The sequence below is a fragment of the Streptomyces sp. NPDC017890 genome, from assembly GCF_044328675.1.
In the GTDB taxonomy this organism is placed as follows: domain Bacteria; phylum Actinomycetota; class Actinomycetes; order Streptomycetales; family Streptomycetaceae; genus Streptomyces.
In genome coordinates this window covers 226946-279910 of record NZ_JBIRHU010000002.1, presented here as the reverse complement: position 1 = coordinate 279910, position 52965 = coordinate 226946, and the positions used below count along the sequence as shown (strand labels likewise).

Annotated in this window: 65 protein-coding genes and 1 pseudogene (2 of these 66 only partly in view); 17 read left to right on the top strand and 49 right to left on the bottom strand. The window is 69.6% G+C overall.

Annotated features, from left to right (window positions below):
* The 3 genes in view from ACH4F2_RS04235 to ACH4F2_RS04225 are tightly spaced (at most 52 nt apart) and all read left to right on the top strand, a layout consistent with a single transcriptional unit that may run on beyond the window.
* Window positions 1–123, top strand: partial view of a formylglycine-generating enzyme family protein gene (locus ACH4F2_RS04235; protein WP_398131123.1) — the 3' portion only. Its footprint begins 585 nt before the window's first position; only the last 123 of its 708 coding nucleotides appear in the window; its start codon lies beyond the left edge, outside the window; its stop codon occupies window positions 121–123.
* A gap of 52 nt (window positions 124–175) precedes the next feature.
* Window positions 176–1627 (top strand): NAD(P)H-hydrate dehydratase, encoded by a 1452-nt coding sequence (locus ACH4F2_RS04230; RefSeq protein ID WP_398131122.1) that lies wholly within the window; start codon window positions 176–178, stop codon window positions 1625–1627.
* A gap of 42 nt (window positions 1628–1669) precedes the next feature.
* Window positions 1670–2131, top strand: a complete 462-nt coding sequence (locus ACH4F2_RS04225; protein WP_398131121.1) for an ASCH domain-containing protein — start codon at window positions 1670–1672, stop codon at window positions 2129–2131.
* A gap of 1 nt (window position 2132) precedes the next feature.
* On the opposite strand, the gene ACH4F2_RS04220 is transcribed toward ACH4F2_RS04225, so the two are convergent.
* Complete coding sequence (locus ACH4F2_RS04220; protein WP_398131120.1) at window positions 2133–3116, bottom strand: hypothetical protein; 984 nt, start codon at window positions 3114–3116, stop codon at window positions 2133–2135.
* Window positions 3117–3429: 313 nt separating this feature from the next.
* Between ACH4F2_RS04220 and ACH4F2_RS04215 the strand changes: the two are divergent.
* Window positions 3430–3624 (top strand): annotated as a pseudogene (locus ACH4F2_RS04215) (DUF397 domain-containing protein); the annotation flags it as partial.
* Here ACH4F2_RS04215 and glmS read toward each other — a convergent pair.
* Together glmS and ACH4F2_RS04205 are read right to left on the bottom strand one after the other, a co-directional pair.
* A complete protein-coding gene (gene glmS, locus ACH4F2_RS04210; RefSeq protein WP_398131119.1) occupies window positions 3585–5432 on the bottom strand; it encodes a glutamine--fructose-6-phosphate transaminase (isomerizing) in 1848 nt (615 codons plus the stop codon). The pseudogene ACH4F2_RS04215 and the gene glmS overlap by 40 nt on opposite strands.
* A 112-nt stretch (window positions 5433–5544) precedes the next feature.
* Complete coding sequence (locus ACH4F2_RS04205; protein WP_398131118.1) at window positions 5545–6363, bottom strand: hypothetical protein; 819 nt, start codon at window positions 6361–6363, stop codon at window positions 5545–5547.
* A 276-nt stretch (window positions 6364–6639) separates the two neighbouring features.
* Here ACH4F2_RS04205 and coaA point away from each other — a divergent pair, with 276 nt between their 5' ends.
* Window positions 6640–7629 (top strand): type I pantothenate kinase, encoded by a 990-nt coding sequence (coaA, locus tag ACH4F2_RS04200; protein ID WP_398131117.1) that lies wholly within the window; start codon window positions 6640–6642, stop codon window positions 7627–7629.
* Window positions 7630–7660: 31 nt separating this feature from the next.
* Entirely contained in the window at window positions 7661–8602 is a 942-nt protein-coding gene (locus tag ACH4F2_RS04195; RefSeq protein WP_398131116.1) for a DUF389 domain-containing protein, read from the top strand.
* Between the two features lie 41 nt (window positions 8603–8643).
* Here ACH4F2_RS04195 and glmM read toward each other — a convergent pair whose 3' ends face one another.
* From glmM to ACH4F2_RS04175, 4 genes are all read right to left on the bottom strand, one after another.
* Window positions 8644–10002, bottom strand: a complete 1359-nt coding sequence (gene glmM / locus ACH4F2_RS04190; RefSeq protein WP_398131115.1) for a phosphoglucosamine mutase — start codon at window positions 10000–10002, stop codon at window positions 8644–8646.
* A 293-nt stretch (window positions 10003–10295) separates the two neighbouring features.
* The gene (rpsI, locus tag ACH4F2_RS04185; RefSeq protein WP_398131114.1) at window positions 10296–10808 is read right to left on the bottom strand and encodes a 30S ribosomal protein S9; all 513 of its coding nucleotides are present in this window, start codon (window positions 10806–10808) and stop codon (window positions 10296–10298) included.
* A 42-nt stretch (window positions 10809–10850) separates the two neighbouring features.
* Complete coding sequence (rplM, locus tag ACH4F2_RS04180; protein WP_031041507.1) at window positions 10851–11294, bottom strand: 50S ribosomal protein L13; 444 nt, start codon at window positions 11292–11294, stop codon at window positions 10851–10853.
* Between the two features lie 208 nt (window positions 11295–11502).
* Window positions 11503–12708 carry a glycosyltransferase family 87 protein gene (locus ACH4F2_RS04175; RefSeq protein WP_398131113.1) on the bottom strand — a complete coding sequence of 402 codons (1206 nt, stop codon included), beginning with the start codon at window positions 12706–12708 and terminating at the stop codon, window positions 11503–11505.
* Window positions 12709–12782: 74 nt separating this feature from the next.
* Here ACH4F2_RS04175 and ACH4F2_RS04170 point away from each other — a divergent pair, with 74 nt between their 5' ends.
* Complete coding sequence (locus ACH4F2_RS04170; RefSeq protein WP_398131112.1) at window positions 12783–13670, top strand: hypothetical protein; 888 nt, start codon at window positions 12783–12785, stop codon at window positions 13668–13670.
* A 15-nt stretch (window positions 13671–13685) separates the two neighbouring features.
* On the opposite strand, the gene ACH4F2_RS04165 is transcribed toward ACH4F2_RS04170, so the two are convergent.
* Window positions 13686–15059 (bottom strand): cellulose binding domain-containing protein, encoded by a 1374-nt coding sequence (locus ACH4F2_RS04165; protein WP_398131111.1) that lies wholly within the window; start codon window positions 15057–15059, stop codon window positions 13686–13688.
* A 479-nt stretch (window positions 15060–15538) separates the two neighbouring features.
* Here ACH4F2_RS04165 and ACH4F2_RS04160 point away from each other — a divergent pair, with 479 nt between their 5' ends.
* Together ACH4F2_RS04160 and ACH4F2_RS04155 are read left to right on the top strand one after the other, a co-directional pair.
* Window positions 15539–16651: a glycosyltransferase family 2 protein gene (locus ACH4F2_RS04160; RefSeq protein ID WP_398131110.1), complete on the top strand. Its 1113-nt coding sequence runs from the start codon at window positions 15539–15541 to the stop codon at window positions 16649–16651.
* Window positions 16652–16675: 24 nt separating this feature from the next.
* A complete protein-coding gene (locus ACH4F2_RS04155; protein ID WP_398131109.1) occupies window positions 16676–16888 on the top strand; it encodes a hypothetical protein in 213 nt (70 codons plus the stop codon).
* 83 nt (window positions 16889–16971) lie between these two features.
* On the opposite strand, the gene ACH4F2_RS04150 is transcribed toward ACH4F2_RS04155, so the two are convergent.
* The 36 genes from ACH4F2_RS04150 to ACH4F2_RS03975 all read right to left on the bottom strand — a co-directional run bounded on the left by ACH4F2_RS04150 (window position 16972) and on the right by ACH4F2_RS03975 (window position 40894).
* Window positions 16972–18480, bottom strand: a complete 1509-nt coding sequence (locus tag ACH4F2_RS04150) for a polysaccharide deacetylase family protein (RefSeq protein ID WP_398131108.1) — start codon at window positions 18478–18480, stop codon at window positions 16972–16974.
* A gap of 221 nt (window positions 18481–18701) precedes the next feature.
* Window positions 18702–19559: a tRNA pseudouridine(38-40) synthase TruA gene (gene truA, locus ACH4F2_RS04145; protein WP_398131107.1), complete on the bottom strand. Its 858-nt coding sequence runs from the start codon at window positions 19557–19559 to the stop codon at window positions 18702–18704.
* A 169-nt stretch (window positions 19560–19728) separates the two neighbouring features.
* The gene (gene rplQ / locus ACH4F2_RS04140; RefSeq protein ID WP_398131106.1) at window positions 19729–20235 is read right to left on the bottom strand and encodes a 50S ribosomal protein L17; all 507 of its coding nucleotides are present in this window, start codon (window positions 20233–20235) and stop codon (window positions 19729–19731) included.
* A gap of 144 nt (window positions 20236–20379) precedes the next feature.
* Complete coding sequence (locus tag ACH4F2_RS04135) at window positions 20380–21402, bottom strand: DNA-directed RNA polymerase subunit alpha (protein WP_003966937.1); 1023 nt, start codon at window positions 21400–21402, stop codon at window positions 20380–20382.
* Between the two features lie 144 nt (window positions 21403–21546).
* Window positions 21547–21951 (bottom strand): 30S ribosomal protein S11, encoded by a 405-nt coding sequence (gene rpsK / locus ACH4F2_RS04130; RefSeq protein ID WP_003948617.1) that lies wholly within the window; start codon window positions 21949–21951, stop codon window positions 21547–21549.
* Between the two features lie 68 nt (window positions 21952–22019).
* Window positions 22020–22400: a 30S ribosomal protein S13 gene (rpsM, locus tag ACH4F2_RS04125; protein ID WP_398131105.1), complete on the bottom strand. Its 381-nt coding sequence runs from the start codon at window positions 22398–22400 to the stop codon at window positions 22020–22022.
* 189 nt (window positions 22401–22589) lie between these two features.
* Window positions 22590–22703 carry a 50S ribosomal protein L36 gene (rpmJ, locus tag ACH4F2_RS04120; RefSeq protein ID WP_003974245.1) on the bottom strand — a complete coding sequence of 38 codons (114 nt, stop codon included), beginning with the start codon at window positions 22701–22703 and terminating at the stop codon, window positions 22590–22592.
* Between the two features lie 174 nt (window positions 22704–22877).
* Complete coding sequence (gene infA, locus ACH4F2_RS04115; RefSeq protein WP_004927214.1) at window positions 22878–23099, bottom strand: translation initiation factor IF-1; 222 nt, start codon at window positions 23097–23099, stop codon at window positions 22878–22880.
* 251 nt (window positions 23100–23350) lie between these two features.
* Window positions 23351–24187 (bottom strand): type I methionyl aminopeptidase, encoded by an 837-nt coding sequence (gene map, locus ACH4F2_RS04110; protein WP_398131104.1) that lies wholly within the window; start codon window positions 24185–24187, stop codon window positions 23351–23353.
* Window positions 24188–24317: 130 nt separating this feature from the next.
* Window positions 24318–24971: an adenylate kinase gene (locus tag ACH4F2_RS04105; protein ID WP_398131103.1), complete on the bottom strand. Its 654-nt coding sequence runs from the start codon at window positions 24969–24971 to the stop codon at window positions 24318–24320.
* A complete protein-coding gene (secY, locus tag ACH4F2_RS04100; RefSeq protein WP_398131102.1) occupies window positions 24971–26284 on the bottom strand; it encodes a preprotein translocase subunit SecY in 1314 nt (437 codons plus the stop codon). The genes ACH4F2_RS04105 and secY overlap by 1 nt, the downstream gene beginning before the upstream one ends.
* Before the next feature lie 242 nt (window positions 26285–26526).
* Complete coding sequence (rplO, locus tag ACH4F2_RS04095) at window positions 26527–26982, bottom strand: 50S ribosomal protein L15 (RefSeq protein ID WP_398131101.1); 456 nt, start codon at window positions 26980–26982, stop codon at window positions 26527–26529.
* A 2-nt stretch (window positions 26983–26984) separates the two neighbouring features.
* Window positions 26985–27167 (bottom strand): 50S ribosomal protein L30, encoded by a 183-nt coding sequence (gene rpmD / locus ACH4F2_RS04090; protein ID WP_003974250.1) that lies wholly within the window; start codon window positions 27165–27167, stop codon window positions 26985–26987.
* 2 nt (window positions 27168–27169) lie between these two features.
* On the bottom strand, window positions 27170–27775 hold the full coding sequence (gene rpsE / locus ACH4F2_RS04085; RefSeq protein ID WP_004927232.1) for a 30S ribosomal protein S5: 606 nt from the start codon (window positions 27773–27775) through the stop codon (window positions 27170–27172).
* A gap of 43 nt (window positions 27776–27818) precedes the next feature.
* Window positions 27819–28202 (bottom strand): 50S ribosomal protein L18, encoded by a 384-nt coding sequence (gene rplR, locus ACH4F2_RS04080; protein WP_217143309.1) that lies wholly within the window; start codon window positions 28200–28202, stop codon window positions 27819–27821.
* Between the two features lie 3 nt (window positions 28203–28205).
* Window positions 28206–28745 carry a 50S ribosomal protein L6 gene (gene rplF / locus ACH4F2_RS04075; protein WP_003974253.1) on the bottom strand — a complete coding sequence of 180 codons (540 nt, stop codon included), beginning with the start codon at window positions 28743–28745 and terminating at the stop codon, window positions 28206–28208.
* Window positions 28746–28769: 24 nt separating this feature from the next.
* Window positions 28770–29168 (bottom strand): 30S ribosomal protein S8, encoded by a 399-nt coding sequence (gene rpsH / locus ACH4F2_RS04070; RefSeq protein ID WP_026248232.1) that lies wholly within the window; start codon window positions 29166–29168, stop codon window positions 28770–28772.
* Between the two features lie 209 nt (window positions 29169–29377).
* A complete protein-coding gene (locus ACH4F2_RS04065; protein WP_003948630.1) occupies window positions 29378–29563 on the bottom strand; it encodes a type Z 30S ribosomal protein S14 in 186 nt (61 codons plus the stop codon).
* A gap of 5 nt (window positions 29564–29568) precedes the next feature.
* A complete protein-coding gene (gene rplE, locus ACH4F2_RS04060; protein ID WP_003974255.1) occupies window positions 29569–30126 on the bottom strand; it encodes a 50S ribosomal protein L5 in 558 nt (185 codons plus the stop codon).
* Complete coding sequence (gene rplX / locus ACH4F2_RS04055; RefSeq protein ID WP_003974256.1) at window positions 30126–30449, bottom strand: 50S ribosomal protein L24; 324 nt, start codon at window positions 30447–30449, stop codon at window positions 30126–30128. The genes rplE and rplX overlap by 1 nt, the downstream gene beginning before the upstream one ends.
* A gap of 2 nt (window positions 30450–30451) precedes the next feature.
* Window positions 30452–30820 (bottom strand): 50S ribosomal protein L14, encoded by a 369-nt coding sequence (rplN, locus tag ACH4F2_RS04050; protein WP_003974257.1) that lies wholly within the window; start codon window positions 30818–30820, stop codon window positions 30452–30454.
* Between the two features lie 103 nt (window positions 30821–30923).
* Window positions 30924–31211 carry a 30S ribosomal protein S17 gene (rpsQ, locus tag ACH4F2_RS04045; protein ID WP_398131100.1) on the bottom strand — a complete coding sequence of 96 codons (288 nt, stop codon included), beginning with the start codon at window positions 31209–31211 and terminating at the stop codon, window positions 30924–30926.
* Window positions 31211–31435, bottom strand: coding sequence for a 50S ribosomal protein L29 (gene rpmC, locus ACH4F2_RS04040; protein WP_003998824.1), 225 nt, complete (start codon window positions 31433–31435; stop codon window positions 31211–31213). Before rpmC ends, rpsQ begins: the two co-directional genes overlap by 1 nt.
* Entirely contained in the window at window positions 31435–31854 is a 420-nt protein-coding gene (gene rplP / locus ACH4F2_RS04035; protein ID WP_004927269.1) for a 50S ribosomal protein L16, read from the bottom strand. The genes rpmC and rplP overlap by 1 nt, the downstream gene beginning before the upstream one ends.
* A 5-nt stretch (window positions 31855–31859) precedes the next feature.
* Window positions 31860–32699 (bottom strand): 30S ribosomal protein S3, encoded by an 840-nt coding sequence (rpsC, locus tag ACH4F2_RS04030; RefSeq protein WP_053135626.1) that lies wholly within the window; start codon window positions 32697–32699, stop codon window positions 31860–31862.
* Window positions 32699–33046, bottom strand: coding sequence for a 50S ribosomal protein L22 (gene rplV / locus ACH4F2_RS04025; protein ID WP_003974262.1), 348 nt, complete (start codon window positions 33044–33046; stop codon window positions 32699–32701). The genes rpsC and rplV overlap by 1 nt, the downstream gene beginning before the upstream one ends.
* A gap of 44 nt (window positions 33047–33090) precedes the next feature.
* Window positions 33091–33372, bottom strand: coding sequence for a 30S ribosomal protein S19 (gene rpsS / locus ACH4F2_RS04020; RefSeq protein ID WP_003948639.1), 282 nt, complete (start codon window positions 33370–33372; stop codon window positions 33091–33093).
* Window positions 33373–33384: 12 nt separating this feature from the next.
* Window positions 33385–34221, bottom strand: a complete 837-nt coding sequence (gene rplB / locus ACH4F2_RS04015) for a 50S ribosomal protein L2 (RefSeq protein WP_004927281.1) — start codon at window positions 34219–34221, stop codon at window positions 33385–33387.
* 40 nt (window positions 34222–34261) lie between these two features.
* Complete coding sequence (rplW, locus tag ACH4F2_RS04010; RefSeq protein WP_007443985.1) at window positions 34262–34681, bottom strand: 50S ribosomal protein L23; 420 nt, start codon at window positions 34679–34681, stop codon at window positions 34262–34264.
* Window positions 34681–35337 carry a 50S ribosomal protein L4 gene (gene rplD / locus ACH4F2_RS04005; protein ID WP_053135621.1) on the bottom strand — a complete coding sequence of 219 codons (657 nt, stop codon included), beginning with the start codon at window positions 35335–35337 and terminating at the stop codon, window positions 34681–34683. The genes rplW and rplD overlap by 1 nt, the downstream gene beginning before the upstream one ends.
* 7 nt (window positions 35338–35344) lie before the next feature.
* Window positions 35345–35989, bottom strand: a complete 645-nt coding sequence (gene rplC / locus ACH4F2_RS04000; RefSeq protein ID WP_053135618.1) for a 50S ribosomal protein L3 — start codon at window positions 35987–35989, stop codon at window positions 35345–35347.
* Window positions 35990–36006: 17 nt separating this feature from the next.
* On the bottom strand, window positions 36007–36315 hold the full coding sequence (gene rpsJ, locus ACH4F2_RS03995; protein WP_003948644.1) for a 30S ribosomal protein S10: 309 nt from the start codon (window positions 36313–36315) through the stop codon (window positions 36007–36009).
* A 473-nt stretch (window positions 36316–36788) separates the two neighbouring features.
* Entirely contained in the window at window positions 36789–38045 is a 1257-nt protein-coding gene (locus tag ACH4F2_RS03990; RefSeq protein ID WP_398131099.1) for an acyltransferase family protein, read from the bottom strand.
* A gap of 96 nt (window positions 38046–38141) precedes the next feature.
* On the bottom strand, window positions 38142–39500 hold the full coding sequence (gdhA, locus tag ACH4F2_RS03985; RefSeq protein WP_398131098.1) for an NADP-specific glutamate dehydrogenase: 1359 nt from the start codon (window positions 39498–39500) through the stop codon (window positions 38142–38144).
* Between the two features lie 299 nt (window positions 39501–39799).
* Window positions 39800–40009, bottom strand: coding sequence for a 4-oxalocrotonate tautomerase family protein (locus ACH4F2_RS03980; protein WP_398131097.1), 210 nt, complete (start codon window positions 40007–40009; stop codon window positions 39800–39802).
* Window positions 40010–40108: 99 nt separating this feature from the next.
* Window positions 40109–40894 (bottom strand): SDR family oxidoreductase, encoded by a 786-nt coding sequence (locus ACH4F2_RS03975; protein ID WP_398131096.1) that lies wholly within the window; start codon window positions 40892–40894, stop codon window positions 40109–40111.
* 77 nt (window positions 40895–40971) lie between these two features.
* Here ACH4F2_RS03975 and ACH4F2_RS03970 point away from each other — a divergent pair, with 77 nt between their 5' ends.
* Window positions 40972–41886 (top strand): helix-turn-helix transcriptional regulator, encoded by a 915-nt coding sequence (locus ACH4F2_RS03970; RefSeq protein ID WP_398131095.1) that lies wholly within the window; start codon window positions 40972–40974, stop codon window positions 41884–41886.
* Here the strand turns inward: ACH4F2_RS03970 and ACH4F2_RS03965 are convergent.
* Together ACH4F2_RS03965 and ACH4F2_RS03960 are read right to left on the bottom strand one after the other, a co-directional pair.
* The gene (locus tag ACH4F2_RS03965; RefSeq protein WP_398131094.1) at window positions 41837–42046 is read right to left on the bottom strand and encodes a DUF397 domain-containing protein; all 210 of its coding nucleotides are present in this window, start codon (window positions 42044–42046) and stop codon (window positions 41837–41839) included. The genes ACH4F2_RS03970 and ACH4F2_RS03965 overlap by 50 nt on opposite strands.
* Complete coding sequence (locus tag ACH4F2_RS03960) at window positions 42043–42918, bottom strand: helix-turn-helix domain-containing protein (RefSeq protein WP_398131093.1); 876 nt, start codon at window positions 42916–42918, stop codon at window positions 42043–42045. Before ACH4F2_RS03960 ends, ACH4F2_RS03965 begins: the two co-directional genes overlap by 4 nt.
* Window positions 42919–43076: 158 nt before the next feature.
* On the opposite strand from ACH4F2_RS03960, the gene ACH4F2_RS03955 reads away from it, so the two are divergent.
* The 7 genes from ACH4F2_RS03955 to ACH4F2_RS03925 all read left to right on the top strand — a co-directional run bounded on the left by ACH4F2_RS03955 (window position 43077) and on the right by ACH4F2_RS03925 (window position 49923).
* The gene (locus ACH4F2_RS03955; protein WP_398131092.1) at window positions 43077–43508 is read left to right on the top strand and encodes an ATP-binding protein; all 432 of its coding nucleotides are present in this window, start codon (window positions 43077–43079) and stop codon (window positions 43506–43508) included.
* 243 nt (window positions 43509–43751) lie between these two features.
* Window positions 43752–44684, top strand: a complete 933-nt coding sequence (locus ACH4F2_RS03950; RefSeq protein ID WP_398131091.1) for a helix-turn-helix domain-containing protein — start codon at window positions 43752–43754, stop codon at window positions 44682–44684.
* Between the two features lie 50 nt (window positions 44685–44734).
* The gene (locus tag ACH4F2_RS03945) at window positions 44735–45598 is read left to right on the top strand and encodes a hypothetical protein (protein WP_398131090.1); all 864 of its coding nucleotides are present in this window, start codon (window positions 44735–44737) and stop codon (window positions 45596–45598) included.
* A gap of 139 nt (window positions 45599–45737) precedes the next feature.
* Window positions 45738–46322 carry a DUF6932 family protein gene (locus ACH4F2_RS03940; RefSeq protein ID WP_398131089.1) on the top strand — a complete coding sequence of 195 codons (585 nt, stop codon included), beginning with the start codon at window positions 45738–45740 and terminating at the stop codon, window positions 46320–46322.
* Between the two features lie 89 nt (window positions 46323–46411).
* On the top strand, window positions 46412–47245 hold the full coding sequence (locus ACH4F2_RS03935) for a hypothetical protein (protein WP_398131088.1): 834 nt from the start codon (window positions 46412–46414) through the stop codon (window positions 47243–47245).
* A gap of 143 nt (window positions 47246–47388) precedes the next feature.
* Complete coding sequence (locus ACH4F2_RS03930; protein ID WP_398131087.1) at window positions 47389–48336, top strand: LysR family transcriptional regulator; 948 nt, start codon at window positions 47389–47391, stop codon at window positions 48334–48336.
* A 219-nt stretch (window positions 48337–48555) separates the two neighbouring features.
* Window positions 48556–49923, top strand: coding sequence for an alpha-lytic protease prodomain-containing protein (locus ACH4F2_RS03925; RefSeq protein WP_398131086.1), 1368 nt, complete (start codon window positions 48556–48558; stop codon window positions 49921–49923).
* 152 nt (window positions 49924–50075) lie between these two features.
* Here ACH4F2_RS03925 and ACH4F2_RS03920 read toward each other — a convergent pair whose 3' ends face one another.
* The 3 genes from ACH4F2_RS03920 to ACH4F2_RS03910 form a co-directional block, all read right to left on the bottom strand.
* Window positions 50076–51311 carry a hypothetical protein gene (locus ACH4F2_RS03920; protein ID WP_398131085.1) on the bottom strand — a complete coding sequence of 412 codons (1236 nt, stop codon included), beginning with the start codon at window positions 51309–51311 and terminating at the stop codon, window positions 50076–50078.
* A 141-nt stretch (window positions 51312–51452) separates the two neighbouring features.
* Entirely contained in the window at window positions 51453–52106 is a 654-nt protein-coding gene (locus ACH4F2_RS03915; protein ID WP_398131084.1) for a response regulator, read from the bottom strand.
* On the bottom strand, window positions 52085–52965 hold the 3' portion of the coding sequence (locus ACH4F2_RS03910) for a sensor domain-containing protein (protein ID WP_398131083.1). Its footprint extends 412 nt past the window's final position; 881 of the gene's 1293 nt are visible here — the last part of the coding sequence; its start codon lies beyond the right edge, outside the window; its stop codon occupies window positions 52085–52087. Before ACH4F2_RS03910 ends, ACH4F2_RS03915 begins: the two co-directional genes overlap by 22 nt.

Sequence of the window (52965 nt, the reverse complement as noted above, 5' to 3'; positions counted from 1 at the left end):
GGCGGCGGCTGGTTCGACGAGCACTGGAGCGTCCGGGCCTCCGTGCGGCGCCGCAGCCACCCGACGTTCCGGGTCGACGACGTGGGCTTCCGCGTCGCCCGCTCGGCAGGAGGGGATCAGTGACGTCGCGGGGCGGGTCCGTGACGTTCACGGCGTACGGGGAAGACTCGACGGCATGCGGACTGCGTACAGCGTGGAGATGGTCAGGAACGCCGAACGGGAGCTGATGGCACGGCTTCCGGAGGGCGCGTTGATGCAACGGGCCGCGGCCGGGCTCGCCGCCGCCTGCGCGGAGGTGCTCGGGCGGGTCGCCGGACGGGTGTACGGCAGCCGGGTGGTGCTGCTGGTCGGGAGCGGGGACAACGGCGGCGACGCCCTGTACGCCGGGGCGCGTCTCGCCCGGCGGGGGGCGGGCGTGACGGCGGTGCCGCTCACGCCGGAGCGCGCGCACGGCGGCGGGCTGGCGGCGCTGCGCCGGGCGGGCGGACGGGTCACGGAGCCCGGGTCCGCCGAGGAGTTGATCGAGCGGGCCGATCTGGTCGTCGACGGCATCGTCGGGATCGGCGGCCGGGGCGGGCTGCGTCAGGAGGCGGTACCGCTCGCCGGCGCGGCCGCGCGGTCGCGGGCCGCCGTCCTCGCCGTCGACCTGCCGAGCGGGGTCGACGCGGACACCGGGCAGGTGCGGGGGTCGGCGGTCCGGGCCGACCTGACGGTGACGTTCGGGACGCACAAGCCGGGGCTGCTGATCGATCCGGCGCGGGAGTACGCCGGGTCGGTGCGGCTGGTGGACATCGGGCTGCGGCTGCCGGACGACGCGGCCGAACTGGAGGCGTTGCAGCACGCGGACGTGGCCCGGCTGCTGCCGGTGCCGGGCGCGGAGAGCGACAAGTACCGGCGGGGGGTCGTCGGCATCGCCGCCGGGTCGGCCCGATATCCGGGCGCGGCCGTGCTCGCCGTCGCCGGGGCCCTGCGGGGCGGGGCCGGGGCGGTGCGGTACGTCGGACCGGCCGGGGACGCGGTCATCGCCCGCTACCCGGAGACGCTCGTCTCCGACCAGGGGCCGAAGCGGGCGGGGCGGGTGCAGGCGTGGGTCGTCGGTCCGGGCGCCGGGGACGACGCCGGGACCGTGGCCGAGGTGCTGGCGGCCGAGGTGCCGGTGCTGATCGACGCGGACGGACTGCGGCTGGCCGACGCGGGCGCGGTGCGGGGTCGTACGGCACCGACGCTGATGACGCCGCATGCCGGGGAGGCGGCGGCGCTGCTCGGGGTGGCCCGCGAGGAGGTCGAGGGCGCGCGCCTGGCCTCGGCGCGTGAACTGGCGGGGCGGTACGGGGCGACGGTGCTGCTGAAGGGGTCGACGACGGTGGTGGCCGGGGCGGAGCGAGGCCCGGTGCGGGTCAACGCGACGGGCACGTCGTGGCTCGCCACGGCGGGCAGCGGGGACGTGCTGTCGGGGCTGGCGGGCTCTTTGCTGGCGGCGGGACTCCCCGCGCTGGACGCGGGGAGCGCGGCGGCGTACGTCCACGGCCTGGCGGGCCGTTTCGCGGCGGACGGCGCGCCGACAGGGGCGCACGACGTCGCGGAGGCGATCCCGGGGGCGTGGCGGGACGTGGCTCGGGCAGAGTGAGCGGGGGTGTGCCGTGGGACGCCCGGGTCCTACGGTGTTCGCATGACGCCAGTTCCCGCTTGGGACCCCACGGACCTCGCTTCGTTGCCCAGGGCCGAGTTCGCCTTCCCCGGCCCACTGCGTGACCAGCTGGTCGCGGCGATCCTCGACGGCTCGAAGACTTCGACGACCGGCCTCGTCGTCGACTACGAGCACGAGGGCGATCCGCTGCCGGAGGTCGGGAGCCGCGAAGTGGTCGTCGACTCCCAGGACCGCCCGGTCGCCGTCATCGAGGTGACCGGCGTGCGCGTCGTCCCGCTGGGACAGGTGGATCTCGCCCACGCGGTGGACGAGGGCGAGGGATACACGAGCGTGGCCGAGTGGCGGGCGGGCCACGAACGGTTCTGGCACGGCGAGGAGATGCGCGCGGCCCTGAACGACCCGGGCTTCTCCGTTGACGACACGACCCCGGCGGTCCTGCAGCGCTTCCGCCTGGTCACCGTGGTGCACCCGGCCGACGGGTGACTCACTCCGAGCGGCGCTCCTCCCGCGGCTCGTCCGGCACCCCCGCGAACAGCTCTTCCACTCGCTCGACCGTCCCGGCCCGGTCGAGCCAGTCGTCGAGGCGAGCGAGGTCCGAGCAGCCGGTGACTCGGGCGCGGGCGTCGTCGGACACCATCAGGCCACGGACTTCGAGCACCCGCAGGACACCCTGGGCCTTCCCCTTGGCCCTGCCCACGGCCTCCCCCTCGGCCCTGCCCTCAGCCCTGCCCTCAGCCCTGCCTTCGGCTTCTCCCTTGGCCCTGCCTTCGTAGTACGTCTCCTCCCAGACCGTTCCCCTGCCCGGGAAATACGAGATGACCATCTTCTCCAGCTCCCTCCACGTCTCTCGGGCCGGAGTGTCCTCCAGGCCCACTTCCAGCAGTTCCGACCAGTACTTGGCCGTGGGTTTGTCGAACGACCGCATTCCACGGGCCAGCAAATGCAGTATGGCGTCGATGTCCCGGCTTTCGCTGTGCACGATGGCGGAGAACGTCGCCAGCGCCGGCTCTCGCGCCACCACCGCTTCGTCGCTGATTTCCGGAACACTGTCCGGCCCCAGCACGAAGGGGCGCGTGACCTGGGACTCCCACGGCCCGACCCGGCATGCGAAGGGCCCGGCGGCCCAGGCCGCCGTGGACCGGTTGCGGCAGACCGCGACGAGCAGTACCGGCAGGCCGAACTTCGCACGCAAATACGCCACGTAGTACGGCCAGTTGACTTCCTTGCCAGCGGCTTTACGGGTCTGGGCCTCGACGGCGAGCACGAAGCTCTCCCCGTCGGACGGCTCGACCTTCAGCACCGTGTCCACACGGCGCTCAAGCGGTTTCAGCTCCGTGGCATCGGGAGTCATGAGCTCGATCTCCGCCTTGGCGGGCGGCGGCATGCCTAACGCCTCGAAGATCGGCGTGAGAACCTCCGGATGATCCTGGAAGATCCGGTGCGAGGTCTCGTGGGTGGATGTGACCATGCGCGCAACCTATTTCGGGAGTAGGGCTCGATTTCCGCGTGATCGGAATGCGTTCACCCTTTCGAGCGGCGAGGAAACGTTCACGCCGTCCGCGCCGCAGCGCCCAGTTCGTACCCAGGCTGGATACGGCCGTTGGCGACTCACCCCACACCACCGTCCTCATCGACTTCCGAGGCCCAGCTCAGCGTTCTTCGAACACTCCTCCGTAGACCGGAAGCCGCGTCGCTGGATCCCGTGCCTTCGCATGACTTCGTCCACGGCCTGACCGAGGAAGCGTGAACACGTCGTCAGCACCCTCGACAACTGGCGCGAGTCTTCTTACTCCAACGCCGGGGACGGCGCTTCCTGCGTGGAGACAGCCCGCTCCCCCACCCCCTTCGCCGTCCGCGGTTCAAAGACCCCGGCCGGGGCGGTCCTCACCTTCCCGGCCGGGACCTTCGCCACCTTCCCCGACGCCCTGAGGCCCGCTCACTCCACCGTCACCGACTTCGCCAGGTTCCGCGGCTGATCCACCTCGTTGCCCCGGGCCGTCGCCAGTTCGCAGGCGAAGACCTGGAGCGGGACCGTCGCCACCAGCGGCTGGAGCAGCGTCGGGGTGGCGGGGATGCGGACGAGGTGGTCGGCGTAGGGGACGACCGCCTCGTCGCCCTCCTCGGCGATGACGATGGTGCGGGCGCCGCGGGCGCGGATCTCCTGGATGTTGGACACGATCTTGTCGTGGAGGACGGAGCGCCCGCGCGGGGAAGGGACGACCACGACGACCGGCAGGTCCTCCTCGATCAGCGCGATCGGCCCGTGCTTCAGCTCGCCCGCGGCGAAGCCCTCGGCGTGCATGTACGCCAGCTCCTTGAGCTTGAGGGCGCCTTCGAGGGCGACGGGGTGGCCGACGTGCCGGCCCAGGAACAGCACCGTGTTCTTGTGGGCGAGGGAGCGTGCCAGTTCCCGTACGGGCGTCATCGTCTCCAGCACCTGTCCGACGGCGCCGGAGATGCGGGAGAGGTCGCGGACGACGTCGCGGATCTCGTCGCCGTACTTCGTGCCGCGCACCTGGCCGAGGTACAGGGCGACGAGGTAGCAGGCCACCAGTTGGGTGAGGAAGGCCTTGGTGGAGGCGACGGCGACCTCGGGGCCGGCGTGGGTGTAGAGGACCGCGTCGGACTCGCGGGGGATCGTCGAGCCGTTGGTGTTGCAGATGGCGAGTACCTTGGCGCCCTGTTCGCGGGCGTGGCGCAGGGCCATGAGGGTGTCCATGGTCTCGCCGGACTGGGAGATCGCGACGACCAGGGTCTGCTGGTCGAGGATCGGGTCGCGGTAGCGGAACTCGCTGGCCAGCTCCACCTCGCAGGGGACGCGCGTCCAGTGCTCGATGGCGTACTTGGCGATCAGCCCGGCGTGGAAGGCCGTACCGCACGCGACGACGACGACCTTGTCGACCTCCCGGAGCACCTCCGCGGGGATGCGGACCTCGTCCAGGCTCAGTGTGCCGGATCCGTCGATGCGGCCCAGGAGGGTGTCGGCGATCGCTTTCGGCTGCTCGGCGATCTCCTTGAGCATGAAGGAGGCGTAGCCGCCCTTCTCGGCGGCCGAGGCGTCCCAGTCGACGTGGTAGGAGCGGACGTCGGCCGGGCTGCCGTCGAAGCCGGTGACCGTCACACCGTCCCGGCGCAGCTCGACGACCTGGTCCTGGCCCAGTTCGACGGCGTCCCTGGTGTGGGCGATGAAGGCCGCCACGTCCGAGGCGAGGAAGGACTCGCCCTCGCCCACGCCCACCACGAGCGGCGAGTTGCGGCGGGCGCCCACGACCACGTCGGGCGCGTCCGCGTGCACCGCGACCAGCGTGAACGCGCCCTCCAGCCGCCGGCACACCTGCCGCATCGCCTCGGCGAGGTCGGAGCGGGAGGAGAACTCCTCGGCGAGCAGGTGGGCGACGACCTCGGTGTCGGTCTCGGAGGCCAGGTCGTGGCCGCGTTCCGCGAGCTCGGCCCGCAGCGCGGCGAAGTTCTCGATGATGCCGTTGTGGACGACGGCCACCCGGCCCGCGTTGTCGAGGTGCGGGTGGGCGTTGGCGTCGGTCGGTCCGCCGTGCGTGGCCCAGCGGGTGTGGCCGATGCCGGTGACGGCGGCCGGCAGTGGCCGTTCGGCCAGTTCCTTGTCCAGGTTGACGAGCTTTCCGGCGCGCTTGGCGGTGGCGAGGCCACCGTCCGCGAGCACGGCGACGCCCGCCGAGTCGTATCCCCGGTACTCGAGTCGCTTCAGTCCGGCCATCACGACATCGAGCGCCGACTGCGACCCCACATATCCCACGATTCCGCACATGAACGGCAGCCTACGATCACTTTCGATCTCAAACCGGCCTTCTCATGCCCGAAATCGGAAATTCCCACCGGGGTACGAACGCCGCCGGCGGGCCCGCCGCCAGTGCCGGGCGTCAGCCGAGCTTGGCTACCTGCGCGTCCACGACGTCCATGGGGACCTCGAAGTCCACGCCGCTCATCATGGAGGAGAGGTTGGTGGCGCTGAAGGAGGCGAGCGTGCCGCCCTTGCGGACCGCGACGACCTTCATGGGCGCGTTGGCGTCCTGGCCGATGTCGATGCCCAGGGTGACGGCGACGCCCTCGTCCCCGCCCTTGGGGGCGGCGGCCGTGGTGACTTCGGCGACCCGCATCTTCTCGCTGTCCACGGTGGCGGTGAAACCGCCGGCGCACTTCTCGGTGGCCGTCTTCAGCTCCGCCAGCGCCTGCTCGGCGCCGCCGCCGGCGTAGGAGGCGACGTTCAGTCTGATCATGTTCACCTGGACCTCGGTCATGTCCTGGCCGTCCGGGCCCGAGCCCTCGGAGAGCGTGTCCGTCTGCCCCTCCCAGGAGCGCTTCACCTCGGCACCCGGCTCACCCTGGGCCGCCGCCGCGACGGCGAGGGCGAGCGGCAGACAGGCCTTGTCGTCCGTCGAGATCTTGTCCTTGGCGACGTCCTCGTCCGCCGGGATCTCGGTGGCGACCTTGCCGTTCTTGACGTCCGCCTGGGCGAGAGCGATCTTCTCCAGCTCGGCGGCGCCCAGCGCGTCACCCGCCGGGGCGGACCGGCCCGACTCGGCCTCGGCGCCACCCGCCGGGGCGGACCGGCTCGACTCCGCCTTGTCGTCACCGGCCGCGTCACCGTCGTCGGACGACCCGCCGCAGGCGGTGACGAGCAGGGTCAGGGCGGCGGCGGAGGCCACGAGGGCGGTGCGGCGAACAACGGTCGATCTCACGTCGGCACTCTTTCATCGGGATGATGTCGGGTCGTGCGGGAGGGTCTCGGGCCCTGCGAGAAGACGCCGGGGCCGTGTCAGGCATGCCCTGCCCTGCCGAGACCTGCGGAGGGGGCTCGCCCGGCCCTGTGCACCGTACATACGACAATCACACACACGATCGATAATCAGCCACCCGTACTCGCCCGTAACTTCGCCGGGCCACCGGACACGGCGGACCGGCCGACGTGACACAGCCCACCCGCCACCCCGTTCGAACTCCGTTAACAATGGACTGTGATCTCATCGGTCTCCTCGATGCCCAGGAGCGCCCACCGGCAGCGGCCGGAGGCGACTCCCTACGTCGACCTCACCCGTCCCGAGTGGAGCGCGCTGCGCGACAAGACGCCGCTGCCGCTGACCGCCGACGAGGTCGAGAAGCTGCGCGGCCTCGGCGACGTCATCGACCTCGACGAGGTGCGGGACATCTACCTCCCGCTGTCCCGGCTCCTCAACCTCTACGTCGGTGCCACCGACGGCCTGCGCGGCGCGCTGAACACCTTCCTCGGTGAACAGGGCTCACAGTCCGGCACCCCCTTCGTCATAGGGGTCGCCGGCTCGGTCGCGGTCGGCAAGTCCACCGTCGCCCGCCTGCTCCAGGCACTGCTGTCCCGCTGGCCCGAGCACCCGCGCGTGGAGCTGGTCACGACCGACGGCTTCCTGCTGCCCACCAAGGAGCTGGAGGCCCGCGGCATGATGTCCCGCAAGGGCTTCCCCGAGTCGTACGACCGGCGGGCCCTCACCCGGTTCGTCGCCGACATCAAGGCGGGCAAGGGCGAGGTGACCGCCCCCGTCTACTCCCACCTCATCTACGACATCGTCCCGGACCAGAAGCTCGTCGTCCGCCGCCCCGACATCCTGATCGTCGAAGGCCTCAACGTGCTCCAGCCCGCGCTGCCCGGCAAGGACGGCCGCACCAGGGTCGGTCTCGCCGACTACTTCGACTTCAGCGTGTACGTCGACGCCCGCACCGAGGACATCGAGCGCTGGTACCTCAGCCGGTTCCGCAAGCTGCGCGAGACCGCCTTCCAGAACCCGTCCTCGTACTTCCGCAAGTACACCCAGGTGTCGGAGGAGGAGGCGCTCGACTACGCCCGCACCACCTGGCGCACCATCAACAAGCCCAACCTGGTGGAGAACGTGGCCCCGACCCGGAGCCGGGCCACCCTGATCCTGCGCAAGGGGCCCGACCACAAGGTGCAGCGGCTGAGGCTCCGCAAGCTGTGACGGCGGCTCGCGCAGCCGGTAGAAATACCGGATGCTGCATCTGCGCCTGATCACCCCGGCCGAGCACACCGACGAGGTGGTCCACCTGATCGACCGGACGGTCGGCACCACTCACCTGGTCGTCCTGCCGGGTGCCGCCCGCGACCCCGAGGGCGACGTCGTCATGTGCGACGTGGCCCGCGAGGCCGGCGACGAACTCATCAACCGGCTGAGGGCGTTGGGCATCGACAGCCGCGGCGCCATCACCGCCGAGAACATCGACCTGTCGCTCTCGAAGCACGCCGACAGGGCGGAGAGGGACGCGCCGGGCGAGCCCGCCGACGCGGTGCTGTGGGAGCAGTTGGAGGAGGCGACGCACGAGGAGTCGACCCTCTCCATCACCTACGTCGCCTTCATCACCCTCGCCACGATGATCGCGGCCTGCGGTGTGGTGCTCGACAACGCGATCCTGATCGTGGGCGCGATGGCGGTCGGACCGGAGTTCGGCCCGCTGGCCGGCATCTGCACCGCGGTCGTGCAGCGGGCGCCGCGCCTGGCCCTGCGCTCGGCGATCGCCCTGCTGGTGGGCTTCGCGGTGGCGATGGCGGTGACGGTGGCGTTCAGCCGGGTGATGGACGCCTTCGGCCTCTTCAGCGAGAGCAAGCTCGACGCCGACCGGCCCAACACCGGCTTCGTCTACGCCCCGGACTGGTTCTCGTTCGTGGTGGCCCTCCTCGCCGGAGTGGCGGGCACGCTTTCGCTGACCTCCGCCAAGTCCGGCGCCCTGGTCGGCGTCGCCATCTCCGTCACCACGGTCCCGGCCGCCGCGAACGCGGCCGTGGCCCTGAGTTTCGGCGACACCGGCCAGATGGTGGGCTCCACCGAGCAGCTCCTGCTGAACCTGTTCGGCATCGTGGTGGCGGGCACCCTGACGCTCCTCGCCCAGAAGGCGTTGTGGGCGACCCAGCGCAGCCGCCTCACGAAACCCGAGTAGGCCCCGGCCGTCGACGCCGGCCGGGGTCAGCTCCCCGGGAACTACCCCAGCGCCGACTTCACGGAATCGGCCAGCCGCCCGGCCACGGCCCGGGCCTGCTCGATGTCCGCCGCTTCCACCATCACCCGCACCAGCGGCTCCGTCCCGGAGGGACGCAGCAGCACCCGCCCGGTGCTCCCGAGCTCACGCTCGGCCTCGGAAACCGCCGTGGCCAGCTCGGCGGAGGTATCCACCCGCGACTTGTCCACGTCCGGCACATTGATCAGCACCTGCGGCAGCCGCTCCATGACGGACGCGAGGTCCCGCAGCGTACGGCCGGTCTGCGCGACCCGGGCCGCCAGCATCAGGCCGGTCAGCGTGCCGTCGCCGGTGGTGGCGTGGTCGAGGATGATGACGTGGCCGGACTGCTCGCCGCCGAGGGCGTAGCCGTTGGCCTTCATCTCCTCCAGGACGTACCGGTCGCCGACGCCGGTCTGCGCGAACCCGATGCCCTCGCGCTCCATGGCCAGCTTGAAGCCCAGGTTGGACATGACGGTCGCGACGACGGTGTCGGAACGCAGCGCGTCGCGCTCCCGCATCGCCAGCGCGAGCACGGCGAGGATCTGGTCGCCGTCCACCTCCGCGCCGGTGTGGTCCACGGCCAGGCAGCGGTCGGCGTCACCGTCGTGGGCGATGCCCAGGTCGGCGCCGTGCTCGACGACGGCGGCCTTGAGCAGGTCGAGGTGGGTGGAGCCGCAGCCGTCGTTGATGTTGAGGCCGTCGGGCACCGCGCCGATCGTGACCAGCTCGGCGCCGGCCCGCGCGAACGCCTCCGGCGAGACCCGAAAGGCCGCGCCGTGCGCCTCGTCGAGGACGATCTTCAGCCCGTCCAGCCGGTTCGGGAGGACGCCGACGAGGTGGGCGACGTACTGGTCGAGCCCCTCGTCGTACTCCCGCACGCGGCCCACGCCGGCTCCGGTCGGGCGGTCCCAGGGGGCGCCGGTGCGGTGCTCCGCGTAGACGGACTCGATGCGGTCCTCCAGCTCGTCGGCGAGCTTGTGGCCGCCGCGGGCGAAGAACTTGATGCCGTTGTCGGGCATGGCGTTGTGGCTCGCGGAGAGCATCACGCCGAGGTCGGCGCCGAGCGCGCCGGTGAGGTGGGCCACCGCGGGCGTCGGCAGCACGCCGACCCGCAGCACGTCCACGCCGGCGCTGGCCAGGCCCGCGACCACGGCGGCCTCCAGGAACTCCCCGGAGGCGCGCGGGTCACGTCCGACCACCGCGGTCGCCCGGTGCCCGGCGAAGGTGCCCGCCTCGGCCAGTACGTGCGCCGCGGCGACGGAGAGGCCGAGCGCCAGCTCGGCCGTCAGATCCGCGTTGGCGACACCGCGCACGCCGTCCGTGCCGAAGAGTCGTCCCACTTGTCCTCCTGAGGAAACGTCAATTCCGGAAGCGGCTGCCGATGAACGCGGCCCACGCAGTCGGCTCCCGTGGTCCGGGGCACGCACTGCCCGGCCATACGATCACACAAGCTCTTGAACGTTTGAACATTTGACCATGCTGGCGTCTCAACGTTTCAACGTCTTGTGCCGTTATACGCCCAACGAAGCGGATAAACGAACGCCCCGGCAGCACAGTGGCGTGCCGCCGGGGCGTTCGGAGTACGTTCGAGCGAGCTGAGCAGCCCGCGATACGTACGTGCAGGCAGCGAAGCTTAACGCTTGCTGTACTGCGGAGCCTTGCGGGCCTTCTTCAGACCGGCCTTCTTGCGCTCGACCGCACGGTCGTCGCGGCGGAGGAAGCCGGCCTTCTTGAGGGCGCCGCGGTTGTTGTCCACGTCGGCCTCGTTCAGGGCGCGGGCGACACCGAGACGGAGCGCACCGGCCTGACCGGAGACACCGCCACCCGCGATGCGGGCGATGACGTCGTAACGGCCCTCGAGCTCGAGCACCTTGAAGGGCTCGTTGACTTCCTGCTGGTGCACCTTGTTCGGGAAGTAGTCCTCGAGGGTGCGGCCGTTGATCTTCCACTTGCCGGTGCCCGGGACGATCCGGACACGGGCGATGGCGTTCTTGCGACGGCCCAGGCCGGCGGCCGGCTGGGGCTCGCCGAACGCGGAGGCCATGGACTCCGAGGTGTACTCGCCCTCGACGGGCACCTCGGACTCGGTGGTGTAGCTGTCGATGTCAAGCTCTTCGAGCGGCTGCTCGGCAGTGGTCTCGGCCACGATGCTCCTCAGATTCTCTTCAGTCTTAGGGGGTGGCCGGAACTACTGCGCGACCTGGGTGATCTCGAACGGCTGCGGCTGCTGCGCGCCGTGCGGGTGCTGGTCACCCTTGTAGACCTTCAGCTTCGAGAGCATCTGACGGCCCAGGGAGTTCTTCGGGAGCATGCCCTTGACGGCCTTCTCGATGGCCTTCTCCGGGTTCTTGTCCAGCAGCTCGTCGTAGCGCACGGAGCGCAGACCGCCCGGGTAGCCGGAGTGGCGGTACGCCATCTTCTGGGTCCGCTTGTTGCCGGAGAGGTGCACCTTGTCGGCGTTGATGATGATGACGAAGTCACCGGTGTCGACGTGGGGCGCGTAGATCGGCTTGTGCTTGCCGCGCAGGATGGAGGCCGTGGTGGAGGCCAGACGCCCCAGGACGACGTCCTGAGCGTCGATGACGTGCCACTGGCGCGTCACATCGCCGGGCTTGGGGCTGTACGTACGCACGGTTCGTAGCCTTCGCTTCTTCAGTGAGTGGTCCTGACATTGGTCACCGAAGACGATCACGACAGCCCTGACCGCACCGCGGTGACGCATACCGCGTGCAGATCGCTGGTCATCGGTCCCGGTGGACCGGTGTAAGGGCCCCTCACGTGAGAATGAGCAAGCCAATACACATACGACTGTGCAGAATACCCGGGGCCCCGCAGCCGGGTCAAAACGGGGTCGCCGAGGCCCGCGCCGGCTGCGGCGCGCCCCCGGCCCCCGCGTGTTCGCCGACGGCCCCCTCCGCGGCCCCGGCCCGCCGGGCGACCGCCACCGCCAGCACGCACAGGGTGAACGCGTCCTTGAAGGCCCGCCGCCGCTCCGACTCCAGCCAGGGCCAGGTCAGCCCCGGTACCTGGGGCACCAGGGCGACCCAGAACCAGGCCTCGCGGGCCACCGAACCGGCGTACGGCAGCCCGGCGAGCAGCAGCGGCAGGGCGACCAGGAGGTAGTGGTCGTAGGACGGCCGGGAGACGAGGAACGCCGAGAGCATCAGGCCCGCGCCGGTCTCCGCGAACCGCAGCGGACCGGGGCCGGTGCGACGCCAGCGCAGGTACGCGCAGAGCACCCCGGCGCCGGCCGCCGCCACCGCGAGCCCCTGGGCGAGCGCCCCCGGCACCCCGAGCCGGGGCAGCACCGCCGCCGGGGACGCCTCGTAGAGCCGTACGAAACCGTCGTCGCCGTGCAGCAGGAACGGCAGGGTGCGGGTGAAGAAGCCGGCCGGGTCGGGCATCAGCAGCGCCGCCGCGCCCGAGGCCAGCGCGGGCACCAGGACGGACGCCGCCAGCGCCCGCCACCGCCCGGCGAACAGGAAGAGCAGGACGACGGGCGCGAGCAGCGGCTTGAGCGCCACGGCCGTGCCGATGACCACGCCCGCCGCCGTCCACCGCCCCCGGCTCGCCAGCAGCAGCGACAGCGGCAGGGCCACCGCCGCCGTGACCGTCCAGTTGCCGAGGCGCACCAGGTGCCCGAAGGGTGCGAAGCCCACCGCGAGCCCGGTCAGCCCGAGGACCGCCAGCCGGCTGCGCAGCGGTACGCGGTGCAGGCGCAGCGCACAGGCCCAGGCCAGCGCCAGCAGGGCCACCGCCGCGCACGGCACCAGCACCCGCAGCACGGCCCCGGGCAGCAGTGCCTGCGGGGCCGCGGCCAGCACCGCGCTCGGGAGATAGAGGAAGTGCGGATCGTCGTACGGGGAGCCGCCGGCCAGCCAGGCACGGGCGGCCCGCACGACGATCGCGTTGTCCATCCCGCCGTCCGAGGTCACGCGCCCCGCGTGCACGGCGGACGCCGCCAGCACCGTCACGAGCACGGCCCGCGCGGGCCCGCCCGCGGGTCGCACCAACCACCCGGAGATGTCGTTTTTGCCCGTCCGCATGACCGGAACGCTAGGCGCTGCGAGGCCTGTGGACACGCACCAGCGCGCCGCTCGGCCCGTCTAAGATGCGGCCCATGAGCTTTGGGCAGGGGGGACCTCAGTCGCAGTGGGATCCCTGGAAACCGCAATCGCAACAGCAGCCCTGGAACGGTGGCGACGGGGGTGCCTCCCCCGACTGGGCGGCCCTCGCCGAGGCTTCCGAGGCCCGGGCCAAGCGGCGCCGCCTGTTCATCATCGGCGGGGGCGCGCTGGCCACCGTGGCGATAGCCGGCGCCGTCGCCGTGGCCGTGGTCTCCGCGAACGGGTCCGGCCAGGCCTCCGACGGCCCCTCCTCCCGGCTGCCCGCGACGGCGGACATACCCAGCGCGTCGGCCACGACCCCGTCGTTCGCCCCGACCAGCGCCCCGCCGCCGCTGGACCCGAAGGACTTCGTCTCCAGCGTCCAGAAGGACAAGGCCCCGCTCGGCCCGGAGCTGCTCTTCCCCGGCACCCAGCTGACCATGGGCGACACGGTCTACAAGAAGGGCCCGACGGCCGACACCCGCACCTGCGGCTCCGCCGCCCAGGGCACACTGCCCAAGGTCCTCGACGCCAACGCCTGCACCCGGCTGATGCGCGTCACCTACACCCGGGGTGACACCGCCGTGACGGTCGGCGTGGCCGTCTTCGACACCGAGGCGCAGGCGGTCAAGGCCAAGAAGCAGGCCGACAAGAAGAGCATCGTGCGCTCCCTGTCCGGCGGCGGCGTCAAGTCGTTCTGCTCCGGCGCCGTCTGCCGCTCCACCACCAACTCCTACGGCCGCTACGCCTACTTCACCGTCTCCGGGTTCACCGACGGCAAGAACGTGACGGAGAAGTCCACGCAGGTCTTCCGGGCCGGCGACGACCTCGCCGAGTTCACCTTCCGGCAGATCCGCCGGCGCGGCGAGGCCCAGGCATCGGCGGCGGCCCAGGCCGGCTGACCGCCGCCCTGCCGGTCACTCCCCGCTGAGCGTGTTCACGTGCCGGGTGCCCGCGGCGGCGAAGCCGGCCGCGGCCTTCGCCGCGTCGTCCGGTGAGACGACCTGACCGGACTGGAAGTAGACCCAGTCGACCTTCATCGCCCAGGAACGCTCTCCCTTGAAGGGGAGGTCGATGAACCAGTTGCTGAAGTTGATGCTCATCGGTTCGCGCGGAAGGTACGTCTTCCCACTGGTGAAGAGCACCTCGCCGTCCACCGAGTAGGTGACCTTGCCGTCGGCCGCGGTCATGGCCAGGGTGTGCCAACCGCCGAGCTTCGTCTGGTGGGGCTTGGTGACCCGGTCGCCCAGGTCGCTGCTGCGCCAGCTGGTGGTGTCGAGAATCGGACCGTAGCGGCCCCAGCCGCCGTTGGCCATGTACTCGAAGTCGAGTTCGCTGTACTTCTTCGACTTGTGGTCCGGCGAGATGGCGAAGACGGACTGGGAGACGTGATCGCCGTCCTGGCCGTTCACCGGTTCGTCGGTGAAGTACACGCGGGCGACGAACGTGCCGTCGCGGAACACCGGACGCGCGGTGTGGAACTCGGACTGCACCGTTCCCTTCTTGGTGCCGTCGGTACGGGCCTCCAGTCGCAGCGCCTGCCCGCCGTCCTCCTTCTCACCGGCGGGGAACGTGACCCCCTTCGCCGACCACGAGTCCTCGACGCCCGGGCCGCCCGCGCCGCTGCGCACCACCCAGCCGTTGGCGGCGAGCGACGGGTCCTCGGGGCCCGTGTAGGCGAAGTCGTCGAAGAGGAGGCCGGCGGGCGGCTGCACCGCTTCGGCGGGGGCGTCCGCGTCCGCGCGCCGGCCGGACCCCGCGGTCTCGCCGTCAGGCCCCTCGCCCCACACCTGCGCGCCGTCCAGGAAGGCCGTGACCTGCTCGGACTCCTGGTACGACGTCTTCTCCGCGTCGAACGAGTAGTCGTCCGACTGGTCCAGCTTCTTGTCGTCGACGCGGTACAGCTGGAGCCCGATCGCCTGGGTCGTCCCGCCGGGCTTCAGAGTGCCGGCCTCCCCCGCGAAGCCGACCTCCAGATAGTGGTCGGCCTTGGGACCGGCCTTCTGCGCGGCGTTCGTGTGCAGGGTGATCCTGGAGCAGTCGAGGGACGTCTGCACGCAGTTGGCCGCGAACCGGGCACCTTCGTCGGCGGTGTAGTGGTACCGGAGGGTGACGTCGGCGAGGTCCACCGCCTTGCCGGACGTGTTGATGACTTCCAGCCAGGGTGTGGCGGCGTCCGTGACCGTCGGGCCTTCGGTGCGGTAGCGGACGGTCAGGGCCGTGGAGTCGTCCCCGTCCGACGGCCACCACCGGTAGGCGGCCGCACCGGCGGCGGCCAGGAGGACCACCACAGACGCGATGATAAGGAAGCTTCGTCCTTTACCAGACGATTTACTGCGATGGGTCATGAAATACCCCAGATTCCATGGCTGGCTGTCGAGCGAATCTTAGGCACACGCTCACGGAACTCTCACAACCAGTCCCATCTCGCCCTGCACGTGACCTTATTCACTCCGACATCGCACAACCCCTGCCGCAATTGCCTGAATTGACCGTATTCATGGAGCCATAACGGACACCTAAGGATTGGCGCATTGTCCAGATTGCGCTACATACCCCTACTCGTAGCCGCATGCTCGTATCCGCAAGAGCCGGACATGCTTGCGGTATCTTCACAAGCGCATTCGTACTGCCCACGCAGAGTGGGTCTGTCACCTCAAAAGAAAAGCAGGGTGGGGGGATCGCCTTGTCCGTCATCGACACGGGCCACGACTGGGCTGAGTCGCAGCCGGCGGCTCGCAGCCGTCACCGAAGAGGCCGTGGTGGGCACGTGCGCGCCGCCTCCACCGCGACCCCCTCCATGGTCTACGAGACCGTCGTCCTGGTTCCCGCGAGGAACGAGGAGGTCGGAGTCTTCACCTCTCTCGAGTCCCTCGCCGGGCAGTCGCACCGCCCCGACCTGATCGTCGTGGTGGTCAACAACTCCACCGACCGCACCGAGGACTACGCGCTCCAGTTCGCCGAGGACGAGAGCACGCCGCCGACCGTGGTGCTGAACTTCGCGGACAACCCCCACAAGAAGGCCGGCGCCCTCAACTACGGCCTGAGCTGGCTCAGGGAGACCGTCGGCGGACGTCTCAACGGCCGCGTGGGCCACATCCTCGTCATGGACGCCGATACCGAACTGCACTCCCGGTTCATCGAGCGCGCCCGCAACGTCCTCTCGACCGACCCCGAGATCGGCGGTGTCAGCGCGGCCTGCCTCGGCCGTACCGACCTGTGGCGCAATCCCTGGCAGCGGTTCCTGCTCGGCATGCAGATCATCGAGTACGGCCGGGCGGCGACCTCTCGCTTCCGCAAGGACGTCCACACCATGTCGGGCGCCGGCTCCTTCTACCGCGCCGAGGCCCTGCAGGGTCTGATCGACTGGCGCGGCGAGGTGTTCTGGGAGGACCACCGCAACCTCGTCGAGGACTACGAGACCACCCTGGCGCTCAAGGAGTCCGGCTGGAAGGTCACGGCCAACCAGCTGTGCATCGCGTACACCGACCTCATGCCCACCCTGCGCGAGCTGATCCAGCAGCGCGAGCGGTGGAGCCGGGGCACCGTGGACGCACTGCGCCGCCGTGGCTGGACCAAGTTCACCTGGCACTCGATCATCACCATGATCCTGGGCCTGTTCGGCTTCGCGTACATCTTCATCTGGGGCGCCCGCCAGCTCGTCTCCGCGGCCCAGTACAGCCTGAGCACGCACCCGCTGCTGTGGGCCCTGCTCGCCTTCTGGATCATCTATCCCGCCCTGCGGGTACGGACCCTGGGCTGGAAGGCGATGCTCGTCGAGGCCCTGCTCATCCCCGAGCTGGTCTACACCGTCGTACGGGCCTACTGGCTCGTGTCGTCCATCCTCAAGTCCTACGTGACTCGTGTGTCGGCCTGGAAGTAAGAGACAGACAGGCGCAGGAGAAGAATGAACACCCTCAGAGGCCTTGGAGCCTGCGCGGTACTCGCGGGCATCGCCTACACCGTCACGAAGGTCACCCAGGTCGAGATCGTCGTCCTCGGCTTCACGTGCCTGGCCGTCACCCTCACCGTGCTGGGCTGGATACTCTCCGTCAAGCGGAGCCGTCATGACCGCCGAGCGGCGGGCGGCGGCGGCGGAAGGCGCGCGCGCCGCTCCTGACCGCACACCGTCGAACGCCGGGGGCGCCGCACAGATCCTGTGCGGCGCCCCCGGCGTCGTTCTGCAAACGGCCCGCGGCCGCCTCAGGTGTAGTGCGCCATCGCCTCCTGCACCGTCAGCACCTCCATGCCCCGCTTGTCGATCTCGCGCATCAGGCGGTCGAGGCCCTCGGTGCTCAGCTCCGTGTTCACCGTGGGAACACCCTCGACGATCCGGTGCAGGCACAGGATGAGCCAGTCGCCGTTACGCGCACAGCGGTCCAGCGCGCCGCCCGCCTTGATCACGTCGGCGAGCGTCTCACCGCCGATCTCCTTCCCGTCGTTGATCCCGGTCAGCGCCTTGAGCCGGTACGGCATCGCCGGAGCGAAGCTCTCGAGCGTCTCGGAGATGATGGACCGCGCGGTGGTGAAGTGCCGGGCGGCCAGCAGGTCGACGGGCACACCGTCGCGGGTCTTCCCGAACGCGCCGTGCGGATAGGCGAAGTGCTCGCTGGTGAAGCCACGTGCGACGAGCCACTCGCGCAGCTTGCGGAAGTCCTCGTCGACCTCCTCCGCGGAGAGTTTCGGGTAGCTCGCCTCGTGTGCCTTGAGCGAGTAGGCGTGTCCCGCCATCTCCCAGCCGGACGAGTCCTGCAGGGAACGCATCTGTCCGATGCCCATGAAGGGTTCGGTGTCTATCGCGTCGGCGATGTTGTAGAGCGTGCCGGGCATGGCGTACCGGTCCATGACCGGGCGGGCGAAGTCGTGCACCGACTCGTGCGAGTCGTCGAAGGTGATCGAGACGACGCCCTTGGGGAAGACGTCCGTGGTGTCCGGCACCACCTCGACGGCCTGGAGGCGGTACGTGACCGGCCCCTTGCCGTCGTCGTACACGGCGAACGACATGTCGGTGAAGCCCGACCGGGTCGACGGCTCACCGCGCGACGACAGCTTCCTGGCGCCGGACGCGCCGGTGACGTCCGCCCACTGCAGGTGGACGGTGACCCAGTCGCCCGACTGCACGTAGTTGGTGCCCTCGGCCGAGTGGTAGTGGAAGGTCCAGCTGAAGTGGTTCGCCAGTTCCCGGCTGCCCACGTAGAACTCCATACGGTCCAGATGGGCCACGTCCTGCACCTGGAAGACGAGCCGGATCATCTTCCCCTTGAGGTCGATCGGCTCCATGCCGGTACGGCGTACGAAGGACTGGACACCGTCGCCGCGCGTGGTGACCCGGCACGAGCGGTCGCCCCGGGTGAAGACCTCGGTGTCGGAGCCGGAGGACGCGACGCCCTCACCGCCGGGCAGCCACTCGTGCCCGTCCTGGAACTGCTCGCTCCAGGTCGCCCGCCGGTACCGCGGGCGGCGCCCGGTCGGGGCGTACGTCGGCGCGGTCAGGTTCTCGACACGCCCGCCCGCACCGAGATCGACGGCTGTGGTGCCGCTCTCGGCCGACGAGGGCAGGACCAGGTCCTTGCCCAGCACGCCCGCGGCCGCGCCGCCGGCCGTCAGCAGACCGCCGAGCCCCATCAGGCCGAGGGCCGACCGCCGGCCCACCTTCGCCCTGGAATCACGCTCGGCGGACGCCGACCCCGAGTGCTTACTGGATCTGGACAAGGTGACTCCCCGGCTCGCAGCGGACCAGGCCGCGCGCGACAGCACCGGACGGCCGCTCCCCATGGGCGCGTCCGGTGTGCAGGACAGGTGTCAGGACAGAAGTCGTGGCGGCCCGACGGCCTCGCTGTCCCTCAACATCCCACCGGCGAGAATTCCAGCGGATGACGCGAACGAGGCATCGTCGAACGGCAGTCTAGCGGGGCACGTCCCGCGCCGTGCGTTCAGCAGCAACTGCTGCCCGGCAGCGTCCTCTTGTTCCGCGCCTCCAGGTTGCGCGCCGCCAGCAGTCCGTCGGCCGGGTAGCCGACCTCCTCCAGCGTCAGCCCGTGCGGCCGTACGACGTGCACGGCCGAGTCCCGCACTCCGGCGGCGAGCACCTTCGCGGGCCAGTCCGGCGTGCGGTGGCCGTCGCCGACGAACAGCAGGGCCCCGATGAGGGAGCGGACCATGTTGTGGCAGAAGGCGTCGGCCCGGACGGTGGCGGTGATGATCCCGTCGTCCTCACCGCGCACCAGGCTCAGCTCCTGGAGGGTCCGGATGGTGGTGGCCCCCTCCCGCTTCTTGCAGTAGGCGGCGAAGTCGTGCTCCCCCAGCAGCCCGCGGGCGGCCTCGTTCATGGCGTCCACGTCGAGGGGCCAGTCGTGCCACAGCACGTGCCCGCGCAGCAGCGGGTCGACGCCGCCGGGGTTGTCGGTGACCCGGTAGGCGTAGCGCCGCCAGACGGCGGAGAACCGTGCGTTGAAGCCACTGGGCGCCTCCCTGAGGGCCCACACCCGCACGTCCCTGGGCAGCCGGCCGGCGAGCCGCTTGAGCAGCTTCGCGTTGTGCTCGGCCCAGACCTCGCGCTCCAGGTCGACATGGGCGACCTGGCCCCGGGCGTGCACCCCGGCGTCGGTCCGCCCCGCCACGGTCAGCTCGTACGTCCGTCCGGACCGCGTGACCGTCCGCAGCGCGTCCTCGATCTCACCCTGCACGGTCCGCCGCCCGCCGGCCTGCTTGGCCCAGCCGGAGAACTCGGCCCCGTCGTAGGAAAGGTCCAGCCGCACCCGCACGTACCCGGGCTCTACTTCGTCACTCACCCAACGATCCTCTCAGCACACACGAAAGCGGGCCCGCCCCTCGAAAGGAACGGGCCCGCCGACGCCCTGGAAGGGGCGCGGGGCTGCGCTCGACGTCCGGCTTCGCCGCGTGGGCGCGACCGGCCACGACGAAGCCGCAGCCGCCACCGCGCAGTCCCCGGCAGAACGCTTACGCGTCCTTCGACTCCTCGGCCGCAGCCTCGTCGTCGGCCTTGGCCGTGTCGACCTTGGCCTCGGAAACCTCGGCGGAGCCCTCGGCGTCCTTGGCGGCGCGCTTCGTGGCGGCCTCGGCTTCGCCGGTCGCCTCCTGCGCCACGGTCAGCGCCTCGACCAGCTCGATGACGGCCATGGGCGCGTTGTCGCCACGGCGGTTACCGATCTTGGTGATCCGGGTGTAGCCACCGGGACGGTTCTCGTAGCGCGGGCCGATCTCGGTGAAGAGCGTGTGCACGATGCCCTTGTCCGTGATCACCTGAAGCACCTGACGGCGGTTGTGAAGGTCGCCCTTCTTCGCCTTGGTGACCAGACGCTCGGCGTACGGACGCAGCTTGCGCGCCTTCGCCTCGGTGGTCGTGATCTTGCCGTGCTCGAAGAGCGACTTCGCGAGGTTCGCGAGGAGCAGCTTCTCGTGCGCGGCGCTGCCGCCCAGACGGGCACCCTTGGTGGGCTTCGGCATGATGTTTCTCCTAGGTGTCTGCCCCGGCCGTATCAGGTACCGAAGTCAGTATCCGAGCAGGCGGTCGCCTGTCGGAGATCCGGGACGCCTTTCGAACGCCCCGGAGGGTCCGCGCCCCGTGAGGGGCGCGGGGAAGGCCCGAGCTCAGTACTGCTCGGTCTCGACGAAGCCCGCGTCCGCGTCGTCGTCCGCGCCGAAGGCGTCGGCCGCGGCGGTCGGGTCGAACCCGGGAGGCGAGTCCTTCAGCGCAAGCCCCATGCCCGCGAGCTTGGCCTTGACCTCGTCGATCGACTTCGCACCGAAGTTGCGGATGTCGAGCAGGTCCGCCTCGGAACGCGCGACGAGCTCACCCACGGAGTGGATGCCCTCACGCTTGAGGCAGTTGTACGACCGAACGGTGAGCTCCAGCTCCTCGATCGGCAGCGCCAGGTCGGCGGCGAGCGCGGCGTCCGTCGGGGACGGACCCATGTCGATGCCCTCGGCGTCGATGTTCAGCTCGCGGGCGAGACCGAACAGCTCGACCAGGGTCTTGCCGGCCGACGCCATGGCGTCGCGCGGGCGCATGGCCTGCTTGGTCTCGACGTCGACGATCAGCTTGTCGAAGTCGGTGCGCTGCTCGACACGCGTGGCCTCGACCTTGTAGGTGACCTTGAGGACCGGCGAGTAGATCGAGTCGACCGGGATGCGCCCGATCTCCTGACCGACCTGCTTGTTCTGCACGGCGGAGACGTAGCCGCGACCGCGCTCGACGGTCAGCTCCATCTCCAGCTTGCCCTTGCCGTTGAGCGTGGCGAGGACGAGGTCGGGGTTGTGCACCTCGACACCGGCCGGGGGCGCGATGTCGGCGGCGGTGACCAGACCCGGGCCCTGCTTGCGCAGGTACATCACAACGGGCTCGTCGTGCTCGGACGACACGACCAGCTGCTTGATGTTGAGGATGAGGTCGGTGACGTCCTCCTTGACGCCCGGCACGGTGGTGAACTCGTGCAGGACACCGTCGATGCGGATGGACGTGACCGCCGCACCCGGGATCGAGGAGAGGAGCGTACGGCGCAGGGAGTTGCCGAGGGTGTAGCCGAAGCCCGGCTCCAGCGGCTCGATGACGAACCGGGAGCGGAACTCGTCGACGACCTCTTCGGTCAACGAGGGACGCTGAGCGATCAGCATGTGGTGTTCCTTCAGTCAGGGGCGCCCGCTATTTGACGCCCGACCAGTACTGCAAGGGTACGGGCGATACGGCCCGAAGAAGCCGTACCGCCCGTGGAAACCCTGGTGAAGCGAGATCAGACGCGTCGGTGAGGACGCGGCGGATCAGACGCGACGGCGCTTCGGCGGGCGGCAGCCGTTGTGCGGCGTCGGGGTGACGTCCTGGATCGAGCCGACCTCGAGGCCGGTCGCCTGCAGGGAGCGGATGGCGGTCTCACGACCGGAACCCGGGCCCTTGACGAAGACGTCGACCTTGCGCATGCCGTGCTCCTGCGCGCGACGGGCAGCCGACTCGGCGGCCATCTGCGCGGCGAACGGCGTGGACTTGCGCGAGCCCTTGAAGCCGACGTGGCCGGCGGAGGCCCAGGAGATCACGTTGCCGGTCGGGTCCGTGATGGACACGATCGTGTTGTTGAACGTGCTCTTGATGTGCGCGTGGCCGTGAGCGACGTTCTTCTTTTCCTTGCGGCGCACCTTCTTGGCAGCGCCCTGACGTCCCTTGGGGGGCATGTCGTTCTCCTACAGGGGAGGTGGTCGGTCCTACAGCGAAGACCGCTGGACGGCGAGTCCGCTGTGGACTACTTCTTGCCCGGCTTCTTCTTACCGGCGATGGCGCGACGCGGGCCCTTGCGGGTGCGGGCGTTGGTGCTGGTGCGCTGACCGCGGACGGGCAGGCCGCGGCGGTGCCGCAGACCCTGGTACGTGCCGATCTCGACCTTGCGGCGGATGTCGGCCTGAACCTCGCGACGGAGGTCACCCTCGGTCTTGATGTTGTTGTCGACGTACTCGCGGATCGCGACGAGCTGCTCCTCGGTGAGGTCACGAACACGGGTGTTCGGGTCCACGTCGGTGGCAGCCAGCGTCTGCTGCGAGAGAGTCCGGCCGATGCCGAACACGTAGGTGAGGGCGATCTCGACGCGCTTTTCGCGCGGGATGTCAACACCGGAAACGCGTGCCATTCAATGGCTCCTGGTGATCTTCGGAGGTCTTCCACAGGACCGGTTCCCGCGCCGCCGTGTCAGGTACGGATCGGGTCCCCGGCCTCCGAGCCGGGGGTGTCGGACGCCTGGGCGCCCGGGTCCTGCGTATGAACATATTCAGCTCGCGTCGCGCGAAGTCCTGCGAATCGCGGAGGGAACGGTCGTACGTCAGCCCTGGCGCTGCTTGTGGCGCGGGTTGTCGCAGATGACCATGACCCGGCCGTGACGGCGGATCACCCTGCACTTGTCGCAGATCTTCTTGACGCTCGGCTTGACCTTCATTGAGTGAAGTTCTCCGGGCTCAGTGCCCCCGCGCCATACGGTGCCGGGGCAGGGGAAAGATCTACTTGTACCGTTGGAGAAGCTCCCCTGGATCGCTCCGGGGAGATTGACAGGACGGACCTGTCCATCGACGACCCTCCCGGCCGCCGGGGCGGGTACGGGACCCGCCCAGGCTCACTTGTACCGGTAGACGATCCGGCCACGCGTCAGGTCGTACGGAGACAGCTCCACCACGACCCGGTCGTCAGGGAGGATGCGGATGTAGTGCATACGCATCTTGCCGCTGATGTGGGCCAGGACCTGGTGGCCGTTCTGGAGCTCGACCCTGAACATCGCGTTCGGAAGAGACTCGACGACAGTGCCCTCGATCTCGATGGCACCTTGCTTCTTGGCCACGCTTCGCCCTTCGAATCGACTACCTTGATCGGTCCTCGTTCACCGCACGAGTGCATGCAGGCATGCGGGTGCACGAGATCCGACGAGTCAGTCTACGTCAGCACACCCGGAAAGGCGAAACGAGGAAGCCTGCCCCACCCGGGCGATCGTTATGCAAGCCCTCAGCCCAGCGGATCCGGCGCCGAGGGCGCCTCACAGGCTTCGAGCGGCTGCGCCGGCCTCCGGCCGGCGACCGCCGCGACCGGCGGCCCTCAGCCCAGCGGATCCGGCGCCGCCGTGATACCCAGCTCGGCCAGCTTCGCCTTGCCCCCGTCGGGGGCGGTCAGGACCAGCGGGCCCTGTTCCGTGAGGGCCACGGAGTGCTCCCAGTGGGAGGACCAGGTGCCGTCGGTGGTGATGACCGTCCAGTCGTCCTGGAGGACCTCGGTGCGCGGGGTGCCGAGGGACACCATCGGCTCGATGGCGAGGCAGAAGCCGGGGACCAGCTTGGGGCCCTTGCCGCGCCGGCGGTCCACGTAGTTCAGCAGGTGCGGGTCCATGTGCATCTCGGTGCCGATGCCGTGGCCGCCGTAGTCCTCGATGATCCCGTACTTGCCGCCGCCGGGCTTCGGCTGGCGGCGGATGTAGGTCTCCACGGCCCGCGAGATGTCGACGAGGCGGTTGCCCTGCTTCATGGCCGCGATGCCCGCCCACATCGACTCCTCGGTCACCCGGGAGAGCTCGACCAGTTCCGGGGAGTGACCGGAGCCGACGAAGGCCGTGTACGCGGCGTCTCCGTGCCAGCCGTCGATGATCGCGCCGCAGTCGATGGAGATGACGTCGCCGTCCTTGAGGACCACGTCGTCGGACGGGATGCCGTGGACGACGACCTCGTTCACCGACGTGCAGATGGTCGCCGGGAAGCCGCCGTAGCCGAGGAAGTTCGGCTTGGCGTTGTGCTCGGTGAGCACCTTGCGGGCGACCTGGTCCAGGTCCTTGGTCGTGGCGCCGGGCACGGCGGCCTCGCGCGTGGCCGCGTGGATGGCGGCGACGACCAGCCCCGCCTCACGCATCTTGGCGATCTGCTCGGGGCTCTTGATCTGCACCATGGGGACTGCGGCCTTTCTGGACCGGAAGGGACGTGGATCGCTTCCAACGATACGGGGCGGGGAGGGCCCCACCCCACAGCTCAGCCGCGGCCCCTGAGCAAGGGACCGCGGCTGCAGCCGGGGCTGAGGACTACTTGTCGCGCTTGAGCGCCTCCAGCGCACGGCCGGTGACCTCGTCCACCGGTCCCGTCGCGGCGATGGTGACGACCAGGCCCTGCGCCTTGTAGTAGTCGATGATCGGCTCGGTCTGCGTGTGGTAGACCTCGAGCCGCTTGCGGACCGTCTCCTCGGAGTCGTCGCCACGCTGGTACAGCTCGCCGCCGCAGACGTCGCAGACGCCTTCCTTCTTCGGCGGCGAGTACGTCACGTGGAAGACGTGCGCCGAGTTGCTGCGGCAGACGCGCCGGCCGGCGATCCGCTTGACGACCTCGTCCTCCGGCGCCTCCAGGTCCAGCACCGCGTCGAGCTTCATGTCCTCGGTCTCGAGCAGCTCGTCCAGCGCCTCGGCCTGGGAGACGTTCCGCGGGAAGCCGTCCAGCAGGAAGCCGCCCTCGGCGTCGGGCTGCTCCATGCGGTCCTTCGCCATGGCGATGGTGACCTCGTCCGGTACGAGGTTGCCGGCGTCGATGTACGACTTGGCGAGCTTGCCGAGGTCGGTCTGCTGACTGATGTTCGCGCGGAACAGGTCACCCGTGGAGATGTGCGGAATGTGCAGCGTCTCGGCAAGGCGGGTGGCCTGCGTTCCCTTACCGGCACCCGGCGGCCCGACGAGGACGATTCGCATCAGCGGAGGAACCCTTCGTAATTGCGCTGCTGGAGCTGGCTCTCGATCTGCTTCACCGTCTCAAGACCCACACCCACGATGATCAGGATGCTGGTCCCGCCGAACGGGAAGTTCTGGTTTGCCCCGAAACCGGCCAACGCCATTGTCGGTACGAGAGAGATCAGGCCCAGATACAGCGAACCCGGCCAGGTGATCCGGTTGAGTACGTAGCTCAGATACTCAGCGGTCGGTCGGCCAGCCCGGATGCCCGGGATGAACCCACCATACTTCTTCATGTTGTCCGCGACTTCCTCGGGGTTGAACGAGATCGCCACGTAGAAGAAGGCGAAGAACACGATCAGAAGGAAGTACAGAACGACGTGCGGCGCGGCCTCCGGATCGGCCAGGTTCTTCTGGATCCAGGTGGCCCAGCCCGCGGTCGAGCCGGAGAACTGGACGATCAGCGCCGGGATGTAGAGCAGCGACGAGGCGAAGATGACGGGGATGATGCCCGCCTGGTTCACCTTGAGCGGGATGTACGTCGAGGTACCGCCGTAGGAACGCCGGCCGATCATGCGCTTCGCGTACTGCACCGGAATGCGGCGCTGGGCCTGCTCGACGAAGACCACCAGGCCGACCATGACGAAGCCGACGAGCATGACGGTGCCGAACTCGATCCAGCCGTCGGCCAGGGTGCCCTCCTGCTTGATGGCCCACAGGGCGGAGGGGAAGGTCGCGGCGATCGAGATGAACATCAGGATCGACATGCCGTTGCCGATGCCGCGGTCGGTGATCAGCTCGCCGAGCCACATGACGGCGGCCGTACCTGCGGTCATGGTGATCACCATGACGATGGTGGTGAAGATCGCCTGGTCCGGCACGATCTGACCGGCGACGGTGCAGCCGGAGAAGAGGGCGCCGCTGCGGGCGGTGGCCACCAGGCCGGTGCCCTGGAGGATCGCGAGCGCGATGGTCAGGTAGCGGGTGTACTGCGTGATCTTCGCCGTACCCGCCTGGCCCTCCTTCTTCAGGGCTTCCAGGCGCGGGATCACCACGGTCAGCAGCTGCAGAATGATGCTCGCCGTGATGTACGGCATGATGCCGAGCGCGAAGACCGTGATCTGCAGCAGGGCGCCGCCGCTGAACATGTTCACCAGACCGAAAATGCCCTGGTTGCCGGACGCCTGGTCCACGCACTCCTGGACGTTCTTGTAATCGACGCCTGGGATGGGGATGTGGGTACCGAGCCGGTACACCACGATGATGCCGAGCGTGAAGAGCAGCTTCTTGCGCAGGTCGGGCGTCTTGAACGCCCGGGCGAACGCGGTGAGCACGGTGCCTCCTGCGACCCCCGCGCTACTGCGTCAAGGGTGACGGTCTTGAGGATTCGACTGACGACTAAGTAAGTAACGGTCAACTGCCGCCCAGGGTGCCCCATGTGACGCACCCGTGAAAGAGGGCAGCGCAGGCCACCTTACCGGCGGGAGTACTTTCCTTGGAACGACCAACCGGGGATACCCCTTTTGTGGGGCATCCCCGGTCGGGATCGCTCATGTCATCGAGACGTCTGAAAGGCTCAGACGAGCTCGGTGACGGTACCGCCGGCGGCGGTGATCTTCTCCTTGGCGGAGCCGGAGACGGCGTCGACCGTCACCTGCAGCGCCACGGAGACCTCGCCCTGGCCGAGGACCTTGACGAGGCTGTTCTTGCGAACGGCACCCTTGGCCACCAGACCCTCGACGGTGACCTCGCCACCCTCGGGGTAGAGCGCGGCCAGCTTCTCGAGGTTCACGACCTGGAACTCGGTCTTGAACGGGTTCTTGAAGCCCTTCAGCTTCGGAAGACGCATGTGGAGGGGCATCTGGCCACCCTCGAAGCGCTCCGGAACCTGGTAACGGGCCTTCGTACCCTTGGTACCACGGCCTGCCGTCTTACCCTTCGACGCCTCACCACGACCCACACGGGTCTTGGCGGTCTTGGCGCCCGGGGCGGGACGGAGGTTGTGGATCTTGAGCGGGTTCTGCTCACCCATGATCAGTCGACCTCCTCGACCGTCACGAGGTGGCGGACGGTGTGCACCATGCCGCGGAACTCGGGGCGGTCCTCCTTGACGACCTGCGTGTTGATGCCCTTGAGACCAAGGGAACGCAGGGTGTCACGGTGGTTCTGCTTGCTGCCGATGTAGGACTTGACCTGCGTAATCTTGAGCTGCGCCATGATTACGCACCCGCCCCGGCACGCGCACGGAGAAGAGCCGCGGGGGCGACGTCCTCGAGCGGCAGACCACGGCGAGCCGCGATCTCCTCGGGACGCTGCAGGCCCTTGAGGGCCTCCACGGTCGCGTGCACGATGTTGATCTGGTTGTCGGAGCCCAGGGACTTCGACAGCACGTCGTGGATACCGGCGCACTCGAGCACGGCGCGCACCGGACCACCGGCGATAACGCCGGTACCCGGGGACGCGGGCTTGAGCAGCACGACGCCGGCAGCCTTCTCACCCTGGATGGGGTGCGGGATGGTGCCCTGGATGCGGGGGACCTTGAAGAAGTGCTTCTTGGCCTCCTCTACACCCTTGGCGATGGCGGCCGGCACCTCCTTGGCCTTGCCGTATCCGACACCCACGGTGCCGTCACCGTCGCCCACCACGACCAGCGCGGTGAAGCTGAAGCGACGACCACCCTTCACAACCTTGGCGACACGGTTGATCGCGACGACGCGCTCAACGTAAGCGGTCTTCTCGGCGGCAGCTGCGCCGCCGTCACGGCCCTTCCGGTCCCGCCGCTCGCCGCCACCGGCACCGCCACCGCGGCGCTGGGGTCCAGCCATTGGAATTACCTCTCTCTGTTTCCGCTAGCGATACGGAACCGGGTCAGAACTTCAGACCGGCTTCGCGGGCGGCGTCCGCCAGGGCGGCGATGCGCCCGGCGTACTGGTTGCCACCGCGGTCGAAAACCACGGCCTCGACACCCGCGGCCTTGGCGCGCTCGGCGACCAGGGCGCCGACCTGCTTGGCCTGAGCGGACTTGTCGGCCTCGCCGCCACGGATCGAGGTGTCCAGGGTGGACGCCGACGCAAGGGTGTGACCCTTGAGGTCGTCGATCACCTGGGCCACGATGTGGCGGTTCGAGCGGGTAACGACCAGACGGGGACGCTCCGCCGTACCGGCGATCCGCTTGCGGATCCGGATGTGACGGCGCTTGATCGCGGCGCGCTTGTAGGCGTCGCCCTTCAGGATCTTCTGTCCGTATGCCATGGCTTACTTACCCGCCTTTCCGACCTTGCGGCGGATGACTTCGCCCTCGTACTTGACGCCCTTGGCCTTGTACGGGTCGGGCTTGCGCAGCTTGCGGATGTTGGCCGCAACCTCGCCGACCTTCTGCTTGTCGATGCCCTCGACCGAGAAGTGGGTCGGGTTCTCCACCTTGAAGGTGATGCCCTCGGGGGCCTCGACCAGGATCGGGTGGCTGTAGCCGAGGGAGAACTCCAGGTTCGAACCCTTGGCGAGCACGCGGTAACCGACACCGCTGATCTCGAGCTTCTTCACGTAACCCTGGGTCACGCCGGTGATCATGTTCGCCACCAGCGTGCGGGACAGGCCGTGCAGGGCCTTGCTCTGACGCTCGTCGTTGGGGCGGGTGACGTTCAGAACGCCGTCCTCACCCTTGGCGATGTCGATCGGCGCCACGACGGTGTGAGTCAGCGAACCCTTGGGGCCCTTGACCGAGACCGTACGGCCGTCGATGGTGACGTCCACGCCGGCGGGAACCGCGATGGGGAGCTTGCCGATGCGCGACATAGCTGTTTCCTCCGTTCCCTTCCGTTACCAGACGTAGGCGAGAACTTCTCCGCCTACGCCCTTCTTGCCGGCCTGCTTGTCGGTGAGGAGCCCGTGCGACGTGGAGATGATCGCCACGCCGAGGCCACCCAGCACCTTGGGCAGGTTGGTGGACTTCGCGTACACCCGGAGACCGGGCTTGGAGATCCGCTTGATGCCCGCGATGGAGCGCTCACGGTTCGGGCCGAACTTCAGCTCGAGGACGAGGTTCTTGCCGACCTCGGCGTCCTCGGTCTTCCAGCCCGTGATGAAGCCCTCCTGCTGGAGGATCTCCGCGATGTGAGACTTGATCTTGGACGCCGGCATCGTCACGGAGTCGTGGTACGCCGAGTTCGCGTTCCGCAGACGCGTAAGCATGTCTGCGATCGGATCAGTCATGGTCATGAATTGGCCTTCGGCCTCTCTCGCCGGGGTTTCCTGGTGCGCCATCCCTCTCCCCGATCCGAGACGGGACGGGTGCGGCGCGGTGGACCTACGGCGTAGTAAGTCGTACGGGCGGCAGACGCCCAACCCCACAAGCCTAAGGCATGCGAGGGCGGGCCCCTGCCGACCCAGATGCTTACCGAGAGTCTGAATAACCCGGAATTACCGGATTACCAGGAGCTCTTGGTCACGCCCGGCAGCTCGCCACGGTGAGCCATCTCACGAAGGCACACGCGGCACAGGCCGAACTTGCGGTACACGGAGTGCGGGCGGCCACAGCGCTGGCAGCGGGTGTAGCCACGCACACCGAACTTGGGCTTGCGAGCAGCCTTAGCGATCAGAGCCTTCTTCGCCATCTCGCTCACGCCTCCTTGAAGGGGAAGCCGAGGTGACGAAGGAGCGCGCGGCCCTCAGCGTCGTTGGTCGCCGTGGTCACCACGGTGATGTCCATACCCCGGGTGCGGTCGATCTTGTCCTGGTCGATCTCGTGGAACATGACCTGCTCCGTGAGACCGAAGGTGTAGTTGCCACGGCCGTCGAACTGCTTGGGGGACAGGCCGCGGAAGTCGCGGATGCGCGGCAGCGCGAGCGACAGGGTGCGGTCCAGGAACTCCCACATGCGGTCGCCACGGAGCGTGACGTGGGCACCGATCGGCTGGCCCTCACGCAGCTTGAACTGCGCGATGGACTTGCGGGCCTTGGTGACGGCCGGCTTCTGACCGGTGATCGTGGTGAGGTCGCGGATGGCGCCCTCGATCAGCTTGGAGTCGCGGGCGGCGTCGCCCACACCCATGTTGACCACGATCTTGACGAGGCCGGGGATCTGCATGACGTTCTCGTAGGAGAACTCCTCACGCAGCTTGCCCGCGATCTCCTCGCGGTACTTCGTCTTCAGACGCGGAGTGGTGGTGGTAGCCATCAGATGTCCTCACCCGTCCGCTTGGCAACGCGAACCTTGTTGCCCTCGTCGTCGAAGCGGTAACCGACGCGCGTGACGACCTTGTTGCCGTCCTTCTCCACGACCAGCTGGACGTTGGAGACGTGGATCGGGGCCTCGGTGGTCACGATGCCGCCGGCCTGCGAACCGCGAGCGGTCGGCCCGGCCTTGGTGTGCTTCTTGACCCGGTTGACACCCTCGACCAGGACGCGGTCCTCGCGGGGGAAGGCCGCGATGACCTTGCCCTGCTTGCCCTTGTCCTTACCGGTGATGACCTGAACCAGGTCGCCCTTCTTGATCTTCATGCTCACAGCACCTCCGGCGCGAGGGAGATGATCTTCATGAACTTCTTCTCGCGCAGCTCACGGCCGACGGGGCCGAAGATACGGGTGCCGCGGGGGTCGCCGTCGTTCTTCAGAATGACGGCGGCGTTCTCGTCGAAGCGGATGTACGAGCCATCCGGACGGCGACGCTCCTTGACGGTGCGAACGATGACCGCCTTGACGACGTCACCCTTCTTCACGTTGCCACCGGGGATCGCGTCCTTGACGGTGGCGACGATGACGTCACCGATACCCGCGTAGCGGCGACCGGAGCCACCGAGCACACGGATGGTGAGAATTTCCTTCGCACCCGTGTTGTCGGCGACGCGCAGTCGCGACTCCTGCTGGATCACGTCTATCTCCTGTTTGTCTGCCGGTTCCCGGCAGGGGCCTCAGTACGAGGACCCCTGCCGAGCCTGGCGGAACTGACCTGCGTGGGTTTGCCCCGCAGGAGGTTTACTTGGCCTTCTCGAGGACCTCGACGACGCGCCAGCGCTTCGTCGAGGACAGCGGCCGGGTCTCCATGAGGAGGACGCGGTCACCGACACCCGCGGCGTTCTGCTCGTCGTGAGCCTTGAGCTTGTTGGTACGGCGGATGACCTTGCCGTACAGCGCGTGGGTCACGCGGTCCTCGACGGCGACGACGACGGTCTTGTCCATCTTGTCGCTGACGACCAGACCCTGGCGGGTCTTGCGGAAGCCGCGGCCGGCCTTCGTCTCTTCAGTCACGTTGCTCTCGCTCATCAGGCGCTCTCCACCGTCTCGATGCCCAGCTCGCGCTCACGCATCAGGGTGTAGATCCGCGCGATGTCCTTGCGGACGGCCTTGAGCCGACCGTGGTTCTCGAGCTGGCCCGTCGCCGCCTGGAAGCGGAGGTTGAACAGCTCTTCCTTGGCTTCGCGGAGCTTCGCCAGAAGCTCCTCGTCACCCAGTTCGCGCAGCTCGGACGCCTTGGTACCGGCCGACATCACGCTTCACCTGCCTCGCGCTTGACGATCCGGCACTTCATCGGCAGCTTGTGGGCCGCACGAGTCAGCGCCTCACGGGCGATCTTCTCGTTGGGGTAGGACAGCTCGAACATGACCCGGCCCGGGTGCACGTTCGCGATCCACCACTCGGGGGAACCCTTACCGGAACCCATGCGGGTCTCGGCCGGCTTCTTCGTGAGCGGGCGGTCCGGGTAGATGTTGATCCAGACCTTGCCGCCACGCTTGATGTGGCGGGTCATCGCGATACGGGCCGCCTCGATCTGGCGGTTGGTCACGTACGCCGGCGTGAGGGCCTGGATGCCGTACTCGCCGAACGCAACCGTCGTACCGCCCTTGGCCTGACCACGGCGCTTCGGGTGGTGCTGCTTGCGGTGCTTGACCCTACGGGGGATCAGCATTTCGGTCAGGCCTCCGTTCCGGTGCTCTCAGCCGGAGCGGCAGCGGCGGCGGGAGCGTCGGCCTTGGGGGCCTCGGCAGCCGGCGCGGACTGCTGCTGCGGCTTGCGACCGCGACCGCCACGCTCGCCACCGCGGCCACCACGGGCCGGGCGGTCGTTGCCACCACGGGCCGGGCGGTTGCCGGCGCGGGCAGCGGCGTTCTCGGCGCGGACCTCGGCGATGTTCTTGACGTCGCCCTTGTAGATCCAGACCTTCACGCCGATGCGGCCGAAGGTCGTCTTGGCCTCGAAGAAGCCGTAGTCCACGTTCGCGCGGAGCGTGTGCAGGGGCACACGGCCCTCGCGGTAGAACTCCGAGCGGGACATCTCGGCGCCACCGAGGCGGCCACCGCACTGGATCTTGATGCCCTTGGCGCCGGCCTTCATCGTGCCCTGCATGCTCTTGCGCATGGCACGACGGAAGGAGACGCGGGAGGAGAGCTGCTCGGCGACGGCCTGGGCCACCAGCTGAGCGTCCGTCTCCGGGCTCTTGACCTCGAGGATGTTCAGCTGGACCTGCTTGCCGGTCAGCTTCTCCAGGTCACCGCGGATGCGGTCGGCCTCGGCGCCGCGGCGGCCGATGACGATGCCGGGACGGGCGGTGTGGATGTCCACACGCACGCGGTCACGGGTGCGCTCGATCTCAACCTTCGAGATGCCGGCGCGCTCCATGCCGGACGTCATCATCCGACGGATGGCGACGTCTTCCTTGACGTAGTCCTTGTACAGCTTGTCGGCGTACCAGCGCGACTTGAAGTCGGTGGTGATGCCGAGCCGGAACCCGTGCGGGTTTACCTTCTGGCCCATTACCGGGTTCCTTCCTTGCTGCTGACGACCACGGTGATGTGGCTGGTCCGCTTGCGGATCCGGTAGGCGCGGCCCTGGGCGCGCGGCCGGAACCGCTTCAGGGTCGGGCCCTCGTCGACGTAGGCCTCGGAAATGAAGAGGCTGTCGGCGTCGGTGTGGTCGTAGTTGTGCGCGGCGTTGGCAATGGCGCTGTCCAGCACCTTGCCGACCGGCACGCTCGCGGCCTGCGGGGCGAAACGCAGGACCGCCTGAGCCTCCGTGGCATCCATGCCACGGATGAGGTCCACCACGCGGCGGGCCTTCATGGGCGTGACGCGGATGTACCGCGCCTGGGCCCTGGCTTCCATGGTTGTCCCTTCAGTGTTTGTCATGGTCTTTCACACCCCGCTGACTAGCGGCGCTTCGACTTCCGGTCGTCCTTGACGTGACCCCGGAAGGTGCGCGTCGGCGAGAACTCGCCGAGCTTGTGGCCGACCATGGACTCGGTGACAAACACCGGGATGTGGGTCTTGCCGTTGTGCACCGCGATCGTGTGGCCGAGCATCGCCGGGACGATCATCGAGCGACGGGACCAGGTCTTGATGACGTTCTTGGTGCCCGCTTCGTTCTGGACGTCCACCTTCTTGATCAGGTGGTCGTCGACGAAGGGCCCCTTCTTCAAGCTACGAGGCATCTCAACCCGTCCTTAGCGCTTCTTGTTCGTCTTGCGGCGGCGGACGATGTACTTGTTCGACGCCTTCTTGGGCGAACGAGTACGGCCTTCCTTCTTGCCCCAGGGGGACACCGGGTGGCGACCACCCGAGGTACGGCCTTCGCCACCACCGTGCGGGTGGTCCACCGGGTTCATGACCACACCACGCACGGTCGGGCGAACGCCCAGCCAGCGCTTACGGCCCGCCTTGCCCCAGTTGATGTTGCTCTGCTCGGCGTTGCCGACCTCGCCGACCGTGGCGCGGCAGCGCTGGTCGACCAGGCGGATCTCTCCGGACGGCATGCGCAGGTGGGCCATGGAGCCCTCCTTCGCGAGCAGCTGCACGGAGGCGCCGGCGGAGCGGGCGAACTTGGCACCGCCACCGGGACGGAGCTCGATCGCGTGGATCGTGGTACCGACCGGGATGTTGCGGAGGGCCAGGTTGTTGCCCGGCTTGATGTCGGCCCCGGGACCGTTCTCGACGCGGTCACCCTGCTGCAGGTTGCGCGGGGCGAGGATGTAGCGCTTCTCGCCGTCGGCGTAGTGCAGCAGCGCGATGCGCGCGGTGCGGTTGGGGTCGTACTCGATGTGCGCGACCTTCGCCGGCACGCCGTCCTTGTCGTGACGACGGAAGTCGATCACGCGGTAGGCGCGCTTGTGTCCGCCACCCTGGTGGCGAACGGTCACACGACCGGAGTTGTTACGGCCACCCTTGCTGTGCAGGGGGCGGACCAACGACTTCTCCGGCGTGGACCGCGTGACCTCGACGAAGTCGGCGACGCTGGAGCCACGGCGGCCCGGCGTAGTCGGCTTGTACTTGCGGATTCCCATTTCTCAGTCCTCGTCCGATTCCGGACGATCCGGACCTCCGTCAGGAGGTCGGACCGCCGAAGATGTCGATACGGTCGCCCTCGGCAAGGGTCACGATCGCGCGCTTGCTGTCGGCACGCTTGCCGAAGCCGGTGCGGGTCCGCTTGCGCTTGCCCTGGCGGTTGATCGTGTTGACCCCGGTGACCTTGACCGAGAAGACCGCCTGGACGGCTTCCTTGATCTGGGTCTTGTTGGAGCCCGGCGCGACGATGAACGTGTACTTGTTCTCGTCGAGGAGCGCGTAGCTCTTCTCGGACACGACCGGCTTCAGCAGCACGTCACGGGGGTCCGTGAACGCCTTGCTGGCCGGGGTGACGACGGTGTTCTTGCCCTCGGCCTCGTGGCGACGCGCCTTGGCGACGCGCGCGGCCTTGGCGGCCTTGGCCGCCTTCGAGGCGATGCTCGGGTGACGCGTAGCCATCAGGCTTCGCTCCCTTCGGTGTCAGCGGCCTTGGGGCCAGACACGAAGGACTCGAAAGCGGCCTGGGTGAAGACCACGTCGTCCGAGACGAGAACGTCGTACGTGTTCAGCTGGCCCGGCTCCAGAATGTGGATCTGGGGCAGGTTGCGGGCGGACAGCCACGCGGCCTCGTCGGCGCGGTCGGCGACCAGGAGCAGGTTCTTGCGCTCCGAGATCTTGCCGAACAGCGTCCGGGCGGCCTTCGTCGACGGGCTGTCGCCCTCGATGACGCCGGAGACGACGTGGATGCGGTTGTGGCGGGCCCGGTCGGTGAGGGCGTGGCGCAGGGCCGCGGCCTTCATCTTCTTCGGGGTCCGCTGCGAGTAGTCACGCGGCTGCGGGCCGTGGACGACGCCACCGCCGGCGAACTGCGGCGCACGGGTCGAACCCTGGCGGGCGCGGCCGGTGCCCTTCTGGCGGTACGGCTTCTTGCCGCCACCACGGACCTCGCCACGACGCTTGGTCTTGTGCGTGCCCTGGCGGGCGGCGGCGTTCTGCGCGACGACGACCTGGTGGATCAGCGGGATGCTGATCTTCTCCACGCCGAAGATCTCCGCGGGGAGCTCGACGCTACCGGTCTTCTCGCCCGCAGGCGAAAGGATGTCAACAGTGCTCATCGGTACCTCAGGCCCCCTTGGCCGCGGTGCGGACCAGGACGAGGCCGCCGTTCGGACCAGGAACCGCGCCCTTGATGAGGAGCAGGCCCTTCTCCGCGTCAACGGCGTGAACGGTCAGGTTCTGGGTGGTGACCCGCTCGTTGCCCATGCGACCCGCCATGCGCATGCCCTTGAAGACACGGCCGGGGGTGGCACAGCCACCGATGGATCCGGGCATGCGGTGCACACGGTGGGCACCGTGCGACGCCTTGCCACCCTTGAAGTTGTGGCGCTTCATGACGCCGGCGAAGCCCTTGCCCTTGCTCTTCGCGGTGACGTCGACCTTCACGCCGGACTCGAAGGTCTCAGCGGTGATCTCCTGGCCGAGGGTGTACTCGCTGGCACCAGCGGTACGGATCTCGACGAGGTGGCGGCGGGGGGTGACGTCGGCCTTGGCGAAGTGGCCCTTGAGGGGCTTGTTCACCTTGCGCGGGTCGATCTCGCCGAACGCGATCTGGACGGACTCGTAGCCGTCGACGTCGTTCGTGCGGACCTGGGTGACGACGTTGGGGCCGGCCTTGACGACGGTGACCGGAACAACACGGTTGTTCTCGTCCCACACCTGCGTCATGCCGAGCTTCTCGCCCAGGATGCCCTTGATCTGCTTGGTCATCTTCAGATCACCGGCCCTTAGAGCTTGATCTCGATGTCGACACCGGCCGGGAGGTCGAGTCGCATCAGAGAGTCAACGGTCTTGGGGGTCGGGTCGAGGATGTCGATCAGGCGCTTGTGCGTGCGCATCTCGAAGTGCTCGCGCGAGTCCTTGTACTTGTGCGGCGACTTGATGACGCAGTACACGTTCTTCTCAGTGGGCAGCGGCACCGGGCCCGCGACCGACGCACCAGTGCGAGTCACCGTCTCGACGATCTTCTTCGCCGAAGAGTCGATGACCTCGTGGTCGTAGGCCTTGAGCCGGATGCGGATCTTCTGTCCCGCCATGGCTACTCAGTAGTCCTGTCTCTCGAAACGCTCTGGACCCGGTGGTCCCTTGTCATTCCACTCCCCCTCCGACCCACGCGGTCGGGCGTGTCGCGCTCTCGCTGACATGAATGTCCCTTGCGGGACTTCCCTGCAGTGGGAGTCGCGGGCCCTTCCGGAACCGCAGGCCGGGGGCGAGAGGCCCACCGGGTGCCTGGTCTGCACCCCGCTGACGCTTCCCGGAAGATTCCCGTACGTCCGCCCCTGCACCTTTCGGTGCAATGCGTGGGACGACGAGTACTGTGGGACTCGCTTCCGGTCCTCCCGGCGGGAGACGCGCAGCATCGGCACTCGACCGAGCAACCCCGTTAGTCTGCCATACGGGGCAGGGGGCTGGCCAATCGAAGTGGATGACTGTACCCCACGTCACCGAGGGGTACACATCGCGGCGTCTCCGAGGGGTCGCACTGCGGCGCATTGGCGGGCACTCCGGGTCATCGCCGGCCGCCCGCGTCGCACATCCGTGCGAAGGACGTGTCCAGCCCCTTCTTCAGCAGCCGTGACACCGGCCGTTCCACGAAGCGGTGAATGAGCCAGCTCAGGAGCAGGAAGCCCGTGATGATCAGGGCGATCAGCAGTCTGGCGTCCATCGTGTCGCGGAGGCGGCCGATGAGGGCCGTGCCGGCCGCGTAGTGGATCAGGTAGAGCGGGTAGGTCATGGCACCGGCCGTGACCAGCCACTTCCAGCGGATGCGGTCCGTGTGGCCGAGTGCGACGGCGACCATGAAGAGCAGGAAGACGGTGAAGACGACCACGCTTCCCCGCCAGCCGGAGACGCGCTCGACCTCCTCGATCCGGTTGCCCAGTTCCATCTGGCCCATCAGCCACGCCATGGCGAGGATGCCCCACAGGAGCAGGTCCTGGCCGAAGCGGTGCATGAGGTAGAGGGCGAGGCCGGCGATGAAGTACCAGGCGCCGTCCGGGTTGGCGGCCAGTTCCAGCAGGTGGAGGTCGGCGACCGGGGCGAGCATGGCGGCCGCGCCCCACACGCAGCAGAAGACCACGACCCTGCGGTACGTCAGGCCCATGGCGACGACGACCAGGAAGAGCAGGTAGAAGCGGAGTTCGGACCAGAGGGTCCAGTAGACGCCGTCGACGTTGGGTACGGCGGAGCCGGACTGGAGCATGGTCAGGTTGAGGAGGACCTCGCGCAGGCGGAGGCGCTCCCACACACCCGGTACGGCGATCAGTACGGCCGTGGTGAACACGACCGCGAACCAGTACGCCGGGTAGAGCCTGATCACGCGGGAGACGAAGAACTGGCGCGGGGTACGGCCCCAGCACGACATGCAGATCACGAAGCCGCTGATCACGAAGAAGATCTCGACGCCGATCCAGCCGTAGGAGGCGACGCGGAACACCGTGGGCATGATCTCGGACACCGGGCGGTCCCAGATCAGGTTGCCGGGGCGGTCGGCGCGCCAGGTGCCGGCGTAGTGGTGTGCGGCCACCATCAGCGCGGCGAGCAGGCGGATGCCGTCGATGACGTACAGCCGGCCGCCCGCACGCTTTCCGCCGGTGCCCTCTCCGCCCGCCTGCTTCCCGTCCGGCGCGGCCGGCCGACGCTCACGGGCGACGGCCGGTGACGGTCCCCGGCCCGGCAGGACCACGGCGAGCGGCGGGAGCGGTTGCTTCGGCCGTCCCTCCGCCCGCTCGGGCACCGATGTCTCACTGTCCGCTGCGCGCACCATCCGAACAGACAAGAACAGCGACCACGGGAGCGGTAGGGGTTCGGGTAAACCCCCGCACCCCCTCCTCGCCGTGTTGGCGGGGCGTTCTCCTCGGGTTCAGATGACGCCCTGGGCCAGCATCGCGTCGGCGACGCGTTCGAAGCCCGCGATGTTCGCGCCCGTGACGTAGTCGCCGGGGGCGCCGTAGCGCTCGGCGGTCTCGTGGCAGGTGGTGTGGATGTCGTTCATGATGTGGGTCAGCTCCTCCTCGACCCGCGTCGCCGTCCAGGACGTACGGGCGTGGTTCTGCGCCATTTCCAGGGCGCTGACCGCGACGCCGCCCGCGTTGGCCGCCTTGCCGGGGCCGAAGGCGACGCCGGAGCGCTGGAGGAGGTGGACGGCCTCGGGCGTGGCCGGCATGTTCGCGCCCTCCGAGACCGCCTTCACGCCGTTGCGGATGAGCGTGGCGGCGTCGTTCTCGTCCAGCTCGTTCTGCGTGGCGGACGGGAGCGCGATGTCGGCCGGGACGTCCCAGACACTGCCGCCGGGCACGAAGCGGGCCGAGGCGCCGCGCCGCTCGGCGTACGTGTCGACCCGGCCGCGCTCGACCTCCTTGATCTGCTTCAGCAGGTCGAGGTCGATGCCCTTCTCGTCGACGACGTAGCCGGAGGAGTCCGAGCAGGTCACAGCGTTCGCACCGAGGGCGGCGAGCTTCTCGATCGTGTAGATCGCGACGTTGCCGGAGCCGGACACGACCGCCGTCTGACCCTCCAGGTCCTCCCCGCGCTCGCGCAGCATCGCCGCCGCGAAGAGCACGTTGCCGTACCCGGTGGCCTCCGGGCGGATCAGCGAGCCGCCCCAGCCCTGGCCCTTGCCGGTGAGGACGCCGGCCTCCCAGCGGTTGGTGATCCGGCGGTACTGGCCGAACAGGTAGCCGATCTCCCGGCCGCCGACGCCGATGTCGCCCGCGGGGACGTCGGTGTGCTCGCCGATGTGCCGGTACAGCTCCGTCATGAACGACTGGCAGAACCGCATGACCTCCGCGTCGCTGCGGCCGTGCGGGTCGAAGTCGCTGCCGCCCTTGCCGCCGCCGATGCCGAGGCCGGTCAGCGCGTTCTTGAAGATCTGCTCGAAGCCCAGGAACTTGATGACGCCCAGGTTGACGGAGGGGTGGAAGCGCAGGCCGCCCTTGTAGGGGCCCAGCGCGCTGTTGAACTCGACGCGGAAGCCCCGGTTGACGTGGATCCGGCCCCGGTCGTCCTGCCACGGCACCCGGAACATGACCTGCCGCTCCGGCTCGACCAGCCGCTCGACGAGGCCGGGCTCGGCGTACTCGGGGCGGGCCTCGAGCACCGGCGCGAGCGTCTCCAGCACCTCGTGGGCGGCCTGGTGGAACTCCGGCTGGGCCGGGTTGCGGTGTTCGATCTCGGTGAGCAGGTTGTCGAGCGCGGTCCTGGTCTCGCTTCGCGTCGTCACGGGGGGCCTTTCTGGCACGGCGGGCACCGGAGACCCGGGACGAGGGCCGGGGGTACGGGCGCACAGGACGCACTGGGTGTACGCGGGTGCACGGAGCCGTACGGGGCCGTCGTCCGGGTCGGTCCGGTGATGGGCGCTCGGCGCCGTTGCCGCGCGCGGGACACTTGAGTGTTACGCGCATGTAAACATCCTGGCCAGTGCCCTGCGCAGGGCGTGACCACTATGTGAGACCGATCATTCTCATACCGGATGTTTACGGATGTCCCGGACGAAGGCTACCGGAGCGGTCCGCGAAGCGGTCAAACGTCACCGTTGAGCATGGCGGCGGTGAGGACGGCACCGCCGACGCCCCAGCCGCCGTCGTTGACCTCGTCGACCAGTACGACGGTGTTGGAGCGGGCCCGCTCACCGTAGATCTCCGCGTACAGGTCGGTGGTGCGCTCAACGATCTTCTTCTTGTCCTCGGCGGTGATGGTGCCCGCGGGGACCTTGAAGTGGGCGAAAGGCATGACTGACTCCTTGGGTAGGGCTGGTGGTCTTGGGGCTGGTGGTCTCGGGGCTGTTGGTCTCGGGGCTGTTGGTCTTGGGGCTGAGGTTCGGCCGTGCCGTCAGACCATGCCGCCGTTGGCCCGCAGGATCTGGCCGTTCACCCAGCGCCCCTGCGGGCCGGCGAGGAAGGCGACCACACCGGCGATGTCCTCCGGCGTGCCCAGCCGTTCCAGGGGCGGGGTCTTGGCGAGCTGGTCGACCTGCTCGGGGGTCTTGCCTTCGAGGAACATGTCCGTGGCCGTGGGGCCGGGGGCGACGGTGTTCACGGTGATGTCCCGCCCGCGCAGCTCGCGGGCGAGGATCAGCGTCATCGACTCCACGGCACCCTTGCTCGCCGCGTACGCCCCGTAGGCGGGGAACTGCGTACCGACCACGGAGGTCGAGAACCCCACGAACGAACCGCCCGGACGCAGTCGCCGCGCCGCCTGCTGGGCGACGACGAAGGTGCCACGGATGTTGGTGCGGTGCATGGCGTCGAGCGCCGCCAGGTCGAGGTCGGCGATGGGCGACAGGGCCAGCCGCCCGGCCGAGTTCACCACCACGTCGACGCCGCCGAACTCCCGCTCCGTCCGGTCGAACAGCTCGGCGGCCTCCTTCTCGTCGGCCACGTCCGCCCGTACGGAGATCGCGCGTCCGCCGCCGGCGGTGATCGCCGCCACCGTCTCCTCGGCGGAGGCGGCGTCGCGGGCGTAGTTCACGACGACGGCCAGGCCGTCCCGGGCGAGCTTCTCGGAGACCGCCCGGCCGATGCCGCGTGATCCGCCGGTGACGACGGCGACCCGGGTGTCCGCCGGTGAGGGTGTGTGCTGATTCGTGCTCGTGTTCGTGTCCGTGGTCGGGCTCATGGGTCCACGATGGGCGGCCTTCGCCCGCGCAACCAGGGGATGTCATCCCCTGGGTCACCGGCCCGGCCCGGCGCAGAATGGATGCCATGAGCGCTGTGAAGTACGCCGAGCTGGGAGCGTTCCTGCGTTCGCGGCGCGAGCGGATCCGCCCGGGCGACGTCGGGCTTCCGGCCGGGCCCCGGCGACGGGTTCCGGGGTTGCGCCGCGAGGAGGTCGCGCAGCTCGCCGGGGCGTCGGTGGACTACTACAACGAGCTGGAGCGGGGCGCCGGTTCGCAGCCGTCCGAGCAGATGATCGCCGCGCTGGCGAGGGCGTTGCGGCTGTCCGCCGACGAGCGGGACTACCTCTACCGGCTCGCGGACCGACCGGTCCCTGTACAGGGCGGGGCCGCCTCGCACGTCCACCCCGGCATGCTCGACCTGCTCGGCCGGATGACCTCGACCCCGGCCCAGGTGATCACGGACCTGCACGTCACCCTCGTACAGAATCCGCTGGCCGTGGCGCTTGTCGGGGACCAGTCCGGTCTCCGGGGGCCCCGTGCCAGCTTCGTGCACCGGTGGTTCACCGAGCCCGACACCCGGCGCCTGCATCCCGAGGCCGACCACGAGAGCCAGTCCCGCGCCTTCGTCGCCGATCTGAGGGCCGCGGCGGCGAGGAGGGACGCGAAGGATCCGGATGTCGGCTCCATGCTCCGTACGCTGCTCGCCGTCTCCCCCGAATTCGCCACGCTGTGGGCCGACCATGACGTGGCCTTCCGGCGGGACGACCGCAAGCGGATCGTCCACCCGACGCTCGGGGTGATCGAGGTCAACTGCCTCAACCTGTTCAGCGAGGACGGGCGGCAGCGGCTGCTCTGGTTCACACCGGCGGTCGGGACGGACAGCGCGGGGCTGCTGGAGCTGCTGGCGGTGGTGGGGACGCAGGAGGTCGTCGAGCCGGAGGTCAGCCCTCCGACGCGTACGGCAGGAAGTCCGCCCAGGCGGCGGGGGTGAGGGTGAGGCGGGGGCCGTCGGTGGTCTTGGAGTCGCGGATGTGGATGGTGCCGGGGGTCAGAGCCAGTTCGACGCAGGAGTTGCCGTCGTTTCCACCGCTGTAGCTGCTCTTGAACCACGCCAGCTCGGAAGCTTCCCCGGCGATGGTCTTGCGGATCATGTTTCTCCCAGCAGTTGCTCGATGAAGGCCAGCGACTCCCCCGGCGAGAGGGCCTGAGCCCGGATGGTGCCATACCGCAGCTCAAGGATGCGCAGGTGTTTGGGCTCGCCGGTCGGTCGCCCGGCGAACGCGCCGTCTGAACGCCCCACCGCAGTACCGTCCGGGAACTTCAGCAGCTCGATCCGTCCATCCAGACCGGAGTGGGTGTCGCAGTTCATCGGCATCACCTGAAGCACGACGTTGTGCAAGCGCCCCACCTCCAGCAGGCGTCCAAGCTGCTGTCGCCAAGCCATTGTGCCCGCGATAGGACGACGCAGAACCCCCTCCTCCAGGACGAAGCTGAGGGCTGGAGCGGGCATGCGTTCGAATACCGTCTGCCGGGCCAGGCGAGCTGCCACCATGCGTTCCACATCATCCGGCGAGTAAGGCGGTTGCGCGGCCCCGATCACCGCACGCGCATGCTCCCGCGTCTGCAGCAGCCCAGGGATGATGTGGCACTCATACAGTGCGATCTCAACCGCCTGCGCCTCCAACTTCCCCAGCTCCCGCACCCTCTTCGGGTACCGGACCTTCTTCACGTCCTCCCACGTGGCAGCGATGAGCCCGCCCGCGTCCAGCACTTCGTCGGCCCTGTCCAGATACTCCTGCCGGGGAATCCGCTTCCCGCCCTCGACCTTGTAGACGAGGTCCTCCCCGTACCCGACCGCCACCCCGAAGTCGGCGGCGCGCATCCCCACCGCCTCGCGGCGCAGCTTCAGCTGCCGCCCCACCGTGGCGATGACCGCGACGCCCCACTCGTCGTCCGGGTCCACCTCCCACCCCGGCTCGTCCGCCTCGCCCTTGAGCCTGCCCGCCTCCGCCTCGACCGTCATCCCGCGCCCCTTCGTCGTACTCACCGCATTGCTCCCAGCGCCCTACCCGTACGCCCCGCCCCGACAGCACCGACAGCACTGGACAACCACCGGACAGTGACCTCGTGTACTCATTGAGTCACTTTTCACGGTACGCACACGACGCCACGCTGAGTGACGTGAACCAGAAATCCGCCGAACTCACGACCTACGTCCGCAACTTCAGCGTGCAGCTCTCCCCCACGCCACGCGGCGCCCGCCTCGCCCGCCTGCTCGCGACCGAGCAGCTCCGTTCCTGGGAACTGCCCCTGGACCCGGCACGCCTCGTCGTCGCCGAACTGGCCAACAACGCGGCGGACCACGGACGCGTTCCCGGCCGCGATTTCCGGCTCACGCTCTACGTCGTCGGCGAGACCCTCCGTATCGAGGTCACCGATACCCGTGGCCAGGAGCTCCCCCACCCCCAAGTACCCGCCCCCGACGCCGAATCCGGCCGTGGCCTGCTGCTCGTGGAGGCGCTCGCGGACCGCTGGGGAGTAACCGAGGGCCGCTTCCCGCGCAAGACCGTGTGGGCGGAACTGAGCTTTACGGCACCGCGACCCACGTTCTGAGGTTGCGGTGCCTTCGGTGCCTTACCAAAGAAAAGAACTCGGGGAAAAGAACCCCACCAAGCCCCACCCCTCCCGCCCGAGGCACGTCGTCACTCGGGCGGGTGAACAACACCGGATCAGCTGGATTTCCGGGTCCCCAACTCCCCTACTCTCAGCGCAAACGACCGAGAAATAATTCGGCCCCCGCCGGGACTGCAATCCCGGTGCGAGGGCCTAACCACCAAGGAAGAGGAAACCTTCCCGATGGGTACCCAAAACCCTAGCGCGCCCTCGCGCGCCCAGTCAGCCCCTGCCGCCGATCCGACCCGTCCGCGTCACCACGGCGGCGGCGTCATCCACGAGAACACCCGCCACACCACCCGCTTCGTGGTGATCGGCAACCACCTGGCCCAACACCCGGAGCTGTCGCTGCTGGCAATCGGCCTCAGCTGCCACATCCAGTCGCTCCCCACCGGCGCGAGCGCCGACATCAAGACGCTCACCGCCCGCTTCAAAGAGGGCCCCACCCGCATCGCCGCCGCCCTGCGCGAGCTGGAGGCCCACGGCTACCTGCGCCGCGAACGCCACCGCACCGAGACCGGCCGCATCGTCACCCGCACGGTCTCCTGCAACCAGCCACGGCCCCATCGCGAACCGGCCGACCGGCCGCAGCACCCCCCAAGGCCCTCCCGACCGGCCGCAGCACCCCGCCGGGCCCGCCCAGCGGCAGAACGACACCCCGAGCAAACGGCCCCGCCCCACACGCGCGGAACCGGCCCCCGCAAGGCCCTCCCGGCCGTCCCGCAGCCCAGCCGCACCGCCCCCACGCTCCTCCAGCAGGCCATCGACATCCTCGCCGGCCTGCGGCGACACGACCCCCGCCTTCTCCTCTCCGCGACCGACACCGCCCACCTGGCGCCCGGCGTCGCCGCCTGGCTGGAACGCGACGTCGCTTCCACCGCCGTACGCCACGCCCTGACCACCGACCTCCCCGACGCCCCGCTGCGCCGCCCCGCCGCGCTCCTGGCCCACCGCCTCACCGCCCAGCTGCCGCCCCCGCCGCCCTTCAGGGCCCCCGTCGGTCCCCCACCGCCCCGCTACGAGGTGCGCAACTGCGACGGCTGCGACCGCGGCTTCCGCGCCCCCGAGACCGAAGACCGCTGCCGAGAATGCCGGACAGTCGGTGCACCCGCTTGAAGCCCTCAGCTCCGATCCTCGTCCACCACCTCCAGAAACCCGGTGCCTCCATGTCCAGCCCACCCGCCGAATCACTGCACCGCCTCTTCAGGCACGATCCCGGCCTGTTCGCCCGCGTAGCACCACTCCTCGGTATCGCCGTTCCCGCCATCACCGAGGCGACTGTGCTGTTCTCGGGCGTCGGCAACTGGGGTTCTCTCGCCTGTCGGGGCAGCACGCTGCTGCAACTGGAAACGGCAGGGCAGGAGAGCTTCCTCCTGCTGATCGAGGCACAGGACCGGCAAGACCGCAGGAGGCCCGCTCACTGGGCACACCACGTCGCATACCTGTGGACGGAGTATCGGCTGCCCACAGCTCTGCTGATCGTGTGCTCCGACCAGGACACGGCGCGTTGGGCTGGACAGCCGGTGGCCAGCGGTCCTGTCCAGCCACCCGCACTCGCCTTGCACCCCTTCGTCGCGGGCCCCGACAACCTGCCGCTGATCACCGACCTCGACGAAGTCCGCGCCGACCCGACCCTGACCGCGCTGTCGGCCATCATGCATCCGGCTGTACAGGGCATCGGAACAGCGCTGGACACGTTGTCCACTGTGTTGCGGGAGCTCCCCGAAGTGGACGCGAACCCGCTTATCGCTCTCACGGCCCAGGGCCTCCACACTCACCCGACCGGCATCGTCTGGAAGCACCTCGTGAGCACGATCGTCTTGGAGAGAGAACGCGAGAAGGACCACGTCGAGCGCATCACAAAGTTCCGCACAGAACACCTCCTGCTTCTTCTGGGAGAACGAGGGCTCGTCCTCTCGGAGGCCGCCCGCAAACAGGTCACGGACTGCCAGGACCCCGAGACCCAGCTCCGCTGGCTCCTCCGCGCCGTCACCGCTTCCAGCACAGAAGAGATCTTCGACGACGAATGACCGGCTGGCAGCAGTGCTCCGCCGTGGCCAGTCACGTCAGCGAAAACCCCGTCGGCACGGCTCCTGTGGCGGCAGGATGGACCGCACGGTACGTCGTGAGTTCTTACTGGATACCAACGCACCGACAGGACCACAGCCCGTGTTGCCTTCCTTCGCTCCCAACGGATTCCTGCCGCTGGGCCGGTACTCGGTTTCCTTCGACGAAGCGGAAGCCACGTTGGTCAGCGCACCGGAGTTTCACGAGTCCGCCACCCGCACCCAGCTGTGGGACGGGCTGCAGGACTACCTGGAGCGGTTCTTCACCCTTGAGGACAGTTACGCCGACGTCCTCGGCGAATTCGCTCTCGTCCACAGGCTGTGGCTGGGCGGCAGCTTCGTCAGCGCAAAGATCGATCCACGGAACATCGACGCGACACTGCTGATCGACACCAGGGCCGAGCGCGCGGTACGCGGTAAGCCCGGATCCAAGTGGCTGACCGGCGCATTCAAGAGCAGGGACAGCGTGAAAGAAAGGTACGGCGTCTCGCCGACGAGAGTCGGGTACCGCCCCGTCGGCAACGTCTTCCGGCCTGAGCGCATGGCGCCCGAGGAACGGACATACTTCATGGAAAGGGGTGTGTGGGACGACTGGTGGCAGCGTTGCCGGTTGCCCGACCACGCAACTCGTTCCCCCTCGGAGGAAAGCGCTGCCCCGGCGCGCGGGTATCTGGAGGTGCGACTGTGACCAGTAGTGACAGCTGGCGTGAGCGCAGGCGCGCGCTTCTGAGGAACGACCCCGCAGCCGCGGGGGCCGCGGAACGCTTGTTGGCGGAAATGGGCACCGAGGAACGCGACGACGACGCGATCGAGGCCGATCACCGGGCGAGCCGCCTTGCGGCGGCGCGCGAGTACGAGCCGAACGCCCACCTCGACGAGGAGCTGCGGCTCCGACTCACCGGACCGGACACCGAGGGCGGTGCACTGCGCTTCCAGTGGGGTGACGCCCTACTGGATCCCGTTGAGAGGGCCGTCTCCGCAGCCGCGCGAACCCCGGTCCAGCTGGAACTGACCGGCCTCTCGGCCGGGAGCACCGTGATCCATGCCCGCCCCGTCACCGCACACGCCACGGACGAGGGGGTACTGGATGTCCCCGCCGCCTCCGCGACCAACACGGGCATGCAGACCTTCACCCGGCTCCTGGACGCGCTGGAGTCCGAGGAGGACGTCCAGGAGTGGTCTCGGCTCTTCGATTCCGTGGACGCCGTGGCACGCGCCTTGGACAAGTACGCCCTGAACCTGGATGTGACCTGGTACGACGCGAATGGCGGTGTGCGCAGCGCCCGCCTGAGCGAACGCGGCCGGCACTTCGTCGCCCGACTCCGCGAAACCCGGCCCCGGGACCAGGAGCTCACCATCTCCGGCCGCATCACAGAACTGCGGGAGAGCGGATGGGTCAAGGTGAAGACGGGCACGGCCAAGAACGCCCCCGCCTACGACGTCCACTTCGAGGAGCCCGAGGCGCTGCTCCGTATGCGACCCGGCCTCGGGGACATCGTCCACTTCCGGGTCCGGTTCAGACAGAGCCTGGATGCCGTGGGTATCGCCCGGGCCACCGAGTACACGTACCTGGGCCCGGCCACGGAGCAGGTATCACTTCCCTTGGACTGAAACGCTGCTCCGCTTCGCCATGTGCCCGCCTCTCCTGAGGAGGGCCTGCGGGCTCTGCGGGCTTTGCAGGCCTCGCGGACTCCGCCGTCACAGGTCCGGACCAACCCCTTGCCCCCGCCCCTCCCTCGTCGCAAGCTCCCCTCATGGAGCTGGAGTTGCGGCATCTCAAGACGGTCCGGGCCATCGCCGACGCCGGCAGCCTCACCAGGGCAGCGACGGCGCTCGGCCTCGCACAGCCCGCGCTGAGCGCACAGCTCAAGCGGATCGAAAGGGCCCTGGGCGGCGCGCTGTTCGTGCGGGGCAGACACGGGGTGCGGGCCACCGCACTGGGCGAACTGGTGCTGGAGCGCAGCCGGATCGTGCTGCCCGCGGTGACGGAGTTGCAGCAGGAGGCGGCCCGGTTCGCGCGGGCGCCGCGCACGACGGGACGCCTGCGGCTGGGCGGCACCCACGGCCCCCTGTTGGGGGCCCTCGTCGACCGGCTGGCGGGCGTGGCGCCGGACGCCCGGATGACGACCTGTACGTCCTGGTCGGAGCGGGAGCTGGCCGAGCAACTGGCGGAGGGCAGGCTGGACTTCGCGCTCGCCGGGACCTGCGGGTCCGCGTCCCCGCCCGGCGCCGAGGGGCTGGTCTGGCGGGAGGTCGCCGTCGACCCGGTGTTCGTGATGATGCCCGACGGCCACCCGCTCGCCCACCGGACGGAGGTGGACCTGACCGAGCTGGCCGGCGAGGAGTGGGCCTGCGTGCCCGGCGACGGCTGCTTCGGCGACTGCTTCACCGCGTCCTGCGCCCGCGCCGGGTTCACCCCGCGCCGCATGTACGAGACGGACACCGCGTCCCTCGTACACCTGGTGCAGGTGGGGCGGGCGGTCGGGCTGTGCCGGGCGACCTTCCCGACCACGCCCGGCATCGTCACCCGGCCGCTCACCGGCACCCCGCTGGCCTGGCGGCACCTGCTCGGCTGGCATGCGGTGACGCAGCGGCAGGACACCGCCGCGACCGTGCTCGCGCAGGCCCGCATGGCGCACGCGGGGGTCGCGGCGAGCAGCGACAGCTACACGCGGTGGATGGCCGCGAACCGGGTCTCCTGACCCCTGCCGCCCCCCCTGCCGCCTCCCCTCCTGGCCCCCGTACGCCTTCCATAACACCGGGGAGGGGGCCGGCCGACGTCTTACGGCTGCCGGTCGGCCCTCCCTACGGTTTCGGCACCTCCCCACCGGGGCCCACCCCGGACCCACCGGGGCCCGCCCCGGACCCACCGGGGCCCACCCGGGCCCGCCGGGACCCGCCGAGACCCGAGGAGATCCCCCATGCCCCACCGACACCGACACACCAGAGCCGCGGGTGCCGCCGTCGCCGCGACGGCCGCCCTGCTCGTGGCCGGGCTCAGCGGCTCCGCGAGCGCCGGTGCGGCATCCGCCGGCTCCGCGCCCACCGCGGCCGAGACCCTCCGCACCGACGCCGCGCCGCCCGCCCTCCTCACCGCCATGCAGCGCGACCTCGGCCTCGACCGGCAGCAGGCGGAACGCCGTCTCGTCAACGAGGCCGAGGCGGGCGCCACCGCGGGCCGGCTCCGCGCCGCGCTCGGCGGCGACTTCGCCGGCGCGTGGCTGCGGGGCGCCGAGTCCGGCACGCTGACCGTGGCGACGACGGACGCGGACGACGTCGCGGCCATCGAGGCGGCGGGCGCCGCGGCCACCGTCGTACGCCACTCGCTCGCCGACCTGGACGCGGCCAAGTCCCGGCTTGACCGGGCCGCCGCCGGCCGCGACACCACCGACGCGCCCGTCCGGTACGTCGACGTGCGGACGAACACGGTCACCGTGCGGGCCGTACGGCCCGCCGCTGCCCGCGCCCTCCTCGACGCGGCCGGTGTCGACGCCGGACTCGCCCGGGTCGAGAAGACGTCCGAGAAGCCCCGCCCGCTGTACGACCTGCGGGGCGGCGAGGCGTACTACATCAACAACAGCGGACGCTGCTCGATCGGCTTCCCGATCACCAAGGGCACCCAGCAGGGCTACGCCACCGCCGGTCACTGCGGACGGACCGGGGCGAGCACGAGCGGCGCCAACCGGGTGGCCCAGGGCACCTTCCAGGGCTCGACCTTCCCCGGCCGCGACATGGCCTGGGTGGCCACCAACTCCAGCTGGACGGCGACCCCGTACGTCAGCGGCGCCGGAGGCCAGAACGTCCAGGTCACCGGATCGACGCAGGCCCCGGTCGGCGCGTCCGTGTGCCGCTCCGGCTCCACCACCGGCTGGCACTGCGGCACCGTCCAGCAGCACAACACCAGCGTGACCTACCCCGAGGGCACCATCAGCGGCGTCACCCGCACCACGGTGTGCGCCGAGCCCGGCGACTCGGGCGGCTCGTACATCTCCGGCAGCCAGGCGCAGGGCGTCACCTCCGGCGGCTCGGGCGACTGCCGCAGCGGCGGCACGACGTACTTCCAGCCGATCAACCCGCTGCTGCAGAACTACGGCCTCACACTGAAGACGACCGGTGACAACGGCGGTCCCGAGGAGCCGCCGCCCGGCGGTACCTGGGCGGCCGGCACCGTCTACCAGCCGGGTGCCACCGTGACGTACGGCGGCGCCACCTACCGCTGCCTCCAGGGCCACCAGGCCCAGCAGGGCTGGGAGCCGCCGAACGTACCGGCACTGTGGCAGCGCGCGTGAGCGCCTGACCACCGCACGGGGGATGACCCACGGGGGACGCCTCCCGGGGACGACCTGCGGGGGACGGCCACGGGGGACGGCGGGGACGGGCCCGGGTGCGCTGAGGGAGAGCACCCGGGCCCGGTCACGTCATCGCGCCGGTCACCCGCCGGTCACGTGCGGGTGACCGTGCCGCACTCCTCCTCATCCGACGCCGACTCCTGCCCCATCGCCTGACTGCGGTCGTAGGGGTCCGCTGCCGGGCCGGTGCCCGGGGCGCCCGTCGCCGCGGTGTGGGGGAAGGCGGGGTGGAGATACCCGTCGTACACACCGCACTCGTCGTTGTAGGTGCGGACTTCATAGGTCTTGAGGTTCAGCGTGCCCTGCTCGACCTGCCACTTGCGCGGATCCGACAGGGTCAGCGTGATGTCGCGGCGAACGGTGGTGCGCTCCACGGGCCCGTCGTCCGCGCCGGCCCGCACGAGCGGGTACACGAAGGTGTAGTCCGCGTGCACGTCGACCTGGCCCGGCTCGCCCGCGGCGAAGGTCATGTGGCCGCGCACCTTGACCACGTCGCCCAGCACGCGCGCCTCGGCGGGGTCGAAGCGGCTGAAGAGGGTGAGGGGATTGTCGTCCCGGCTGGGGGCGGTCAGCGCTCGCTCCACGCGCGAGCGCATGACGGAGTTCGTCGGATCCAGCACCCCGATCGCCGCGGCGGGCCGCTCGCCGCGCAACACGGCGGGGTCGAGGTTGCTCGCGACCAGGAACTCCTTGGTGCGGCGCAGCGCCAACTCCACGTCGGCCTTGCTCATCCCGCCGACCGCCTCGGCATCCGGCAGTTCGATGGCGGCGGCGCCGTCACCCCACCGCAGGGCGGGCGAACCGCGGAACGGGTCGTCGCGCGTCGGCACGTCCAGCAGATCGGCCCGGCCGGGGGCACCGGTGGGCAGCGCCGTCTCGCCCGGCAACGGCGCAGGCGAGGACGGAGCGGCGCCTCCGGCCTCCCACTCGGGTATCCGGTCCAGCACCAGCGACGGACGTACGGCGACCACGACGAGCCCCACGGCGATCGCCACCCCGACAGCCGCACGCAGTCGCCGCCGACGCGTACGGCCACCGTCCATCCCCTGCGCCGCCGGGCCCGTACGCCATCCCGGCGGGGTGTCGGACGGCGGCCCCTGCGCCTTCCGCTTTCGGCGCGGCCACCGGCCACGGCCGGCGGCGCGCTGTGCCGTCCCGTCCTGCTCCCGCAACCGCTGGGTCACCATGCGTGCCCTGGCGGACGGTTCCTTGGGCGCCGGAACACCGCCGCTCCCGGCGGCTTCCCGCAGGAACGACTCCAGTTGCTCGTCGGACACGGAGGAGGACGGTTCGTCGTCGGGGCGTTCAGAGGGCGGGACTGTACTCACGGACTCACTTTTCCAACGGCGAGAACTGGACGGTCCATCGTCCCGCCGCTCGGTGTCGGTGCCCCGCACCGTGCGGAAGTCGTGACCGAACCGCTGCGGCTCCGAGGCCGTGGCCCCGGAACACCCGCCGCGCCGCCGGGATCAGGCCCGCAGATACGCCAGCACCGCCAGCACCCTGCGGTGCGTCTCGGTGGCCGGAGGGAGGTCGAGCTTGGTGAGGATGCTGCCGATGTGTTTGCCCACCGCGGCCTCGGAGACGACGAGTTCGCGGGCGATGGCGGCGTTGGACCTGCCCTCCGCGATCAGGGCGAGGACCTCCCGCTCGCGCGGGCTGAGCCGCTCCAGGGGGTCCCGGCGGCGGCGCAGCAACTGGCGCACCACCTCCGGGTCGACGACCGTACCGCCGTCCGCGACCTCGGCCAGCGCGTCGACGAACTCCTCGACCTGGCCCACGCGGTCCTTCAGCAGGTAGCCGACGCCCGTGCCGTCACCGGAGTCCAGCAGTTCGGCGGCGTAGGTCCGCTGCACGTACTGGCTGAGGACGAGGACGGGCAGGCCGGGGCGCCGTTCCCGCAGCCGCACCGCCGCGTGCAGGCCCTCGTCTTGGAATCCGGGCGGCATGCGTACGTCCGTCACGACGATGTCCGGGGTGTGCTCCTCCGCCGCCGTGATCAGCGCCTCCGCGTCCCCCACGGCCGCCACGACCTCGTGTCCGCAGCGGTCGAGCAGGCCGGCCAGCCCGTCCCGCAGCAGAACGCTGTCCTCGGCCAGTACTACGCGAAGCGTTCGGTCCACTCGCAAGGAATCTCCACGCGCAACAGGGTCGGTCCGCCCGGCGGACTGGACAGGGAGAGTCTGCCATCCAGTACGGACACCCGGTCGGCGAGCCCGGTCAGGCCGCTGCCCGCCCCGGCCTCGGCCCCGCCCCGGCCGTCGTCGCGGACCTCCAGGTGCAGCCGTCCGTCACGGTGGCCGCCGGTCACCTCCGCGCGGTCGGCGCCGCTGTGCCTGGCGACGTTGGCGAGGGCCTCGCAGACCACGAAGTAGGCGGCGGCCTCGACCGCCTGCGGCAGCCGCCCCCGCAGCTCCAGGCGTACGTCGACCGGGACGGCGGACCGGTCGGCCGCGTCGTCGACGGCGGCCTGGAGGCCGTAGTCGGCGAGCACCTTGGGATGGATGCCGTGGATCAGTTCACGCAGTTCCTCCAGCGCCTTCCCCGCCTCCCCGTGGGCCTTCGCCAGCTGGTCGGCGAGCGGGCCGGGCGGTGCGTCCAGGCGGGCCAGGCCGAGGGCCATCGTCAGGGCGACGAGGCGTTGCTGCGCGCCGTCGTGCAGGTCGCGTTCGATGCGGCGCCGCTCGGCCTCGAAGGCGTCCACCAGACGCACGCGTGAGCGCGTGAGTTCGACGACCCTGTCGCCCAGGTCGCCGCCGCGCGGGGCCGCCAGGAGTACGCGGGTGAACTCGGCCCGGGCGCCCGCCGCGAGGCCCAGCGCGTAGGAGCCCAGGGCGAGCAGCAGCAGCCCGAGCACCGCCATGCCGAACGCGGTCGGCCAGGTGGTGACCGTCCACTGCTTGAGCACCTTCGCCTCCTCGCCGCCGCCGACGGTGGCCATCAGCAGCGGAGTGGCGACCGTGGCGAGCGGCAGGGCCAGGG

What these genes read in the sequence shown, in the direction of transcription:
- ACH4F2_RS04230 (WP_398131122.1), top strand. Translation starts at nt 176, where the DNA reads ATGCGGACTGCGTACAGCGTGGAGATGGTCAGGAACGCCGAACGGGAG.
- ACH4F2_RS04225 (WP_398131121.1), top strand. Translation starts at nt 1,670, where the DNA reads ATGACGCCAGTTCCCGCTTGGGACCCCACGGACCTCGCTTCGTTGCCC.
- ACH4F2_RS04220 (WP_398131120.1), bottom strand. Translation starts at nt 3,116, where the DNA reads ATGGTCACATCCACCCACGAGACCTCGCACCGGATCTTCCAGGATCAT.
- glmS (WP_398131119.1), bottom strand. Translation starts at nt 5,432, where the DNA reads ATGTGCGGAATCGTGGGATATGTGGGGTCGCAGTCGGCGCTCGATGTC.
- ACH4F2_RS04195 (WP_398131116.1), top strand. Translation starts at nt 7,661, where the DNA reads ATGCTGCATCTGCGCCTGATCACCCCGGCCGAGCACACCGACGAGGTG.
- ACH4F2_RS04175 (WP_398131113.1), bottom strand. Translation starts at nt 12,708, where the DNA reads ATGCGGACGGGCAAAAACGACATCTCCGGGTGGTTGGTGCGACCCGCG.
- ACH4F2_RS04170 (WP_398131112.1), top strand. Translation starts at nt 12,783, where the DNA reads ATGAGCTTTGGGCAGGGGGGACCTCAGTCGCAGTGGGATCCCTGGAAA.
- ACH4F2_RS04155 (WP_398131109.1), top strand. Translation starts at nt 16,676, where the DNA reads ATGAACACCCTCAGAGGCCTTGGAGCCTGCGCGGTACTCGCGGGCATC.
- rplQ (WP_398131106.1), bottom strand. Translation starts at nt 20,235, where the DNA reads ATGCCGAAGCCCACCAAGGGTGCCCGTCTGGGCGGCAGCGCCGCGCAC.
- ACH4F2_RS04135 (WP_003966937.1), bottom strand. Translation starts at nt 21,402, where the DNA reads ATGCTGATCGCTCAGCGTCCCTCGTTGACCGAAGAGGTCGTCGACGAG.
- rpsK (WP_003948617.1), bottom strand. Translation starts at nt 21,951, where the DNA reads ATGCCCCCCAAGGGACGTCAGGGCGCTGCCAAGAAGGTGCGCCGCAAG.
- rpsM (WP_398131105.1), bottom strand. Translation starts at nt 22,400, where the DNA reads ATGGCACGCGTTTCCGGTGTTGACATCCCGCGCGAAAAGCGCGTCGAG.
- rpmJ (WP_003974245.1), bottom strand. Translation starts at nt 22,703, where the DNA reads ATGAAGGTCAAGCCGAGCGTCAAGAAGATCTGCGACAAGTGCAGGGTG.
- map (WP_398131104.1), bottom strand. Translation starts at nt 24,187, where the DNA reads ATGGTGCAGATCAAGAGCCCCGAGCAGATCGCCAAGATGCGTGAGGCG.
- ACH4F2_RS04105 (WP_398131103.1), bottom strand. Translation starts at nt 24,971, where the DNA reads ATGCGAATCGTCCTCGTCGGGCCGCCGGGTGCCGGTAAGGGAACGCAG.
- rplO (WP_398131101.1), bottom strand. Translation starts at nt 26,982, where the DNA reads ATGGGTGAGCAGAACCCGCTCAAGATCCACAACCTCCGTCCCGCCCCG.
- rpmD (WP_003974250.1), bottom strand. Translation starts at nt 27,167, where the DNA reads ATGGCGCAGCTCAAGATTACGCAGGTCAAGTCCTACATCGGCAGCAAG.
- rpsE (WP_004927232.1), bottom strand. Translation starts at nt 27,775, where the DNA reads ATGGCTGGACCCCAGCGCCGCGGTGGCGGTGCCGGTGGCGGCGAGCGG.
- rplR (WP_217143309.1), bottom strand. Translation starts at nt 28,202, where the DNA reads ATGGCATACGGACAGAAGATCCTGAAGGGCGACGCCTACAAGCGCGCC.
- rplF (WP_003974253.1), bottom strand. Translation starts at nt 28,745, where the DNA reads ATGTCGCGCATCGGCAAGCTCCCCATCGCGGTTCCCGCCGGCGTGGAC.
- rpsH (WP_026248232.1), bottom strand. Translation starts at nt 29,168, where the DNA reads ATGACCATGACTGATCCGATCGCAGACATGCTTACGCGTCTGCGGAAC.
- ACH4F2_RS04065 (WP_003948630.1), bottom strand. Translation starts at nt 29,563, where the DNA reads ATGGCGAAGAAGGCTCTGATCGCTAAGGCTGCTCGCAAGCCCAAGTTC.
- rplE (WP_003974255.1), bottom strand. Translation starts at nt 30,126, where the DNA reads ATGGCTACCACCACCACTCCGCGTCTGAAGACGAAGTACCGCGAGGAG.
- rplX (WP_003974256.1), bottom strand. Translation starts at nt 30,449, where the DNA reads ATGAAGATCAAGAAGGGCGACCTGGTTCAGGTCATCACCGGTAAGGAC.
- rpsQ (WP_398131100.1), bottom strand. Translation starts at nt 31,211, where the DNA reads ATGAGCGAGAGCAACGTGACTGAAGAGACGAAGGCCGGCCGCGGCTTC.
- rpmC (WP_003998824.1), bottom strand. Translation starts at nt 31,435, where the DNA reads ATGTCGGCCGGTACCAAGGCGTCCGAGCTGCGCGAACTGGGTGACGAG.
- rplP (WP_004927269.1), bottom strand. Translation starts at nt 31,854, where the DNA reads ATGCTGATCCCCCGTAGGGTCAAGCACCGCAAGCAGCACCACCCGAAG.
- rpsC (WP_053135626.1), bottom strand. Translation starts at nt 32,699, where the DNA reads ATGGGCCAGAAGGTAAACCCGCACGGGTTCCGGCTCGGCATCACCACC.
- rplV (WP_003974262.1), bottom strand. Translation starts at nt 33,046, where the DNA reads ATGGAAGCCAGGGCCCAGGCGCGGTACATCCGCGTCACGCCCATGAAG.
- rpsS (WP_003948639.1), bottom strand. Translation starts at nt 33,372, where the DNA reads ATGCCTCGTAGCTTGAAGAAGGGGCCCTTCGTCGACGACCACCTGATC.
- rplB (WP_004927281.1), bottom strand. Translation starts at nt 34,221, where the DNA reads ATGGGAATCCGCAAGTACAAGCCGACTACGCCGGGCCGCCGTGGCTCC.
- rplW (WP_007443985.1), bottom strand. Translation starts at nt 34,681, where the DNA reads ATGGCTACGCGTCACCCGAGCATCGCCTCGAAGGCGGCCAAGGCCGCC.
- rplD (WP_053135621.1), bottom strand. Translation starts at nt 35,337, where the DNA reads ATGAGCACTGTTGACATCCTTTCGCCTGCGGGCGAGAAGACCGGTAGC.
- rplC (WP_053135618.1), bottom strand. Translation starts at nt 35,989, where the DNA reads ATGACCAAGCAGATCAAGGGCATCCTGGGCGAGAAGCTCGGCATGACG.
- rpsJ (WP_003948644.1), bottom strand. Translation starts at nt 36,315, where the DNA reads ATGGCGGGACAGAAGATCCGCATCCGGCTCAAGGCCTACGACCACGAG.
- ACH4F2_RS03990 (WP_398131099.1), bottom strand. Translation starts at nt 38,045, where the DNA reads ATGGTGCGCGCAGCGGACAGTGAGACATCGGTGCCCGAGCGGGCGGAG.
- ACH4F2_RS03980 (WP_398131097.1), bottom strand. Translation starts at nt 40,009, where the DNA reads ATGCCTTTCGCCCACTTCAAGGTCCCCGCGGGCACCATCACCGCCGAG.
- ACH4F2_RS03975 (WP_398131096.1), bottom strand. Translation starts at nt 40,894, where the DNA reads ATGAGCCCGACCACGGACACGAACACGAGCACGAATCAGCACACACCC.
- ACH4F2_RS03970 (WP_398131095.1), top strand. Translation starts at nt 40,972, where the DNA reads ATGGATGCCATGAGCGCTGTGAAGTACGCCGAGCTGGGAGCGTTCCTG.
- ACH4F2_RS03965 (WP_398131094.1), bottom strand. Translation starts at nt 42,046, where the DNA reads ATGATCCGCAAGACCATCGCCGGGGAAGCTTCCGAGCTGGCGTGGTTC.
- ACH4F2_RS03960 (WP_398131093.1), bottom strand. Translation starts at nt 42,918, where the DNA reads ATGACGGTCGAGGCGGAGGCGGGCAGGCTCAAGGGCGAGGCGGACGAG.
- ACH4F2_RS03950 (WP_398131091.1), top strand. Translation starts at nt 43,752, where the DNA reads ATGGGTACCCAAAACCCTAGCGCGCCCTCGCGCGCCCAGTCAGCCCCT.
- ACH4F2_RS03945 (WP_398131090.1), top strand. Translation starts at nt 44,735, where the DNA reads ATGTCCAGCCCACCCGCCGAATCACTGCACCGCCTCTTCAGGCACGAT.
- ACH4F2_RS03935 (WP_398131088.1), top strand. Translation starts at nt 46,412, where the DNA reads ATGGGCACCGAGGAACGCGACGACGACGCGATCGAGGCCGATCACCGG.
- ACH4F2_RS03930 (WP_398131087.1), top strand. Translation starts at nt 47,389, where the DNA reads ATGGAGCTGGAGTTGCGGCATCTCAAGACGGTCCGGGCCATCGCCGAC.
- ACH4F2_RS03925 (WP_398131086.1), top strand. Translation starts at nt 48,556, where the DNA reads ATGCCCCACCGACACCGACACACCAGAGCCGCGGGTGCCGCCGTCGCC.